Origin of the sequence: Streptomyces flavidovirens DSM 40150 (genome assembly GCF_000429085.1) — a bacterium.
Lineage (GTDB): Bacteria > Actinomycetota > Actinomycetes > Streptomycetales > Streptomycetaceae > Streptomyces > Streptomyces flavidovirens.
Genome location: NZ_AUBE01000008.1, coordinates 282,961 through 326,335, shown reverse-complemented (window position 1 = coordinate 326,335; position 43,375 = coordinate 282,961). Strand labels below are relative to the sequence as shown.

At 71.1% G+C, this 43,375-nt stretch carries 40 protein-coding genes (1 of these 40 cut by a window edge); 12 read left to right on the top strand and 28 right to left on the bottom strand.

Features of this window, described 5'->3' with window-relative positions; all coding sequences use genetic code 11:
- Positions 1-82 precede the first annotated feature (82 nt).
- The 16 genes from G412_RS0116510 to G412_RS0116435 all read right to left on the bottom strand — a co-directional run bounded on the left by G412_RS0116510 (position 83) and on the right by G412_RS0116435 (position 21,632).
- On the bottom strand, positions 83-1,114 hold the full coding sequence (locus G412_RS0116510; protein ID WP_028813053.1) for a sugar phosphate isomerase/epimerase family protein: 1,032 nt from the start codon (positions 1,112-1,114) through the stop codon (positions 83-85).
- 17 nt (positions 1,115-1,131) lie between these two features.
- Entirely contained in the window at positions 1,132-2,532 is a 1,401-nt protein-coding gene (locus G412_RS0116505) for an alkaline phosphatase family protein (protein ID WP_028813052.1), read from the bottom strand.
- Positions 2,529-3,698 (bottom strand): metabolite traffic protein EboE, encoded by a 1,170-nt coding sequence (gene eboE / locus G412_RS0116500; protein WP_028813051.1) that lies wholly within the window; start codon positions 3,696-3,698, stop codon positions 2,529-2,531. Before eboE ends, G412_RS0116505 begins: the two co-directional genes overlap by 4 nt.
- Before the next feature lie 16 nt (positions 3,699-3,714).
- On the bottom strand, positions 3,715-4,566 hold the full coding sequence (locus tag G412_RS0116495; protein WP_028813050.1) for a TatD family hydrolase: 852 nt from the start codon (positions 4,564-4,566) through the stop codon (positions 3,715-3,717).
- A complete protein-coding gene (locus G412_RS34750; RefSeq protein WP_051338395.1) occupies positions 4,566-5,423 on the bottom strand; it encodes an EboA domain-containing protein in 858 nt (285 codons plus the stop codon). The genes G412_RS0116495 and G412_RS34750 overlap by 1 nt, the downstream gene beginning before the upstream one ends.
- A complete protein-coding gene (locus G412_RS0116485) occupies positions 5,417-6,319 on the bottom strand; it encodes a sugar phosphate isomerase/epimerase family protein (RefSeq protein ID WP_028813049.1) in 903 nt (300 codons plus the stop codon). The genes G412_RS34750 and G412_RS0116485 overlap by 7 nt, the downstream gene beginning before the upstream one ends.
- Complete coding sequence (locus G412_RS0116480; protein WP_028813048.1) at positions 6,316-7,680, bottom strand: SCO3242 family prenyltransferase; 1,365 nt, start codon at positions 7,678-7,680, stop codon at positions 6,316-6,318. Before G412_RS0116480 ends, G412_RS0116485 begins: the two co-directional genes overlap by 4 nt.
- Positions 7,677-8,819: an inositol-3-phosphate synthase gene (locus G412_RS0116475; protein ID WP_037648929.1), complete on the bottom strand. Its 1,143-nt coding sequence runs from the start codon at positions 8,817-8,819 to the stop codon at positions 7,677-7,679. Before G412_RS0116475 ends, G412_RS0116480 begins: the two co-directional genes overlap by 4 nt.
- A 118-nt stretch (positions 8,820-8,937) precedes the next feature.
- Positions 8,938-12,651: a ThuA domain-containing protein gene (locus G412_RS0116470; RefSeq protein WP_028813046.1), complete on the bottom strand. Its 3,714-nt coding sequence runs from the start codon at positions 12,649-12,651 to the stop codon at positions 8,938-8,940.
- 348 nt (positions 12,652-12,999) lie between these two features.
- Positions 13,000-14,004: a sugar phosphate isomerase/epimerase family protein gene (locus G412_RS0116465; protein ID WP_028813045.1), complete on the bottom strand. Its 1,005-nt coding sequence runs from the start codon at positions 14,002-14,004 to the stop codon at positions 13,000-13,002.
- A gap of 14 nt (positions 14,005-14,018) precedes the next feature.
- Positions 14,019-15,302 carry a Gfo/Idh/MocA family protein gene (locus tag G412_RS34745; RefSeq protein ID WP_051338394.1) on the bottom strand — a complete coding sequence of 428 codons (1,284 nt, stop codon included), beginning with the start codon at positions 15,300-15,302 and terminating at the stop codon, positions 14,019-14,021.
- Positions 15,303-15,360: 58 nt separating this feature from the next.
- A complete protein-coding gene (locus G412_RS0116455; RefSeq protein WP_028813044.1) occupies positions 15,361-16,401 on the bottom strand; it encodes a substrate-binding domain-containing protein in 1,041 nt (346 codons plus the stop codon).
- Between the two features lie 95 nt (positions 16,402-16,496).
- Positions 16,497-17,537, bottom strand: a complete 1,041-nt coding sequence (locus G412_RS0116450) for an ABC transporter permease (RefSeq protein WP_028813043.1) — start codon at positions 17,535-17,537, stop codon at positions 16,497-16,499.
- On the bottom strand, positions 17,534-19,084 hold the full coding sequence (locus tag G412_RS0116445) for a sugar ABC transporter ATP-binding protein (protein ID WP_078607036.1): 1,551 nt from the start codon (positions 19,082-19,084) through the stop codon (positions 17,534-17,536). The genes G412_RS0116450 and G412_RS0116445 overlap by 4 nt, the downstream gene beginning before the upstream one ends.
- Before the next feature lie 131 nt (positions 19,085-19,215).
- Positions 19,216-20,397, bottom strand: a complete 1,182-nt coding sequence (locus G412_RS0116440; protein WP_028813041.1) for an ROK family transcriptional regulator — start codon at positions 20,395-20,397, stop codon at positions 19,216-19,218.
- A gap of 287 nt (positions 20,398-20,684) precedes the next feature.
- Positions 20,685-21,632, bottom strand: a complete 948-nt coding sequence (locus tag G412_RS0116435; protein WP_028813040.1) for a beta-ketoacyl-ACP synthase III — start codon at positions 21,630-21,632, stop codon at positions 20,685-20,687.
- Positions 21,633-21,860: 228 nt separating this feature from the next.
- On the opposite strand from G412_RS0116435, the gene fdhD reads away from it, so the two are divergent.
- Entirely contained in the window at positions 21,861-22,700 is an 840-nt protein-coding gene (gene fdhD, locus G412_RS0116430; RefSeq protein ID WP_028813039.1) for a formate dehydrogenase accessory sulfurtransferase FdhD, read from the top strand.
- Between the two features lie 58 nt (positions 22,701-22,758).
- Here the strand turns inward: fdhD and G412_RS0116425 are convergent, their stop codons facing one another.
- Both G412_RS0116425 and G412_RS34740 read right to left on the bottom strand, forming a co-directional pair.
- Positions 22,759-23,172, bottom strand: coding sequence for a hypothetical protein (locus G412_RS0116425; RefSeq protein ID WP_028813038.1), 414 nt, complete (start codon positions 23,170-23,172; stop codon positions 22,759-22,761).
- Between the two features lie 83 nt (positions 23,173-23,255).
- A complete protein-coding gene (locus G412_RS34740) occupies positions 23,256-24,326 on the bottom strand; it encodes a bile acid:sodium symporter family protein (protein ID WP_051338410.1) in 1,071 nt (356 codons plus the stop codon).
- 360 nt (positions 24,327-24,686) lie between these two features.
- On the opposite strand from G412_RS34740, the gene G412_RS0116410 reads away from it, so the two are divergent.
- The 3 genes from G412_RS0116410 (at position 24,687) to G412_RS0116400 (ending at position 28,058) form a co-directional block, all read left to right on the top strand.
- On the top strand, positions 24,687-26,486 hold the full coding sequence (locus tag G412_RS0116410; RefSeq protein ID WP_028813037.1) for an AMP-dependent synthetase/ligase: 1,800 nt from the start codon (positions 24,687-24,689) through the stop codon (positions 26,484-26,486).
- A 107-nt stretch (positions 26,487-26,593) separates the two neighbouring features.
- Positions 26,594-27,430, top strand: a complete 837-nt coding sequence (locus tag G412_RS0116405; RefSeq protein WP_028813036.1) for an aldo/keto reductase — start codon at positions 26,594-26,596, stop codon at positions 27,428-27,430.
- A 148-nt stretch (positions 27,431-27,578) separates the two neighbouring features.
- Positions 27,579-28,058: an RICIN domain-containing protein gene (locus tag G412_RS0116400; protein ID WP_028813035.1), complete on the top strand. Its 480-nt coding sequence runs from the start codon at positions 27,579-27,581 to the stop codon at positions 28,056-28,058.
- A gap of 52 nt (positions 28,059-28,110) precedes the next feature.
- On the opposite strand, the gene G412_RS0116395 is transcribed toward G412_RS0116400, so the two are convergent.
- Together G412_RS0116395 and G412_RS0116390 are read right to left on the bottom strand one after the other, a co-directional pair.
- Positions 28,111-29,013 carry a class I SAM-dependent methyltransferase gene (locus tag G412_RS0116395; RefSeq protein WP_028813034.1) on the bottom strand — a complete coding sequence of 301 codons (903 nt, stop codon included), beginning with the start codon at positions 29,011-29,013 and terminating at the stop codon, positions 28,111-28,113.
- Between the two features lie 113 nt (positions 29,014-29,126).
- Complete coding sequence (locus G412_RS0116390; RefSeq protein ID WP_028813033.1) at positions 29,127-30,098, bottom strand: helix-turn-helix transcriptional regulator; 972 nt, start codon at positions 30,096-30,098, stop codon at positions 29,127-29,129.
- 62 nt (positions 30,099-30,160) lie between these two features.
- On the opposite strand from G412_RS0116390, the gene G412_RS0116385 reads away from it, so the two are divergent.
- Positions 30,161-30,643: a hypothetical protein gene (locus G412_RS0116385; RefSeq protein ID WP_028813032.1), complete on the top strand. Its 483-nt coding sequence runs from the start codon at positions 30,161-30,163 to the stop codon at positions 30,641-30,643.
- 28 nt (positions 30,644-30,671) lie between these two features.
- Here the strand turns inward: G412_RS0116385 and G412_RS0116380 are convergent, their stop codons facing one another.
- Positions 30,672-30,977 carry a 4a-hydroxytetrahydrobiopterin dehydratase gene (locus G412_RS0116380; RefSeq protein WP_028813031.1) on the bottom strand — a complete coding sequence of 102 codons (306 nt, stop codon included), beginning with the start codon at positions 30,975-30,977 and terminating at the stop codon, positions 30,672-30,674.
- Between the two features lie 114 nt (positions 30,978-31,091).
- Here G412_RS0116380 and G412_RS0116375 point away from each other — a divergent pair, with 114 nt between their 5' ends.
- Positions 31,092-31,901 (top strand): helix-turn-helix domain-containing protein, encoded by an 810-nt coding sequence (locus tag G412_RS0116375; protein WP_028813030.1) that lies wholly within the window; start codon positions 31,092-31,094, stop codon positions 31,899-31,901.
- Between the two features lie 12 nt (positions 31,902-31,913).
- Here the strand turns inward: G412_RS0116375 and G412_RS0116370 are convergent, their stop codons facing one another.
- Complete coding sequence (locus tag G412_RS0116370; RefSeq protein ID WP_028813029.1) at positions 31,914-32,327, bottom strand: hypothetical protein; 414 nt, start codon at positions 32,325-32,327, stop codon at positions 31,914-31,916.
- 231 nt (positions 32,328-32,558) lie between these two features.
- Between G412_RS0116370 and G412_RS0116365 the strand changes: the two genes are divergently transcribed.
- The 4 genes from G412_RS0116365 to G412_RS34735 all read left to right on the top strand — a co-directional run bounded on the left by G412_RS0116365 (position 32,559) and on the right by G412_RS34735 (position 35,513).
- Positions 32,559-32,852 (top strand): hypothetical protein, encoded by a 294-nt coding sequence (locus tag G412_RS0116365; protein WP_028813028.1) that lies wholly within the window; start codon positions 32,559-32,561, stop codon positions 32,850-32,852.
- A 222-nt stretch (positions 32,853-33,074) separates the two neighbouring features.
- Positions 33,075-33,917 carry an ABC transporter substrate-binding protein gene (locus G412_RS0116360; RefSeq protein WP_028813027.1) on the top strand — a complete coding sequence of 281 codons (843 nt, stop codon included), beginning with the start codon at positions 33,075-33,077 and terminating at the stop codon, positions 33,915-33,917.
- On the top strand, positions 33,884-34,714 hold the full coding sequence (locus G412_RS0116355) for an amino acid ABC transporter permease (RefSeq protein WP_208857891.1): 831 nt from the start codon (positions 33,884-33,886) through the stop codon (positions 34,712-34,714). The genes G412_RS0116360 and G412_RS0116355 overlap by 34 nt, the downstream gene beginning before the upstream one ends.
- Before the next feature lie 10 nt (positions 34,715-34,724).
- Positions 34,725-35,513, top strand: a complete 789-nt coding sequence (locus tag G412_RS34735; RefSeq protein ID WP_037648925.1) for an amino acid ABC transporter ATP-binding protein — start codon at positions 34,725-34,727, stop codon at positions 35,511-35,513.
- A 73-nt stretch (positions 35,514-35,586) separates the two neighbouring features.
- Here G412_RS34735 and G412_RS34730 read toward each other — a convergent pair whose 3' ends face one another.
- From G412_RS34730 to G412_RS0116330, 4 genes are all read right to left on the bottom strand, one after another.
- Positions 35,587-36,060 (bottom strand): nucleotide triphosphate diphosphatase NUDT15, encoded by a 474-nt coding sequence (locus G412_RS34730; RefSeq protein WP_037648923.1) that lies wholly within the window; start codon positions 36,058-36,060, stop codon positions 35,587-35,589.
- Positions 36,057-37,433: an amino acid permease gene (locus G412_RS0116340; RefSeq protein WP_078607034.1), complete on the bottom strand. Its 1,377-nt coding sequence runs from the start codon at positions 37,431-37,433 to the stop codon at positions 36,057-36,059. The genes G412_RS34730 and G412_RS0116340 overlap by 4 nt, the downstream gene beginning before the upstream one ends.
- 68 nt (positions 37,434-37,501) lie before the next feature.
- Complete coding sequence (locus G412_RS0116335; protein ID WP_028813024.1) at positions 37,502-39,661, bottom strand: phage holin family protein; 2,160 nt, start codon at positions 39,659-39,661, stop codon at positions 37,502-37,504.
- A gap of 143 nt (positions 39,662-39,804) precedes the next feature.
- Positions 39,805-40,209: a recombinase family protein gene (locus tag G412_RS0116330; RefSeq protein ID WP_028813023.1), complete on the bottom strand. Its 405-nt coding sequence runs from the start codon at positions 40,207-40,209 to the stop codon at positions 39,805-39,807.
- Positions 40,210-40,442: 233 nt separating this feature from the next.
- Between G412_RS0116330 and G412_RS0116325 the strand changes: the two genes are divergently transcribed.
- Together G412_RS0116325 and G412_RS0116320 are read left to right on the top strand one after the other, a co-directional pair.
- Positions 40,443-41,222, top strand: coding sequence for an MBL fold metallo-hydrolase (locus tag G412_RS0116325; protein WP_028813022.1), 780 nt, complete (start codon positions 40,443-40,445; stop codon positions 41,220-41,222).
- A 59-nt stretch (positions 41,223-41,281) separates the two neighbouring features.
- The gene (locus G412_RS0116320; RefSeq protein WP_028813021.1) at positions 41,282-41,899 is read left to right on the top strand and encodes a DedA family protein; all 618 of its coding nucleotides are present in this window, start codon (positions 41,282-41,284) and stop codon (positions 41,897-41,899) included.
- A 54-nt stretch (positions 41,900-41,953) separates the two neighbouring features.
- Here the strand turns inward: G412_RS0116320 and G412_RS0116315 are convergent, their stop codons facing one another.
- Complete coding sequence (locus G412_RS0116315; RefSeq protein ID WP_028813020.1) at positions 41,954-43,000, bottom strand: MBL fold metallo-hydrolase; 1,047 nt, start codon at positions 42,998-43,000, stop codon at positions 41,954-41,956.
- 38 nt (positions 43,001-43,038) lie between these two features.
- Positions 43,039-43,375: the 3' portion of an aminotransferase class I/II-fold pyridoxal phosphate-dependent enzyme gene (locus G412_RS34725; protein ID WP_106964106.1), read on the bottom strand. Its footprint extends 842 nt past the window's final position; only the last 337 of its 1,179 coding nucleotides appear in the window; the start codon falls outside the window, past its right edge; it ends in the stop codon at positions 43,039-43,041.

Below are 43,375 nucleotides of genomic sequence, written 5' to 3'. Positions count from 1 at the left end.
CGCGCCGAGACCGCGGGCCCGGCACAGCAAGCCGAACCCGCGGCCGGTCAGCCGCGACGCGATCTTGCTGCTGCTGCCGCTCTCAGCAGTCCTTCTCGCGCAGTGAGTGCAGGTGCGCGCTCGACTTGCGGGCGAAGGCGAACGACTCGGCCGGATTGTCGTGTTCCGCCTGCCAGTGGTGGTCACGGCGCCCGCCGCGCGTCTTGGAGACCGCCGAGATGAAGCGCTTGTAGTCGATGTCTCCGTCCCCGACGTCCACCATCCGGTAGCCGTCGCGGGCGGATGCGTCGTGTTCGCCGTCCTTCACGTGGAAGAGCGGGTAGCGGTCGGGCTGCTTCAGTACGTAGTCGAGGGGGTCGAAGGGGGCCGGGGTGCCGTCGGCGCGCTTGCCGAAGCGGAACTGGGCGGCGTACGCCCAGTAGATGTCCATCTCCAGATAGACCAGATCGGGGTCGGTCTCGGCGAGGAGTACGTCGTAGAGGCGGACGCCGGGCTTGTCGGTCGCGAAGGAGAACTCCTCGGCGTGGTTGTGCTGGTAGAACTTCATGCCGCGCGCCTTGGCCGCCGCGCCGTACGTGTTGAAGTCCTGGGCGGCGCGCTTCCAGCCGTCGACGGTGGCGCCGTAACGCCACGGTCCTGATGCCGTGCCGATGTGCTTGAGGCCGAGGGCCTGCGCGTCGTCGAGGACCTTGGTGAGGTTCTGGGCAAAGGTGTACGCGGTGGGGTTGCCGTCGGAGTAGTAGCCGACGTGGCTGCCCATGCCGCGCAGGCCGTGGTCGCGGGTGAGGCGGCGGAGCTGGGCGAGGGTGATGGGGCCCGCGGAGCCCTGGGTGTAACCGGCGTACTCGACCTCGTCGTAGCCGAATCTCTCCAGCTCGGCGAAGACCTTGGCGAAGCCGAGGGTCGAGACCTTGTCGCGGAGGGAGTAGAGCTGGATGCCGAGGCGGCCGGGGGGAAGGACGGGACGGCCGCGGCCCGCGCTCCGGGCCGCCGCGGTGGGTGCCGTCGCCCCGAGGAGGGCTGCGGCGGTGGCGCCGGCGGCTACGCCGAGCATGCCGCGCCTGGAGAGCTTGTGGGTGAGTTCGGGGTCGTTCGTGGCGGTCTTGCGGCTCATGCGTGGAACTCCCTTTGTCAGTGCAGTCCGGCAAGCTGGAGGAGGAGGGCTTTCACATCGGTGGCCGCTACGCGGCCACTGACGGCGCGGGGGATGGAGCACAGGATGAGCGGACCTTCTTCGTCACGCTCGGGGAGGCGGCCGTGGCTGCCGCGAATAGGTGACGGGTCGAGGGGCACGACCGCCATGCGGTAGCGCATGCCGAGCTTCTTGCGGGCGAGGGCTTTGGCGGCCTTGACGCGTACGTACGGGTCGAGGGGGTCCATGAAGAGCTCGACGGGGTCGTAGCCGGGCTTGCGGTGGATCTCGACGAGCTGGGCGAAGTCGGGGGCTTTGGCGTCGTCCAGCCAGTAGTAGTACGTGAACCACGCGTCGGGTTCGGCGACGGCTACCAGTTCGCCGGAGCGGGGGTGGTCGAGGCCGTGGCTCTTCTTGCCCTCGTCGTCGAGGAGTTCGGCGATGCCGGGCAGGTCCGCCAGGGCCGCGCGGGCGGCTTCGAGATCCTCCGGGCGGCGTACGTAGACGTGGGCGAGCTGGTGGTCCGCGACGGCGAACGCCCGTGACGTCATGGGGTCGAGGTACTCCATGACGTCCTGGGTGTGGACCTCGACGAGTCCGGCGCGGCGCAGGGCACGGTTGATGTCGACGGGGCGCGCGACGCGGGTGATGCCGTACTCGGAGAGCGCGACAACGGTACGGCCCTCGGCCTTGGCGTCGTCGAGCAGCGGGGCGACGGCGGCGTCGAGCTCCGCCGCGGCGCGGTACGCGCGGGGGTCGTCGGGGCCGTAACGCTGGAGGTCGTAGTCGAGGTGCGGGAGGTAGCACAGGGCCAGATCGGGGTGGCGGGTGCGCAGGATGTGGCGGGTCGCGTCGATGATCCACCGGGAGGAGACGATGTCGGCGCCGGGGCCCCAGAAGTGGAAGAGGGGGAACGTACCGAATGTGTCGGTGAGTTCGTCGTGGAGGGACGGGGGCCGGGTGTAGCAGTCGGGTTCCTTGCGGCCGTCGGCGTAGTAGACGGGGCGTGGGGTGACGGTGAAGTCGGTGTCGGCGCCCATCGCGTACCACCAGCAGATGTTGGCGACGGTGTAGCCGGGGTGGGCGCGGCGGGCGGCGTCCCAGATCTTGTCGCCGGAGACGAGGCCGTTGTGCTGGCGCCAGAGGAGGACTTCGCCGAGGTCGCGGAAATACCAGCCGTTGCCGACGATGCCGTGTTCGGCGGGGGTGGTGCCGGTGAGGAAGGTCGACTGGGCGGCGCAGGTGACGGCGGGCAGGACGGTGCCGAGGGGGGCCTGGGAGCCGGACCGGGCGAGCCGCTTGAGGTTCGGCATGTGGGCGAGGAGCTGGGGGGTGAGGCCTACGACGTCGAGGACGAGGAGGGGGGTGGGGGCGTTGGTTCCTGTCTTTGGCGCGGTCACGGCAGCTCCTTGAGGCCGAGATCGACCAGGAGGTCGCGGGCGAGGGTGAGTTCGGCGGCGATCCCGTGGGCGAGCTGGGTCCGGTTGCGCGGGCGCGACTCGGGTGGCAGTGCCTGCCAGGTGTACGTCTCGACCTCCAGGTGGCGGGTGAGCGGCTCGGGGCCGCCGACGAGGCGGGTGAGGGCTTCCTGGAGCACCGGGAGGGTTGAGGTGAGCGGTGCGGCGGGCGGGGCGTGGAGGGGGACGTGGAAGTGCGCGCGCCAGGGGGCGCCGTCGGGGAGCACGGCCCCGGTGAGGGCCTCGTCGAGGTCGTCGGTGCCGCGCAGGCCGGCAGCGGTGCGGGTGCGGGTCTGGTGGAGGAAGCGGGGTTCGGCGAAGGCGGCGAAAGCTTGGCGCACCTCGGGGAGGTGGGGGTGTTCGGCGTGCAGGGCGGCGGAGAGCTGGGCTTTGGGGATGGTGACGCCGGCCGCGGTGAGCGCGTCGAGGGCGGTCGCCGGGTCCTCGAAGGAGGTGGCGAGGTGGCAGGTGTCGACGCAGACGCCGATGCGCGGGGAGGCCAGGTCGGAGAGGGGGCCGATGGCGTCGGCGGTGGTCTCGACAGTGCAGCCCGGCTCGGGTTCCAGACCGATGCGGACGGATTTGCCCGTCAGCTCCTCCAGTACGTCGAGGCGTTCGCCGAGGGTGGTCAGCGCCGCGTGGGCGGCCTGCGCGGCGGCCACACCGAAGGGGACGCGCCAGGCGAGCGGGAGGGTGGAGATCGTGCCCTCGGTGACGTCGTCGGGCAGCAGCGCGGCGAGGAGGTGGGCGAGGTCGGTGGTGTGCTCCAGCCGGGCGGGCTCGGTCCAGTCGGGCCGGTAGACGCGGTACTTGACCTCTTCGGCGCCGAACCCTTCGTACGGGAAGCCGTTGAGGGTGACGACTTCGAGGCCGCGCCGGTCCAGTTCGGCGCGCAGGCCGCGCAGGGCCGCCGGGTCGGTGATCAGGGCGCGCGCGGCGTCCTTCGCGAGCCACAGGCCGATGCCGAGGCGGTCCCGGCCGAGGCGTCTGCGTACGGGCTCGCAGTGGTCGCGGAGCTGGGCGAGTACACCGTCGAGGGTCTCGGCGGGGTGGACGTTGGTGCAGTACGCGAGATGGACGGTGGAACCGTCGGGGTGGCGGAAGCGCATGGTGGCTGTCCTCCCCTCATTCGCCGCCGCGGAGGATGGAGTTGCCCTCGTGGAGCGGCTCCGGGGCGTCGGGCACGTCGAGCCGGAGGCGGCCGCTGAGGCCGTAGAAGGCGACGGGGTTTCGCCACAGGACCTGGTCGACGTCATCCTCGGTGAAACCGGCGGCGAGGAGGGCGTCGCCTACTTTGCGGGTCTTGAGCGGGTCGCTCTTTCCCCAGTCCGCGGCGGAGTTGACCAGCACTTTCCCGGTTCCGTGGTCCTTGATGACGGCGACCATGCGGTCCTCGTCCATCTTGGTGTCGGGGTAGATGGAGAAGCCGAGCCAGCAGCCGCTGTCAGTGGCGGCCTTTACGGTTGTCTCGTTGAGGTGATCGAGGAGTACGCGGTCCGGGGGGAGGTTCGATTCACGGATGACGTCGATGGTGCGGTGGAGACCGGCGAGCTTGTCGCGGTGCGGGGTGTGGACGAGGGCGGGCAGTCCGTGGTCGGCGGCGAGCTGGAGCTGGGCGGCGAGGGCGGTGTCCTCGGCGGGGGTCATCGAGTCGTAGCCGATCTCGCCGACGGCGACGACGGAGTCCTTGACGAGGTAGCGGGGAAGCGCGTCGAGAACGGGGGTGCAGCGGGAGTCGTTCGCCTCTTTGGGGTTGAGGGCGAGCGTGCAGTGGTGGGCGATGCCGTACTGGGAGGCGCGGAAGGGCTCCCAGCCGAGGAGTGCGTCGAAATAGTCGAAAAAGCTGGCGGGCGAGGTGCGGGGCTGGCCCAGCCAGAAGGAGGGCTCGACGACGGCGCGCACTCCGGCGGCGTACATCGCCTCGTAGTCGTCCGTGGTGCGGGAGGTCATGTGGATGTGGGGGTCGAAGATGCGCATCAGGACTCCTCTGTGGGGTCGGCCGTGATCTCGACGCGGGCTGTCGTGTCCGGGCGGGCCGCCGGGTCCGGGAGGGCCGTGAGGACGAGGACGCGGTGGAGATCGTCCGGTACGGGGCGGCCTGCGGCCGTGCGCTCTGCGGCGTAGTCGCGGAGCATCCGGGCCAGTTCGCTGTCGGCCCGGGCGCGCCGGGACAGTCCGTCGATGGCGTCGGCCGGTACGCCGGTGAACAGGCACTTGAGGACGGCGTGGCGCCAGGCGTGCTGGTCGAGGTGCTGGGTCGCGTACGGGCCGACGGCGGCGGCGACGAGGCGTGTGTCGTTGGTGCGCAGGGCGTCTTCGACGAGCGGGAGCGCGGAACCGGCGGGCGTGGTGACGGCGCTCAGGTGCGGCAGTGCGAGCAGCACCGCACGGCGTTCGGCGGCGGTGCCGTGGGAATAGAGGCGGGTGGTGGTGTCGAGATCGGCTCGTACGGCGTGCAGGAGGAGGACGCGGGCGGCGTCGGCGAGGTCCTGGGCGTCCGGGGCGGCTGGGGTGCATGGGGCGGCTGCGGTGGCTGGGGTGGATGGGGTGGATGGGTCTTCCTGGGCGGTGCGTCGGGCCGGGTGGCAGTGGCGGCCGGCTTCGGCGAAGCGGATCTCCCAGGTGGGCAGGGGCCACTGGGCACGGTTACGGTCCACCGGCTCGGGCACCTCGGCTCCCGCTTTCGCCCTGGCTTCAGCGGCTTCCGCTTCGGCTTCTGCTTCTGCTTCGGCCAGGGCCTCGTGCAGCCAGGCACGGTCCGCGCCGGAGAGCTGCTCTTCGAGTGCGGCTTGAAGAGCGGAGGGCGGTGCGCCGTTGGTCAGCTCGGTCAGCATGGTGCGCCTCCTGCCGGGAGAAGGGTGTCCGGATTCCTGGGCAGTGCCTTGCGCAGGAAGTCGAGGGACCGTTCGGCCAGATCGGGGCCTGCGTGCGAGTGGCGGGGAAGTTCGACGACCGTCAGCCCCCGGTAGCCGGTGGCCGCGAGTGCGTCCAGGACGGGTGGGAAGTCGATCTCACCGTCGCCGAACGGCAGATGTTCGTGTACGCCGCGACGCATGTCCTCGATCTGGACGTGCCGCAGCCAGGGTGCGGCCTCGCGCACGCAGTCGGCGGGCGAGGACTGTTCCAGGCACTGGCAGTGACCGATGTCGAGGGTGAGACCGAGGGAGGACGGGTCGCCGAGGGTGCGGCGCAGGTGGTGGAAGTCGGCGAGGGTGGAGAGGAGGTGGCCGGGTTCCGGCTCGACGGCGAGCGGAACGCCGGCGGTTGCCGCGGCGTCGATGACGGGAGCGAGTGACTCCGTCAGCCGCTGCCAGGCGGTGCCGGGCGAAGTGGCGTCCGGGGTGATGCCGCTGAAGCAGTGCACGGCGTGGGCACCCAGCTCTGCGGCGACGCGTACCGCCGTGACGAGCAGTTCGGCTCGGATGGCGCGGCCTGCCGGGTCCGGGTCGAGCAGGGACGGGCCGTGCTTGCGGCGCGGATCGAGGACGTACCGTGCGCCGGTCTCGATGGTCACGTCCAGGCCGAGTTGCGACAGCCTGCGACCCACTTGACGGGTGCGGGCGGCGAGATCGGGAGCTCGGGGGTCGAGGTGCATGTGGTCGAGGGTCAGGCCGACGCCGTCGTAGCCGAGGTCGGCGAGGAGGGCGAGGGCGTCGTCCAGACGGAGGTCGGTGAGGCCGTTGGTGCCGTAACCGAAGCGGATGGGCGCAGGGGCGGGGGTGCCGGTCATGTGGGGCTCACCTTTCGCGACAGCTTCCGGGCGATGGGTACGAGCCCCATGAGCGCCGCCCCGGCCCCGGCCGCACCGCTGCGGGCGGCGAGCGCGGCCTGCAGCGGGATCATCGCCCTGATCCCGCCGCCCACGGCGCGCTGGGTGAGCGGCGGGGAGGGGTTGAGTGCGGCGTGGAGGAGGGGCTTGGCCGCGGTGCGGAAGTAGGCGATGGCCGCGAGGGTGGCGGGGGCCGTGAGGCGCGTGACGACGCGGATCGCTCTCTGGGAGGCGAGCGCGGGTGCGGGGGTATACGCGGGCGCGCCGACGGCGGCAGGGAGCGGCCGGTCGGCGTGGTGGCGGGGAGGGTCGGCGTAGCGCTGGCTGGTTGCCGGCGCGAGTGGCCGGCGACGGTGCCCCGCCGAGGCGTTGCTTCCGTTCGTGAGTGAACCGGCGCCGACGTCGCGTTGGTGCGCGGAGGCGGTCCATGGCGGCAGGCCTGCCCAGCCCCTTCCCGGCTGTGTCGACTCGCCGCTCCGGCACGTGGGGAGCCGCGGCCCTGGGTCCTCGTGGCATGCGCGGGCGGCCCATACGGCCAGGACGGCGGTCGCTGCCAGGGCGGCGAGTGGTGCGGCCGTCGAGCCGCCCTGCGTTTCGCGGCGCGAGACCGCTGTGACGGCGTAGGTGTGCGCGCCGAGCACGGCCGCGGCGGCCAGTGCGGCGCTGTGCCGTTTCGCGGCTCCGCCGAATGCGGGGCTCCGCCCCGAGCCCCGGTCCTCAAGCGCCGGACGGGCTGGATGTGCCAGGAGTGACCTCTCGGCCCCGCGCGATCGAGAGCCGACCTCAGCCCCGTCAAGCCCGGCCGGCGATGGAGGCTTTCGGGAAGGGGCGGCGTGGTGGGGAAAGAGATGCTCTGCCCGCGCTCCCGTCGCCGTCGCCCCCAGAAGCAGGTCCAGGGCTCGGGCCGTGGCCATCGCCGCGGGCGCCGCCGCGGTGTGCTTCAAGTGCAGGTCGTACGCCCAGATCGTGGCGGCCAGACCAGTGGCCACCCCCAGCGCCCGGCGGCCCGCCCCCGCCGCAAGCGCCAGGCCTGCCGCCGTCAGCGCGCCCGATGCCGCCAGAGCCGCACCCGGAGTGATGCGGCCCGACGGGATCGGTCGGTGCGGGCGGTCCACCGCGTCCTCGGCGCGGTCCGACCAGTCGTTCAGGGCCATGCCCGCCTCGTACAGGCACAGGGAGGCTCCGACGGCCAGCGCCGTCCCCCGGTTCGGGCGTACGCCGATGGACGCCGCGCCCGCCACCGCGTCACCCGGTACCGTGAACAGGGCGGAGACCCGCAGGAGTTCCGCCCACGCGGCAAGGCGGCGAGCACCCGCCGTCATCGGGCCTCCCGCAGGCGGGCCCCGAAGGCCAGCAGCGCCTCGTACTGTTCCGCCAGCGCCGCCGGACCGCCGTCCGGGTCCTTGAAGTAGAAGCCCAGCTCCGGCAGCGGTCCCGAGATGCCCACCTCGTGGGCGCGGGCCAGCAGCCGGGCCAGATCGAGGACCAGCGGCGCGGCGAGTGCCGAGTCGCAGCCCTGCCACGTCGTCTGGAGTGTCATCCGTGAACCGAGGAAACCCTCGAAGGCGATGTGGTCCCAGGCCGTCTTCCAGTCGCCGAGCGCCGGTACGTCGTCGATGTGGACGTCGCCCTGCGGCAGCGTGCCCAGCGTGTCGGCCAGGACGCGGTTCTTGCCTGCGTTCTTGGCCGCCGCGGCGGCCGGGTCGGCCAGCGCTGCCCCGTCCCCGCCGCCGAGCAGATTCGTGCCCGACCATGCCCGTACGGACAGGGCGCGCTGCACGAACATCGGGGCGAGTACGGAACGGAGCAGCGTCTGGCCCGTCTTGCCGTCGCGTCCCGCGTGGGGAAGGCCGCCGGCCGCGAGAGCGTCCTGGAGGGCGGGCGCGCGCAGCCCGGTGGAGGGGGTGAAGTTGACGTACGGGCTGCCGGCCCGAAGTGCCGCCGCCGCGTAGAGCGAGCTGGGCGGGAGGGACGACTGGGAGTCGGTGGGGGCGGGTTCCGTCGAGGCGACGTTGACGACCACGACACGGTCGAGGCGTCGCCGGTGCGCGAAGTCCAGCAGGTGCGTGGCGAACGCGCCGATGAGTTCCTCCTCACCTCGCGTGTCGCCGGGCAGCGGGCCGCCGGTCCTGATCTCCCGGTCCGCCGCCGCCAGTTCGCTGCGTACGGCCGAGGACAGGCCGTGCGGCAGGACGCCGCCGGCTTCCAGCTCCTCGGCCCGTTTGGGCAGGGGGCAGCTCACCGTGTCGTGTCCGCCGAAGACGAGCGAGGAGAGCGGCGCCAGGCCGCTCCCCGCGAACGGCGGTGTCTCGGTGACCATGCCGTCCGCCGCGTGCAGTCCCGCGGTGAGCGCCGCGCAGCCCGCGACGGCGGTCGTGGCGACCGAACCGCGTGCTCCGACGAACCACACTCCGGTCCGTGCCGTGTGCGCCGTAGTGCCTTCGGATGGGGTGGTGGTCACGGGCTGCCTCCCTGCCGGAGCTGATGAATGGATAAGGAGATGGGGAGGTCCAGAAGACGGCGGGCGGGGGCTCGGCGTGCTCCCGCCCGCCGCCGGTCCTGGCGGTACCGCCGGTCGGTCAGGAGCCCGCGGGCAGCTCCTTGACCTTGATGTCGCGGAAGGAGACCTGGTCGTCGGCGCCGTGGTTCTGGATGCCGATGTGGCCCCGGGCCAGGCTGCGCGCCGGGTCGGTGTTCGTGAAGTCGTTGATCTTCACGCCGTTGAGGAAGACGCGGAGCCGTTCTCCCTCGACCCGTATCTCGTACGCGTTCCACTCGCCGGGCGGGTTGAGCGCGGCGTCCCGCGCGGCGGTGTTCGCCGCCTTGAAGCCGTACACGGACCCGGTGGTGCGGTCGGGGGCGTCCGTCGCGTCGATCTGGATCTCGTACCCCTTGTTGACGGCCGACCACGGGTCGTCGGAGGCCGGGAAGCCCACGAAGATCCCGGAGTTGTCGTCACCGGCCATCTTCCAGTCGAGCTTCAGGGAGTACGACGTGAGCTCCTTCGCCTGGTACCAGAGCAGGCCCATGCCGCCGACGGAGTTCAGCGTGCGGTCGTCCTTGATCTCGAAGGAGCCGGGACCCGCCTGCTTCCACCCTTCGAGGGTCTCGCCGTTGAAGATCGATCGGTACCCCTTGGAGGGTTTGCAGTCGGCCTTGGCGATCCCGGTGGCGTAGAGCATTCCGCCCAGCAGGTGCTTGCGGAAGGCCGGTTCGGCGTACGACTCCGTGGTGTGGCCACCGCCGGTGTAGAAGGACCGCCCGCCCTCGTACGGCTGGCACCAGGCGATCGGGTGGTCGCCCTTCATGGTGCCGCCGGTGTAGCTGGTCTCGTCGAGGGTGGCCAGGACGCGGGCCTGCTCACGCGGGTTGGTGCGGTAGTTGTACCACTCGTCGGTGCGCTGCCAGCGGCTGTCCAGGTGCGCGGTGGCGGGGTGGTCGTGGTCCTCGACGCGCACGGTCGCCTTCTGGATCCGCGGGTGCGAGTGGAAGTACGCGCCGACGAGTCCGCCGTAGAACTTCCAGTCGTACTCGGTGTCGGCCGCGGCGTGGATGCCCAGGTAGCCGCCGCCGTCGGCGACGTACTGCTCGAAAACCGTCTGCTGGTTGGCGTTCAGGACGTCACCGGTCGTGGAGAGGAAGGCGACCGCGTCGTAGCGCGCGAGGTTCTCGGGTGTGAACTGCTTCGCTTCCTCGGTGGCGTCCACGGCGAGGCCGCGCTGGGCGCCGAGTTCCTTGAGGGCGGTGATGCCCGCTGCGATGGAGTCGTGGCGGAAGCCGGCGGTCTTGGAGAAGACCAGGACCCGCTTCTTGGGCACGGCGTCGCCCTTCGCCGTGGAGAAGGTGAAGTCGTCGATGTCGTAGAGGGCGCTGGCGCCGCCCTTGAAGACGAGGTAGAGGGTGGTGGTCCCGGCCGGGGGCCGCTTGATGGTGGTGGTGACGTCCTGGAAGACGTCCCAGCCGCCGGTGATGGGGACGATGGTGGAGCCGATGAGCTTGCCGTCGGGCGATCCGGTACGTACTTCCAGCGTGCCGCCCGCTCCGCCCGACGAGACGCGGGCGGTGAGGGAGGTGGCGTCGCCGACCCGGTAGGGCTTGAAGGCGATCCAGTCACCGTTGTGGATGTCACCGACGGTCTTGCCGCCGTGCGCGGCCGGCTTGCTCTGCGGTGCTGTGCCGCTCTGGCTGGAGTGGTGCTCGGCCTGGCGGTGCTTGGGCTGTGTGACGGCGTGGTCGTGGGTGGTCAGCGGAGCCTGGCCGCCGGCGCCCTTGTCGGTGTACTCGGCGTCGAAGGCCCCGAAAATGTTGGCGTTCGGGTCGTGTTCGCCGTCCGCGGTGGTCTTGATGGTGCCGCTGCAGCCGAACGCTTCGGTGATCTTGTGGCCGTGGCTGTCGTGGCCGAGGAAGTGGGACACCTTGACCTTCGAGCAGTCGACGGTGCTGTCCTCCGCGTCGGTGACCTTCACCTTGAACGGCACCTCGTCACCGAAGGTGAAGAGCTGGCCGTCACCGGGCAGTTCGAGTGTCACCTTGGGCGCGGTGTTGCCGACGACGATCCGCACGCTCGCCGAACCGGTCCGCCCGGTGGCGTCCTTGGCGGTGACGGTCGCGGTGTACGTTCCGTTCTTCCTGTACCTGTAGGTGGGGTTGGCTGCCGTCGACGTACCACCGTCGCCGAAGGTCCAGGAGTACTTCAGGGCGTCGCCGTCGGAGTCGGTCGTCCCGGCGGAGGAGAACTTCACGCGCAGGGGCGCCTGGCCGGACGTCTTGTCGGCGGCGGCTTCCGCGACGGGTGAGTGGCCGCTGGTGGCGTTCTCGATGCGGTAGAGACCGGAGTGCTCGTTGCCGCCGAACCAGGCGGTGCCGTAGTCGACGACGTACAGCGCGCCGTCGGGGCCGAAGGCCGAGTCCATGACCTGGGTGCCGGTCCACGGCACGGGGTTGATGGACTGTACGGCGCCGTTCGCGTCCTGCTCGATGCGCTTGATCCAGCGCCGGCCGAACTCGCCGGCGAAGAAGTCTCCGTCGTACGCCTCGGGGAACTTCACCGGGGAGTCGAGGTTCGCGTCGTACCGGTAGACGGGGCCGCCCATCGGTGACTCCGAGCCGGTGCCGAACTCGGGGAGCGATCCGCCGTCGTACGGGATCCAGGCCTCCTCGGAGGGTGGCAGGTCGGTCAGGCCGGTGTTGTGCGGCGAGGTGTTCTTCGGGGCGGCGCAGTCGAATGTGGCGCCGGATTCCTTCGTCGCGAAGTCGTAGTCGACGTAGGCGTCGTTCTTGCCGGTGCAGAAGGGCCAGCCGAAGTTGCCGGGCTTGGTGACGCGGGCGAACTCGACCTGTCCGGCGGGGCCGCGCTTGGGGTCGGCGGCGCCTGCGTCGGGGCCGTAGTCGCCGACGTACAGCACGCCGGTGGTCTTGTCGACGCTGAAGCGGAAGGGGTTGCGGAAGCCCATGGCGTAGATCTCGGGGCGCGTCTTCGCGGTGCCGGGGGCGAAGAGGTTGCCCTCGGGAACCGCGTACGAGCCGTCTTCGTTCACCTTGATACGGAGGATCTTCCCGCGCAGATCGTTCGTGTTGCCGGAGGTGCGGCGTGCGTCGTACGCCGGGTTGCGGTTCGGGCGTTCGTCGATGGGGGTGAAGCCGTCGGAGGCAAAGGGGTTGGAGTCGTCGCCGGTCGACAGGTAGAGGTTGCCCTGCGCGTCGAAGTCGATGTCGCCGCCGACGTGGCAGCAGATGCCACGGGTGGCGGGTACGTCGAGGATCTTCTTCTCGCTGGCGTTGTCGAGCGTGCCGTCGGCCTTGAGTACGAAGCGTGAGAGCCGGTTGACGCCGTCGTACTTCGCGAAGTCGGCGGCGGATCCCGCGTTGGGGGCGTCGCCTGCCGGGGTGTCCATCGGGGGCGCGTAGTAGAGGTAGATCCGGCGGTTCTCGCTGAACTCCGGGTCGATGCCGATGCCCTGGAGGCCCTCTTCGTCGTGCGAGTAGACCGGGATGGTGCCGACGACGCGGGTGTTGCCGGCGGCGTCGGTCATGCGGAGCTCGCCGTCGCGCGAGGTGTGCAGGACGCTGCGGTCGGGGAGCACGGCGAGCGACATGGGCTCGCCCGTCTCGGGCTCGCCCTTGGCGAGGGTGACCTGCTGGAAATCCTCGGCGGCGGCGGATTCGGTGGCGGAGGGGGCGGCGGCGGTGGAGAGGGCGGGGGTGAGTACGAGTGAGGTGGCGGCCAGGAGGCTGCCGGTGAGGAGTGCGAGGGTCTTTCGGGCCGATCCGGCTCTGAGCCGTTTCCTGTGCACGAGTGTCCTCCGGAAGTGGGCCGGGCGGTGCTCGTCCTGCACCGGTGCCGGGCGGGGAAGCTCTGTGATTACGGGAACCGGAACCGGGATGCGCCGTCATGCCGGGAACCGGACTCATGTCCTGTACACCTCAGGGACGGTAGCCGCGTTCGTCCGGAACGGAAAGACCTTGCGCGGCGGGTAAGTTGAACTTTCTCCCGCCGCAGGACAAAGCGGCTTCGGGCAGCGGGAACCGCCCCGGCGTCGGTGCGTTACACCGGGCTGCCCTGCGGGGCTTTCCCACCCCCGGCTCGCCATCCAGCCCGTCCGGCGCTTGAGGACCAGGGGCTGGGGCAGCGCCCCAGGGGTCTAGCCCGCGCTCCCGAACGCCGCGTCGAAAGACGCCGTCGGGGGGTCGAAGTCGTAGCGCTTCAGCGTGGCAAGGGCTTGGGGCGCGCCCGTCAGGCGGTTCATTCCCGCGTCCTCCCACTCCACCGACACCGGCCCCTCGTACCCGATCGACCGCAGCATCCGGAATACGTCTTCCCACGGAACGTCCCCGTGTCCGGCCGACACGAAGTCCCATCCGCGCCGCGGATCCCCCCACGGCAGGTGCGAGCCGAGCCGGCCGTTGCGTCCGTCGAGGCGCTTGCGGGCCTCCTTGCAGTCGACGTGGTAGATCCGGTCGCGGAAGTCGTACAGGAAGCCGACCGGGTCCAGGTCCTGCCACACGAAGTGGCTCGGGTCGAAGTTCAGCCCGAAGGCCGGCCGGTGCCCCACCGCCTCCAGCGCCCGCTGAGTCGTCCAGTAGTCGTACGCGATCTCACTCGGGTGTACTTCGTGCGCGAAACGCACGCCCTCCGCGTCGAAGACGTCCAGGACCGGGTTCCAGCGCTCGGCGAAGTCCTCGTAACCCCGCTCGATCATGTGCGGAGGCACGGGCGGAAACATCGCCACCAGGTGCCAGATCGAAGACCCGGTGAAGCCGATGACCGTACGGACACCGAAGGCCGCCGCCGCCCTGGCCGTGTCCGCCATCTCGGCCGCGGCCCGCTGCCGTACGCCCTCGGGCTCGCCGTCGCCCCAGATCCGCGCCGGCAGGATCGCCTGGTGACGCTCGTCGATCGGCGTGTCGCAGACGGCCTGGCCGACCAGGTGGTTGGAGATCGCCCAGCACTTCAGGCCGTACTTGTCGAGCAGCCGGTGACGCCCGTCCAGATAGCCGGGGTCGTTCAGCGCCTTGTCGACCTCGAAGTGGTCGCCCCAGCAGGCGAGTTCCAGGCCGTCGTAGCCGAAGTCGCGGGCCAGCAGGCAGACCTCCTCCAGCGGCAGGTCGGCCCACTGGCCGGTGAAGAGTGTGAATGGTCGTGGCATGCGTGACGGCCCTCCTACAGTGCCTGCGATGCGGGGAGTACGGGGGGTACGGGGAGTACGGGGGTGTAGACCGCGTTCTTCTCGGCGCTCTCCTCCACCGCCGCCAGCACCCGCTGCACCTGCAGCCCGTCCGCGAAGGACGGCGACGGGTCGGTGCCGGTCGCGATGGCGTGCAGCAGGTCGCGTGCCTGGTGGACAAAGGTGTGCTCGTACCCCAGGGCGTGGCCGGGCGGCCACCACGCCTCCAGGTACGGATGCTCCGGCTCCGTCACCAGGATGCGCCGGAAGCCGGAAGAGGCTGCGGGCTCGGTGTGGTCGTGGAAGGACAGTTCGTTCAGCCGCTCCAGGTCGAAGGCCAGCGAGCCGCGCTCACCGTTGAGTTCGATACGGAGCGCGTTCTTGCGGCCCGCCGCCATCCGCGTCGCCTCGAAGGAGGCCAGTGCCCCCGAAGCCAGCCGCCCGGTGAAGAGCGCCGAGTCGTCGACGGTGACCGGACCGCGTCCGGCGGCGCCGCCCCCGCCCGCGGAAAGTCCGGCCGGCGCACCGGCCGGCAGCGGCCTCGACCGTACGAACGTCTCCGTCAGGGCCGAGACTCCCACCAGCGGCTCCCCCGCCAGGTACTGCGCGAGGTCCACGATGTGCGCGCCCAGGTCGCCGAGCGCGCCCGAGCCCGCGTGTTCCCGCCGCAGCCGCCAGGTCAGCGGGAAGTCCGGGTCGACGAGCCAGTCCTGGAGATAGGTGACCCGTACGTGCCTGAGCGCCCCGAGCCTGCCCTCCGCGATCAGCCGGCGGGCGTACGTCATGGCGGGCACCCGGCGGTAGTTGAAGCCGACCATCGCCACCTGGCCCCGCGCGCGGGCACGCTCGGCGGCGGCCGTCATGGCCTCCGCCTCGGCGACCGAGTTGGCCAGCGGCTTCTCGCACAGCACGTGCTTGCCCGCGTCGAGCGCGGCGACCGCTATCTCCGCGTGGCTGTCCCCCGGCGTGCAGATGTCGACGATGTGCACGTCGTCGCGGGCGATGAGGTCGCGCCAGTCGGTCTCCGCCGCCGCCCAGCCGTGCTGGTCCGCCGCGGCGCGTACGGCCTTGCCGTCACGTCCGCAGACGGCTGCGAGAACCGGCCGCGCCGGCAGGTCGAAGACGCGGCCCGCGGTGCGCCAGCCCTGCGAGTGGGCGGCTCCCATGAACGCGTATCCGACCATGCCGACACCGAGCACCGGTGGCGACGCACCCGCCGCAGCACCGGCCGGCGTTTCTCCGGTGGCGGCCGCTGTCTCCGTCTCTTGCCTGGGGGCCATACGGATTCCTCCTCGTCGAACTGGTCACTCGCACGGTGGGGGCGGGCGGGCGGCCCGGTCAGCTGAAGCCCGTCGGCAGGTACTCATCGACGTTGTCCTTCGTGACGACGGCCGAGTAGAGGGTGATCGAGGCCGGGATCTCCAGTTCCGCCATGCCGCCGACGCCCTTGCCCTGGCCGAGCGCGCGGGCCAGGTCGATGGCGGAGGCGGCCATGGTCGGCGGGTAGAGGACGGTGGCCTTCAGCACGCTGTTGTCGGCCTTGATGGCGTCCATCGCGGCCTTGGCACCCGCCCCGCCGACCATCAGGAAGTCGTCGCGACCGGCCTGCTGGATGGCGCGCAGGGCGCCCACGCCCTGGTCGTCGTCGTGGTTCCACAGTGCGTCGAACTGCTTCTGCGCCTGGAGCAGTTGTGCCATCTTGGCCTGGCCCGACTCGACGGTGAAGTCGGCGGCCTGGCGGGCGACGCGCTTGACGTTGGGGTAGTTCTTGAGGGCGTCGGCGAAGCCCTGGCTGCGCTGTTTGGTGAGCTCCAGGTTGTCGAGTCCCGCGAGCTCCACCACCTTGGCGTTCGGCTTGCCCTTGAGCTGCTCGCCGATGTAGTTGCCCGCGTTGAGGCCCATGCCGTAGTTGTCGCCGCCGATCCAGCAGCGGTAGGCCTGCGGCGAGGCGAAGATGCGGTCCAGGTTGATGACGGGGATGCCGGCCTTCATCGCCTGGAGGCCGACCTGGGTGAGGGCCTTGCCGTCGGCCGGCAGGATCACCAGTACGTCGACCTTCTTGTTGATCAGCGTCTGGACCTGGCCGATCTGCGCGGCGGTGTCGTTGGACCCCTCGGTGATCTCCAGGGTGACCTCGGAGTACTTCTCGGCGCGCGACTTGGCGTTCTCGTTGATGGCGTTGAGCCAGCCGTGGTCGGCCTGCGGGCCCGCGAAACCGATGGTGACCTTCTTGCCCGGCTTGTCATCGGGGGCGGCCGGCTGGTTGTCGGCGGCCGTCCCCTTCGTCTTGGGCTCATTGCTGGTGCAGGCGGTGAGCAGGGCGCCGGCGGACACGGCCGCGGTGCCGAAGAGCAGTCCTCTGCGACTGGTTTCTGGCATGACGGTTCCAACCCTTCAGGTCAGGCCTTACGGGAGAAAAAAGGGGGGTGGGAAGAGGGGGGGAGGGAAAAGGGGAGCGAAGAAGCGGTGCGACGTCAGGTCTCGCCGTCGCGCGCTGTGCGGCGCTGGACCAGTACGGCGGCGACGATGATCGCGCCCTTGGCGATCTGCTGTACGTCGCTCTGCAGGTTGTTGAGCGCGAAGATGTTGGTGATCGTGGTGAAGACCAGGACACCGAGTACGGAACCGACGATCGTGCCCCGGCCGCCGCTGAGCAGCGTCCCGCCGATGATGGCCGCGGCGATGGCGTCGAGCTCGTACAGATTCCCGTTGGTGTTCTGCCCCGAGCCGGACAGGACGACGAGGAGGAAGGCCGCGATTCCGCAGCACAGTCCGGACAGCAGGTAGAGGTAGAGGCGCTGTCGGCGTACGTCGATGCCGGCCAGCCTGGCCGCTTCCGCGTTGCCGCCGACGGCGACCGTACGCCGCCCGAAGGTGGTGCGGTTGAGCAGCAGCCAGCCGACGACGGTGACCACGGCGAAGACGAGGACGAGCGGCGGTATGCCCAGGACGTACGAGTCCGGGATGCCGAGGTCGAGTACGGACTCGACGGTGACGATCTGCGTCTTGCCGTCGGTGATCTGGAGGGCGAGTCCGCGGGCCGACGCCAGCATGGCGAGCGTCGCGATGAACGGCACCATCCCGCCGTACGCGATGAGCAGCCCGTTGACGAGACCGCAGGCGAGGCCGACGACCACCGCCGTGAAGAGGATGCCCGCGAAGCCGTACTCCTGGGTCGCGAGCGTCGTCGCCCACACCGAGGCGAGCGCCACGATCGCGCCGACCGAGAGGTCGATGCCGCCGCTGGTGATGACGAAGGTCATGCCGACGGTGACGACACCGATCACGGACGCCTGGGTGAGGACGAGCTGGAGGTTGCTGCTGTCCAGGAACTGTTCGGGCTTGGTGAAGCCACCGACCGCGACGAGGACGGCGAGTACGCCGAGCAGCGACAGGTTACGTACGTCCAGGCGCAGCCCGAGCGCGCGCCAGGCCCCCTGACCGGCCGGCGTCCTGGTAGTGGTGACGACCGGTCCGTCCTGCTGCTTGCGCGTGGGCGAGACAGGCTGCGTCATGGTGTCGGGCTCCCTTCCATCACGAGGTCGAGTACGCGGTGCTCGTCGAGCTCGCGGGCGGGCGCCGTGTGGACGACGCGCCCCTCCCTGAGCACCAGCACCCGGTCGGCGAGGCCCAGGACTTCCGGGACTTCGCTGGATACGAGGAGAACGGCGAGGCCCTCGTCGGCCAGCCTGCGGATCACGGCGTACAGCTCGGCGCGCGCCCCGACGTCGACGCCGCGCGTCGGCTCGTCGAGCAGCAGGACGCGGCAGCCGCGCAGCAGCCAGCGGGCGAGTACGGCCTTCTGCTGGTTGCCGCCGGACAGGGTGCGGATGCGGGCGTCGGGGTTGTCGGGGCGCAGCGACAGTTCGCGGGTGGCGGCCTGAGCGGCCTCGCGTTCGGCCGTACGGTCGAGCCAGCCGCCGCGCGAGAAGCGGGACAGGGTGGACACGGACACGTTGCGGGTGACGGATTCGAGCATCAGCAGGCCCTGGGCCTTGCGCTCTTCGGGGGCGAGCCCGATGCCGGCGCGGACGGCGGCGCGGACGCTGCCGGGGCGCAGGGGGCGCCCGTCGACGAGTACGCGCCCGGCGGTGGGTTTGCGCGCCCCGTAGATCGTCTCCAGGACTTCGGAGCGCCCGGAGCCGACGAGTCCGGCGAGGCCGACGATCTCGCCGGGGCGGATGTCGAGGTCGAGAGCCGCGAACTCCCCTTCCCTGGTGAGGCCTTCGACCCGTAGGACGGGTTCGGCGGTCTGTGGGTCACCCGCGGGCCGGCCGGGGAAGACGTACTCGACATCGCGGCCGGTCATCAGCGCGACGACGTCACGCGTCGGGGTGCTCTTGGCGGGCAGTCCGACCGCGACCGCGCGTCCGTCCTTGAGTACGGTCACGCGGTCGCCGATGCGCCGGATCTCTTCGAGCCGGTGGGAGATGTAGACGACGGCGACGCCGTCCGCGGTGAGTCCCGCGACGATCCGGAAGAGGTTGTCGACCTCGTCCGGGTCGAGGGCGGCGGACGGCTCGTCCATCACGATGAGGCGTACGTCGTGGGAGAGCGCCCGCGCCATGGAGACGATTTGCTGCTGGGCGGCGGAGAGCGAGCCGACCAGGCTGCCGGAGTCGATCTCGGAGTGACCTAGCCGCTTGAGGAGGGCGGTCGCACAGGTGCGGGCCTGCTTGCCGCGTACCACAAAGCCGGCGGTGGTCGGCTCGTGGCCGAGGAAGATGTTCTCGGCGACCGACAGGCCCTCCACCAGGTCGAGTTCCTGGTAGATGGTGGCGATGCCGAGTCGCATGGCGGCGATGGGCGACTTGAGGGTGACCGCGCCGCCCTGCCAGGTGATCTCGCCGCCGTCGGGCTGGTGCACGCCGGCGAGGACCTTGATGAGGGTGGACTTGCCGGCGCCGTTCTGGCCGAGCAGGCAGTGGACCTCGCCCGCCTGGACCTCCAGGTCCACGCCGTCGAGGGCGCGGACGCCGGGGAAGGACTTGGTGATGCCTGACATCGTGAGAAGGGGCAGGGGTGGGGCTGCTTGCGGTGGGGTTGCTTGCGGTGGTGCCATGACGGTTCCCCTCGGCTGGTGCGGCGGCCGGTGAGCGAGCAGGGCAGGGCAGAGCAGGACAAAGCTGGGCAGGGCAAGGCCTAGCCAGGTGTTGTGGTGCTTACGGAGTCGTGCGGGCGCCGGCCCGTCGGTCAGGCAGGCGCGAACAGGTGGTCGCTGGTGAGCCTGGCCGCGCCGATCACGCCGGCGGCGGGCCCCAGCTCGCCCAGGACGATGGGCAGGTTGCCGGTCGCCAGCGGCAGCGACTGGCGGTAGACCTGGGTACGGACGCTGGCGAGCAAGGTGTGGCCGAGACCGGTCACCCCGCCGCCGATCACCACGAGTCCGGGGTTGAAGAAGCTGACGAGTCCGGCGATGACCTGGCCGACGCGGTTGCCGCCCTCGCGGATGAGGTCGAGCGAGGTGGCGTCGCCGGCGGCGGCAGCCGCGGCGACATCGGCAGCCGTGAGCCGTCCCGCCGCTTCCAGCCGCGCGGCCAGTTCCGGTGAGCGGCCGGAGCGGGCCGCGTCCTCGGCGTCGCGGGCGAGCGCGGCGCCGCTGAAGTGGGCTTCCAGGCAGCCCTTGTTGCCGCAGGCGCAGGCGCGGCCGTCCGGTTCGACCTGGATGTGGCCGATGTCGCCGGCGCTGCCGGTCGTACCCCGGTAGACTTCGCCGCCGACGACGATGCCGCAGCCGATGCCGGTGCCGATCTTGACGCAGAGGAAGTCGCCCACCGAGCGTGCGACGCCGGCGTGCTGCTCCCCCATCGCCATCAGGTTCACGTCGTTGTCGACCATGACGGGGCAAGCCAGTTCCTGGCTGAGTGCCTCGCGTACGGGAAAACCGTCCCAGCCCGGCATGATCGGCGGCGCGACCGGCACACCCTCCGGGAAGCGGACCGGGCCCGGCACACCTATGCCGGCCCCGTCGAAGCCCTCGGCGAGGCCGGACGCCTTCAGCTTGGCGGCGAGGGCGAGGGCCTGCTCGAAGACCGCGACCGGGCCCTCCCGTACGTCCATGGGGTGGTTGAGGTGACCGAGTACCTCCAACTCCGCGTTGGTGACGGCCACGTCGATCGAGGTGGCGCCGATGTCGATGCCCAGGAAACGCAGGCCTGGTGCGAGCCGGATGTTGTGCGAGCGGCGGCCGCCGCGCGAGGCGGCGAGGCCGTCGGCGACGATCAGACCGGTGTCGAGGAGCCGGTCGACCTCGACGGCGAGTTTGGAACGGGAGAGATCGATCTGGTCGCCCAGCTGGGCACGGGAGTTGGGTCCGCCGTCACGCAGCAGGCGGAGCAGTCGCGCCTGATGCGCGTTCGCGGGTCGAGCCGTCATCCGTCTCACGTGCCCCTCCCTGCCTCATCGGCCGTTCACTGCCGGGCTTTGGAGGGGAACGTAGCAGCGGCTGCCGGAAGTGGGAAGAAGTTGCGCAGCAATCCACTACAACTTTCTCCACACCGAGGACAAAGCCGGAGCCCGTCCTCAACTGACCAGCCTTTAGCCTCCGTTGGGGCCGTACGGGATCACTCTTGCGCCACGCGCTCGTGGTACGTCGTCCGGGCCCCGGCGCGGCAGCACCGGGGCCCGGACTCACGACGGGGGACGAATCGACAGGGGACGAATCAGGGGCAGCGGATGACCTGGCCCGCGTACGAGAGATTGCCGCCGAAACCGAAGAGCAGCACGGGCGCGCCGGACTCGATCTCGCCGCGCTCGACCAGCTTGGACAGCGCCATCGGGATGCTGGCCGCCGAGGTGTTGCCCGAGTCGACGACATCGCGGGCGATCACCGCGTTCACCGCGCCGATCTTCTGTGCGACGGGCTCGATGATCCGCAGGTTCGCCTGGTGCAGGACGACCGCCGCCAGCTCCTCGGGCGTCACGCCGGCCCGCTCGCACACCTTGCGCGCGATGGGCGGGAGCTGGGTGGTGGCCCAGCGGTAGACGGACTGGCCCTCCTGGGCGAAGCGCGGGGGCGTCCCCTCGATGCGTACGGCGTGACCCATCTCCGGCACCGAGCCCCAGAGCACCGGGCCGATCCCCGGCTCCGCGTCCTGCGGGCACGCCTCGACGACCGCGGCGCCCGCGCCGTCGCCGACGAGGACGCAGGTGGTGCGGTCGGTCCAGTCGGCGATCTCGGCCATCTTGTCGGCGCCGATGACCAGCGCGCGGGTGGCGGAGCCGGCCCGTACGGCATGGTCGGCCGTCGCGAGGGCGTGCGTGAAGCCCGAGCAGACGACGTTGAGGTCCATCACCGCGGGTGAACCCATGCCGAGGCGGGCGGCGACGCGGGCGGCCATGTTCGGGGAGCGGTTGATCGCGGTGGAGGTGGCGACCAGGACGAGGTCGATGTCGGCAGGGGTGAGACCCGCGGCGGCGAGGGCCTTGGCTCCGGCGTGCGCGGCCAGCTCGTCCACGGGCTCGTCGGGGCCCGCGACATGGCGGGTCCTGATGCCGACCCGGCTGGTGATCCACTCGTCACTGGTGTCGACCATGGCCGTCAGATCGTCGTTCGTGAGCACCTTGGCAGGCTGATAGTGCCCGAGCGCGACGACTCGTGAGCCGGTCATTGGCGGTTCCACCCCTCTTTGCGGACAGTCGGAACGGTCCAGTCTTCTTTGTGACTCACCAGTACGACGGCACGTCAACCGACAGGATTCGCCCCCGACTCTTTGGAGCTTCCTGCCGATGGCGGGCCCTGACCTCACCGGTACAGGACAATGAGACGGGCCGGTTCGGCTGCCAGCACGTACAACAGCGCTGATCATGAAGATCACGAAGAAGTGGGACTGATCACCATGGGACGGGTCACCGAGCGCCGCCGCGTCATCCGCGTCAGGGACGGGGCGGTGAGCACCCGGCCGGACACGCTGGTGGCCGAGGAGCCACTGGAGATCCGCCTGAACGGCAAGCCGCTCGCGATCACGATGCGCACGCCGGGCGACGACTTCGCGCTGGCGGCGGGGTTCCTGGTGAGCGAGGGGGTGCTGGCCACCGCCGAGGACGTGCAGTCGATCGTGTACTGCGCGGGGGCCAGGGAGGACGGCTCGAACACGTACAACGTGGTGGACGTGAAGCTGGCGCCCGGCGTCCCGGTCCCCGACATCACCCTGGAACGCAACGTCTATACGACGTCGTCGTGCGGCCTGTGCGGCAAGGCGAGTCTCGACGCCGTACGCACCACCGCCCGCTTTCCGATCGCCGACACTCCCCCGGTCCGTCTGACGCCCGAGCTGCTCGCCGGCCTCCCCGAGCGGCTGCGGGCCGCGCAGCAAGTGTTCGACAGGACCGGGGGGCTGCACGCCGCCGCGCTCTTCTCGGAGACGGGCGAGCTGCTCGACGTACGGGAGGACGTGGGCCGGCACAACGCGGTCGACAAGCTGGTGGGCCGGGCGCTGCAAGACGGCCGTCTGCCGCTGGCCCGCGCGGTGCTGCTGGTCTCCGGGCGGGCGTCCTTCGAGCTGGCGCAGAAGGCGGTGATGGCCGGGATCCCGGTCCTCGCGGCGGTCTCGGCCCCTTCCTCGCTGGCTGTGGACCTGGCGGCCGAGACGGGTCTGACGCTGGTCGGTTTCCTGCGCGGGCCGAACATGAACGTGTACGCGGGCGACGAGCGCATCGCCCTGCGCTCCGGGGTCTGAGGCGCCCCGCGACACCGGGGCGCCCCCGCGCCGGCCGGGCCGCCGCGTGGTGGCGCGGTCAGCGCCGCCCGCGCCGGGCCCGCTGCCGGGCCTCCGCCGGGGGCGGGATGAACTGGAGCGCGAGGGTGGCCGGTGGTGGCGCCATGCCGGGGCCGCCGGCCGCGACCCAGGCCAGGAGGTCGTCCGTACAGTCGTCGTCCAGCGCCCAGCCGACCCAGGCGGCGCGCCCGCCTCTGTGGCGGCCCTCGGTGGACGGCTGGACAACGACGACGTTGGCCTGGCCGCACGGGCCGAGGCAGTCGCTGGTACGCACGACGAGCCGCCCACCGGAGGCGGCGGCCGCGCCGTGCAGGCGGCGTAGCTGGCCTTCGTGGTCCGTACCGGGGTTCTTGCGGGCATCGCCGCAGCAGCAGCCCCGGCACACGGTGAGGGCGCAGGGACGGGGCCCGAAGGGACGTATCGCGGAAGTCACTCGACGATCTTGCCAGGCGCGGCGGCGGAGCCGTGCCCCTTTCCCCGCCCGCCCTTCCTGAGATTGCCGCTCGTGGCAGCCTTTCAGCCCGTCCGGCGCTTGAGGGCCGGGGTCCGGGGCGGAGCCACAGTCGGGGAAGGGGCGGGTAGGGGATCAGTCCCGCAGAGCCTTTCCGCATCGCGCGAACGCCGTTTGGCGATCACCGCGCACACCATCAGCTGCATCTGGTGGAACAGCATCAGCGGCAGTACCGCCAGGCCCGCCCCGGCCCCGAACAGCACACTCGCCATGGGAAGCCCCGCCGCCAGCGACTTCTTCGACCCGGCGAACTGGATCGCGATCCGGTCCGCCCGGCCGAAGCCGAGCCGTTTCGCCCCGTACCAGCTCACCGTCAGCATCACGGCGAGCAGCACCGCCTCCACCGCCACCAGCGCCCCGAGCCGGCCGGGGCTCACCCGGTGCCAGATGCCCTCGGTCACGCCGTGGCTGAACGCGGTGTAGACGACGAGCAGGATCGAACCGCGGTCCACGTAGCCCAGCGCCTTCTTGTACCGCACCAGGAAACCGCCGACCCACCGGCGCAGGAGCTGGCCCGCCGCGAACGGAACCAATAGCTGGAGGGCGATCCTCGGCACCGAGTCCGCGGTGAAGCCGCCCGCGCCGCCGCCGATCAGCAGCGCCGCGAGCAGCGGGGTGAGGACGATGCCGACGAGGCTGGAGAAGGAGCCCGCGCAGATCGCCGCCGGGACGTTGCCGCGTGCGATCGAGGTGAAGGCGATCGAGGACTGGATGGTCGAGGGGACCAGGCACAGGAAGAGGAGGCCGCCGTACAGCTCAGGCGTGAGGACGTACGGTACGAGGCCCCGCGCCGCGAGACCGAGCAGTGGGAAGAGCGCGAACGTACAGGTGAGGACCGTGAGGTGCAGCCGCCAGTGGCGCAGTCCGTCGAGCGCCTCGCGGGTGGAGAGCCGGGCGCCGTACAGGAAGAACAGCAGCGCGACCGCTCCGGTCGAGACCCCGCCGACGGCTTCGGCGGCCGTGCCGGACGCCGGCAGCAGGGTCGCGAGGACGACCGTCCCGAGGAGCAGCAGGATGTACGGATCGACCGGCAGCCAGGACGGGAACCGAAACTGCGACGTGCGGCGGCGGCTCATCTGCTCCACTTGCTCGCTCTCGGTCGGTACGGGGCCTGTTCATGGTCACACCTGTTGCCGACGGACCGGGAATCCGCAGCCATCGCCGGGTATCCGGCACGGCCGGGAGCGGGAAGCGGGAAGCGAACAGCAGGAAGCGGGCGTACAGATTTCGTGGAGATTTCCACACCATACTTACTCCGCGGTCAGGAGAGCGCCCGAGCCTCCCGATGTGACCCTATTTCCTCTGTTGACCAGTGCATATGCGCAGGAATTCGGATTCGGCGCCCCCTCCCACATACCGGCCGGTTGGGGTAGCGTCACGGCGCTGTGCGGAGCGCCACAAGGAGCAGGTCATTGCGCGAGTTCACTGTCCCACCCATGGCGACGGCGCCTCTGGTCGGCGGGCTGGCGGACGTCGTCTTCGAACACGCGGAGGAAGATCCGCACCGCGTCGTGCTCGGGCGCAAGGGCGAGGACGGGTACTGGCACGACGTGTCGGCGGGCCGGTTCCGGGACGAGGTGCTGGCCGTCGCCAAGGGGCTGCTGGCGCACGGGGTGCGGTTCGGCGACCGGGTCGCGATCATGTCCCGTACGCGCTACGAGTGGACGCTCTTCGACTTCGCGTTGTGGACGGTCGGGGCCCAGCCGGTCCCGGTGTATCCCACGGCCTCCGCCGACCAGGTCTTCTGGACCCTGCACGACGCCGGGGTCACCGCCTGCATGGTCGAGCACGAGGACCACGCGATGACCATCGGCTCGGTCGTCGACCGGCTGCCGATGCTCAAGCGGCTGTGGCAGCTCGACACGGGCGCGGAGGCCGAGCTCGTACGGGCGGGCGCGCATATCGACGACGAGGTGGTGCACCGCCACCGCCGTGCGGTGACACCCGATTCCGTGGCGACCGTGATCTACACCTCGGGGACCACCGGGCGGCCCAGGGGCTGTGTGCTCACGCACGCCAACTTCATGTACGAGACCGACACCGTCCTGGCCCGCTGGGAATCGGTGTTCCATTCCACACCGGGCGACGAGGCGGCGACGCTGCTGTTCCTGCCGCTCGCGCATGTCTTCGGGCGGATGGTCGAGGTCGCGGCGGTGCGGGGGCGCGTCAAGCTCGGGCACCAGCCGGTGCTCGCGGCGCACGCGCTGATGCCCGACCTGGTGGCTTTCCGGCCGACCTTCATCCTGGCCGTGCCGTACATCTTCGAGAAGGTCTACAGCGGCGCGCGACGCAAGGCCGAGGCGGCCGGGAAGGCCGGCCCGTTCGACAAGGCCGTCGAGGTGGCGGTGCGGTACGCCGAGGCGCAGGAGCACCGGGCGTTCGGAACCGGATCCGGGCCTTCCGCCGCGCTGCGGCTCCAGCACCAGTTCTTCGAGAAGGCCGTGTACGCGAAGGTGCGCGAGGCCATGGGCGGGCGCGTGCGGCACGCGATGTCCGGCGGTTCGGCGATGGGGCGGCGGCTGGGCCTGTTCTTCGCGGGCGCGGGCGTGACGATCTTCGAGGGGTACGGGCTCACCGAGTCGACGGCGGCCGCGACCGCCAACCCGCCCGAGCGCACCCGGTTCGGCACGGTGGGGCAGCCCCTGCCCGGTACGACCGTGCACATCGCCGACGACGGCGAGATCTGGCTGCGCGGCGGCCAGGTCTTCGCGGGGTACCTGAACGATCCCAAGTCCACCGACGCCGTACTGCGCGACGGCTGGCTGGCCACGGGGGACATCGGTTCGCTGGACGAGGACGGCTATCTGGCGATCACCGGGCGGAAGAAGGAGATCCTGGTGACGTCGGGCGGCAAGAGCGTGTCGCCGGCCGGTCTCGAGGAGCGCGTACGGTCGCATCCGCTGGTGGCCCAGTGCCTCGTCGTCGGCAATGACAGACCGTACATCGCGGCGCTCGTCACGCTCGACCGGGAGGCCGTGGACCACTGGCTCCAGATGCGCGACAAGCCGCCGCTCAGCGCCGCCGACCTGGTGCGGGACCCGGATCTGGAGATGGAGGTACGGCGCGCGGTGGTGGCCGCGAACACGCTGGTCTCGCAGGCGGAGTCGATCCGTACGTTCCGGATACTGGCCCACGAGTTCAGCGAGGAGCACGGGCTGCTGACCCCCTCGCTCAAGCTCAAGCGCAAGGCGATCGAGACGGCGTACCGGGTGGAGGTCGACGCGCTGTACCGGTGACCTCATGATGGGCCATCAGGTAACGCGGAGAATGGGCTGGGAATGCGTGGAGCCCCGTAATCGTTGACGCTGGGAGTACCAACCGACGACGTAAGGATCGATCGCTCGTGAGCAAGGCCCCCTCCCTCACCCTGAACAACGGCGTCGAGATGCCCCAGCTCGGTTTCGGTGTCTGGCAGGTGCCTGATGACGAGGCCGAGAAGGCGGTAGGCACAGCCATCCGGGCCGGGTACCGGTCCATCGACACGGCCGCGATCTACGAGAACGAGACCGGCACGGGCAAGGCCATCGCCGCCTCCGGTGTCGCCCGCGACGAGCTGTTCGTCACGACGAAGCTCTGGAATTCCGAGCAGGGGTTCGACTCCACGCTGCGCGCCTTCGACGACTCGCTGGCGAAGCTGGGGCTGGATTACGTCGACCTGTACCTGATCCACTGGCCGCTGCCCTCCAAGGACGCGTACGTGGACACGTACAAGGCCTTCGAGAAGATCTACGCCGACGGCCGTGCCAAGGCGATCGGCGTCTCCAACTTCCTCCCGGAGCACCTGGAGCGGCTGATCGGCGAGACCTCGGTCGTCCCGGCCGTCAACCAGATCGAGCTCCACCCGCAGCTTCAGCAGGAGGCCTCGCGCGCCTTCCACGCCCAGCACGGCATCGCGACCGAGGCCTGGTCGCCGCTCGGCCAGGGCAAGGGGCTGCTCGAGGTGCCGACGGTCGTCGCCGTGGCCCGCAAGCACGGCAAGACCCCGGCCCAGGCGGTGCTGCGCTGGCACCTGCAGACCGGCAATGTCGTGATTCCCAAGTCCGTGACGCCCTCCCGGATCGATGAGAACCTCGACGTTTTCGACTTCGAGCTGGACGCCGACGACCTGGCGGCCTTCGCCGCTCTCGACGAGGGCAAGCGTCTCGGCCCCGACCCGGCGACCTTCGACTTCGGCGCCTGAGCCCGGGCAGTGCAGGCGTGAGCGCTACGGCGCCCACCGGTTCGCGTACGATCCGGTGGGCGCCGTTCGCCGTGCGCGGCCCCGAAAGCGAACCGGTGGGCGCCGTAGCGGTCCTCAATGCCCCAACTGCCGGAAAGAGTCAAGGAACATGAGCGGGGACGCCCCGAAGCCGCAGGCCGTCCAGGAAGGCCCGTACCGGCTGCGCAATGTCGGCAGCGGGCTGCTCCTGGAGGTGTACGGCGGCCACAAGGGCAGCGGCGCCAACGTCCAGCAGGGCAAGGACACCGGCGCTCCGGCGCAGCGGTGGGAGGTGTCCGCCGTGCACAGCGGCGGCGGCCTGTACCACCTGGTGAACGCCGCCAGCGGCAAGCGGCTCGACGTCGCCGGGGCCTCCACCGAGAACGGCGCCAACGTCCAGCAGTGGAAGGCCAACAACTTCGGCGCCCAGGAGTGGATCATCGAGCAGCACCTGGACGCGCCGGGCACGGTCACGCTGATCAGTTACGTCAGCGGGCTGCTGCTCGAAGTCGCGGAGGGCAGCATGGACGACGGCGCGAATGTGCGGCAGTGGGAGGACACCGACTCCCCCTGCCAGTGGTGGCAGTTGGAGCCGGTGATCACTCCGTAGGCGCGGCGCCCGGCCGCCCGTCGCTCAGGCGTGGCGCCCGGCGGCCCGTCGCTCAGGCACGGTGCGCGATGTGCAGGGTGCGCGCCTGCAGCAGGAACACGTCGCGGCGCCGGGCCAGCCCGGCCACGTCCTGCGCGTCCAGCAGCCGGTCCAGCGTCGCCGCGTCGTCGGCCGTCAGGTGCTCGGCGAACGTCTCCCGCAGCCGCGTGAAACTTTCGACGACCAGGTGGCGCGCGATGCCCGACAGCGGAGCCGGCAGGTCGAGCAGGAAGGAGCGGCTGCCGTCAGGGGTGAGCCCGGCGGCGGCCAGCAGCGCGCTCCAGTCCTCCACCTCCGGCTTCGCGCCGGGCAGCTCCTCGCGCATCTGCGTGAACCGCTCGCTCGACACCACCTCCAGCCGGGCCTCCAGCCCCGGCCTGCCGAACCCGATGTCACGGGGCAGGCGGCGCACCGGAAGCCCGCCCTCGAACAGCGCCACCGTTCCGCCGGGGCGCAGCAGCCCGGCGAAGCCGGTGAGGGCAGCACGCTGGTCTCCGACGTGGTGCAGGGAATTGGCGGCCCACACCAGGTCGGCCTCGCCCAACGAGCCGAGGTCGCCGGGCACTTCGGCGACGACGGTACGCACCCTCGCCCCCAGACCGGACCGCTCCGCCCGCGCCCGCGCGCGCTCAAGGAGCGCCGGCGTACTGTCGACGGCCACGACCTCCGCGTCCGGGAAGACCTCGGCGAGCACGCAGGTGATGATGCCGGGGCCGCTGCCGATGTCCAGAACGCGGCGTACGCCCCGCGCACCCCGGAAGCGCCCGGCGATCCAGGCCGCGGCCTGCTCGTACACGGGAAGGTGCACCTGCGCCTCGTGCTCCAGGTGCGTGCCGAGCGCGTCCCAGTCGAAGTCGGTGGCGTGGTGACGGTGGTGGTGGCTCTTGCTCTGGCTGTCACTGTGGGTATGGGTCATGTGTCCACCTTCTCGCCGGACCGCTCTTTCGGCGAACCTTCTTGCCATTCCAGCAAGTCACCGGCCGCGAGGTGCGGTACGCGTGGGACGGCCGGCCGGGAAGCGCCGGCCGGTCAGGGGCTGCCCGTCGCGTAGAGGGCGCCGAGCTCGCGTGCCGTCTCCCGCAGGCTCTCGCGCAGCTCGGTCGGTTCCAGCACCTCGACCTCCGCGCCGAGTCCGAGGAACTGGCCGTGGGCGTGTCCGGTGGTCTCGATGGGCAGGACGGCCCGTATCCAGTCGCCGGCCGGCTCGGGCGTGCCGGTGGCCGCCACGGCTTCGGCGGCGGCCCCGGTGAGCCGGGCGGCGCCGCGCGGTGAGATCCGTACGACCGCTTCCGCGCGGTGGAGCCCGGCGTGGAAGTCCGCCCGGTACTGCCGCCAGTACGCCGCCAGGTCGAAGCCCTCGGGCGGTCCGTGCTCGAACTCCTCGTCCAGCGTGCGCAGTTCGAGTATCTGGTCGATCCGGTACGTCCGTGGTCCCGGCCCCGCGACGACGTACCAGCGGCCCGCCTTGAGGACCAGGCCGTACGGTTCGAGGCGGCGGTCGACGTCGGTCGGCTCCTTCCAGCGGCGGTAGCGCACGGCGAGCACCGTGCCGTTCCACACCGCGTCCGCGACCTGCGGCAGATACGGCACGGGGTCGTCCTCGGCGTACCACCCTGGTGCGTCAAGGTGGAAGCGCGCCTGCATCCGGTCGACGTGTCCGCGCAGTGCGGCGGGGAGCGACGCCCGCAGCTTCAGCTGGGCGGCAGCGAGCACGGAACCGAGGCCGAGTTCGGCGGCGGGCCCCGGTATGCCCGAGAGGAAGAGCGCCTCGGCCTCGTCGGTGGTGAGGCCGGTGAGCCGGGTCCGGTAGCCCGCGAGGAGCTGGTAGCCGCCGGCGTGTCCGGCGTCGCCGTACAGCGGAACACCGGCGGCGTGCAGGGCCTCGACGTCGCGGTAGACGGTACGTACCGACACCTCCAGCTCTTCCGCGAGCCGGGCAGCGGTCATCCGGCCCCGGGTCTGGAGCAGCAGCAGGATCTGGACGAGGCGGCTCGCACGCATGCCGGAAGTCTGCCGCACTCCACTGACAGAAGGTGTCAGTGGAGCGGCTCTACCTTCCTGCCATGCCTTTTACGGAGAAACTGCTGCGGGTTCCGCCGCCCCTCGAAATCGGCGGCCGCCGCATCAAGCGCTACCACGTCACCGCCGACCCCGCCGGGATCGATCCCGAGGTGGAGAAGGCCGCGTACGCGATCCTCCCCAGCCTGCTGCCCGAGCCCGACGGCACACCGCCGGCGACGTTCGTCGTCCTGCACCGGGGCGGGGACAGCGGGGCGTACCTCAACGCGTACAGCTGGGTGTGGGACAACGCCCTGCACTTCGGCGGCGCGGCGGCGGGCCAGCCCGCGCTGGGCTGCCCGGACCTGGACCCCTCCCACTTCGTCAGGTCGGCGTCCCCGTGGATCGGCTGTGTCTGGGAGCTGCCGCCGATCCTGCACGAACGAGACGCCTGGGTGCGGCACATGCTCGCGGACCCGGCCGCGCCCGATCTCGACTCGTACATCGCCGACACCCTCCCCGAGGGCACGACGGGAGACCGCTCATGAACGACTTCGGCGGCCGAGGTACGTTGCCTCAGCTCGCTCCGTGTCCCGGCGCGATGTCCTCGACCCGGCGGGCGAGCTCGAAGTCGAGGTCGGTGACGGCGCCTCCCGCGCTGTGCGTGTTCACGGTCAGTGCGACGGTGTTGTAACCGAGCGTCAGGTCGGAGTGGTGGTCCAGCTCGTCCTGGATCCCGGCCACGTGGACGACCAGCGCGGCGGCCGCGAAGTGCGTGCCGAGCCGGTACGTACGGGCGATCCGGTTGTCGTCCAGCGACCAGCCGGGGAGTTCGCGGAGACGGTCCTCGATCTCCTTCTGCGACAGCGGCTCAGTGGCCATGGCGAAGCTCCCTCCACGATGCGGTGTGTGCCGGTGTTGCTGATCAGCCTCCCACCTTCCGGTCCGAAATGGCGCTCGTACGGCGTACCCGCATGTCGGTTACCGTCTTGTCCCATGACAACGGTCGCAGTCGACAAGGGTGTGGGCGCGCTGCTGCGCGGCTGGCGTGAGCGGCGCCGGCTGAGCCAGCTTGAGCTGGCGCTGCGCGCCGATTCGTCAGCCCGGCACATCAGCTTCGTCGAGACGGGCAGGTCGCGTCCGAGCGAGGAGATGGTGCTGCGCCTGGCCGAGCACCTCGACGTACCGGTGCGGGAGCGCAACGCCCTGTTGCTGGCGGCGGGTTACGCCCCTCAGTACGCGGAGACTCCGCTCGACGACCCGGCGCTGGGTGCCCTGCGCGAGGGCATCGAGCGGTTGCTGGCGGGATACGAGCCGTACCCCGCACTCGTCGTCGACGGTTCGTACACCGTGGTCGCCGCGAACCGGGGGATCACGATGCTGCTCGACGGCCTGCCGGAGCATCTCCTCACGCCGCCGCTGAACGCGATGCGCATCACCCTGCACCCGGAGGGGCTGGCCCCGCGGATCCGCAATCTGCGGGAGTGGCGCGGGCATCTCCTGGCGCAGATGGAACGCCAGATCGCGCTGGTCAGGTCGGATGCGCTGCGTGTGGTGTACGACGAGGTGGCGGGCTATCCCGTGGCGGAGCGTGAGGCGCCGGACGCGCCGGAGCCGGAGGGTTCGCCATACCCCTACTTCGCGCTGCCGCTCCAGGTGGAGCACAACGGCCGGGTGCTGTCGTTCGTTTCGTCGATCTCGACATTCAACACGCCCTTGGATGTGACGGTTGCCGAGCTGGCCATCGAGACGTTCCTCCCGGCCGACCCGGCGACGGTCAAGTACCTCCAGTCGCTCGGCCCCTGAGCGTGCGGCCACTCAGCGCCGTGCGCGCAGCGCGAGGTGCTGCAGCGCGGCGAAGCCGGCGACGGTCGCGGCCTGCACCGGGATCCAGAACGTCCCGGCGGTCGTCGGCGAGAGCCACAGTGCGAGCGCGACGAGACCGGCCACGGCCCACACCAGGTTCACCTCGATGACGGCCTTGACGGGGAAGGCCGCGGGCTCCCGCCGGGAGGCCAGGTATCCGACGCCTGCGCCGAACACCACCAGGAACACCCCGAGTCCGAACAGCAGCCCGGACCCGACGCCGAGCAGCCGTCCGACGGGGCCGGCGGCGGTGACGTACACGAGCCCGTTCGTGGTGGTGACCACGGCGTCGAGCGCGAGGAAGCGGCGCAGCGCCGTCTGCGGGTCGGTGGTCCGGGAAAGGTTGGCGAGCATGGTTGCGGACATGACGCATCAGCCTCCGTCGAGGTCGTACGGACTGGAAGGGGCCGGGGTCCGGGCGGAGTGCGCCGTCCGGCCCCCGGTAACCGCAACGATGCCGCGCTCGCCGGGGAGCGTCGATTACCTCGCGGGTAATGCCCTGCCGACGGCCCGGCGGAAACGCGGCTGCGACTGAAGATCCACTTCGTATAGAGTTACTTGCAGGTAATGACCGACCTGTACGAGGGGGAAGCTCCTATGCTTCGACGTATTTCCACGATCGCCGTGACCGCCGCGATGACCGGTGGCGTTCTCTTCGCGGCTCTGCCGGCGCACGCTGCCACGACCACCGGCCAGCAGACCATGGCCGCTCGCGGCGGCCACATCACCGTCAACATCGAAGAGCTGCGCAAGCAGTCCGCCGACCTGAAGGCCAAGGCCAAGAAGCTGGACCGGATGGGCGAGCGCGAGGCGGCGAAGCGCGCCCGCGCCCAGGCCGCGGCGATCGACCGGCGGATCCAGCAGCTCATCGACGCCGAGAACAACATGTAGTCCGTACCTCCACGCACCATCGCCCGCCTCGAAACCGCCGGGGCGGGCGTTGTGTTGTGCCGTCGCCGCACCGCGCGCATGACACGCGGAGGCAGGGGAATAGGACAGCGGCACAGTCCAGGCGCTGAGAAGGGTTCCGCGAAGGCCGGGTTGCTGGCTTACGATCACCGCTGACGGCTCGGTTCCCCCGCCGACGTCCGCCCCGCCCCATGGAGGTCAACCGTGTCCAGGACGGCCAAGGGCCATCGTGCCCGCCGCACCCGTACCCTCGCCACCGCCGGCGCCGCCGCGGCCGGGCTGTTCCTCGCCGTGGGCTGTTCCTCGGGCGGCGAAGGGCCTGGCGAGGCGGCCGGCGGCGTACCCGTGGTCGAGAAGGGCAAGCTCACCACCTGCACGCATCTGCCCTACCCGCCCTTCCAGTCGGAGCAGGGCGGCAAGGTCGTCGGTTTCGACGTGGCGCTCATCGACCTCGTCGCCAAGAACCTGAAGGTCGAGCAGAAGATCCTCGACACGCCGTTCGAGAACTTCAAGACCGGCGCGTTCCTCAACTCGGGCCAGTGCGACCTCGCCGCCGCCGGCATGACCATCACCGACGAGCGCGAGAAGAACGTCGACTTCTCCGTCCCGTACTTCGACGCCACCCAGGCACTGCTGGCGACGAAGAAGAGCGGCGTCACCTCGCTGGACGAGGTCAAGTCCAAGAAGAAGAAGCTCGGCGCGCAGGCGGAGACCACCGGTGAGAGCTACGCCACCGGCAAGGGCTTCGACCCGGTGGCGTTCGAGAGTTCCGACGCCGTGCTGAACGGGCTGCGCACCGGCCAGGTCGACGCCGTCATCATCGACTACCCCGTCGTGCAGGGCTGGCTCAAGGACAAGGCGAACGCCGACGCGTTCGTCCTCGGCCAGAACATCGAGACCGGTGAGAAGTACGGTTTCTCGGTGAAGAAGGGCAACACCAAGCTGAAGGCCGCCATCGACAAGGCCATCACCGATGCCAAGGCCGACGGCACCTACAAGAAGCTCTACGAGCGGTGGATCGGACCGATGCCCAAGGTCCAGTCGTGACCTCTCGCCTCTCCAGGCGGCAGCGGCGCCGTATCTCGCAGGGCATCCAGTACGCCCTCTTCGTGGCGGTCCTGGTCCTGGTCGGTGTGCTGGCCGACTGGGACCGGCTGCAGAACCAGTTCGCGCAGAAGGACCTCGTAGCGCAGCTCTTCCCGGAGATCATCACCGTCGCCCTGCGCAACACGGTGGTGTACACGCTCTCCGGCTTCGCGTTCGGGCTCGTACTCGGACTGATCGTCGCGCTCATGCGGCTGTCGTCCGTGGCCCCGTACCGGTGGGTCGCGAGCGTGTACATCGAGATCTTCCGCGGTCTGCCCGCGCTGCTGATCCTCATCTTCGTGGGTGTCGCGGTGCCGCTCGCGTTCCCGGGCACCGAGATTCCCGGTGGTACGTACGGGAAGGTCGCCCTGGGTCTGGGGCTGGTCGCCGCCGCCTACATGGCCGAGACCATCAGGGCCGGCATCCAGGCCGTGCCCAAGGGCCAGATGGAGGCCGCCCGTTCGCTGGGCTTCTCGCATGGCCGGGCGATGGTGTCGGTGATCATCCCACAGGCGTTCCGCATCGTCATCCCGCCGCTGACCAACGAACTCGTCCTGCTGTTCAAGGACTCCTCGCTGGTGCTGTTCCTCGGCATCACCCTCAATGAGCGGGAACTGACCAAGTTCGGCAGGGACCTGGCCAGCCAGACCGCCAACTCCACCCCGATCCTCGTCGCGGGGCTGTGCTACCTGATCGTGACGGTGCCGCTGAGCTTCGTGGTGCGCCGCCTGGAAGCCCGCGCCGACAAGGCCAAGTGAGGACGAGCAGATGCCACAGCCCGAGATCGAGATCCGCGCTCTGCACAAGTCGTTCGGGGACAACCACGTCCTGCGCGGCATCGACCTGGACGTCGCCCGCGGTGACGTGGTGTGCGTCATCGGGCCGTCCGGTTCGGGCAAGTCGACGCTGCTGCGGTGCGTGAACCTGCTGGAGGAGCCCAGCTCGGGCCAGGTCTTCGTCGGCGGCACCGAAGTCACCGACATCGAGGTCGACATCGATGCGGTACGCCGCCGGATCGGCATGGTCTTCCAGCAGTTCAACCTCTTCCCGCACGTGACGGTGACGCAGAACCTCGTCCTTCCCCAGCGGCGCGTGCTCGGCCGGGGCAAGGCCGAGGCCGTCAAGGTGGCCCGCGAGAACCTGGAGCGGGTCGGTCTCGCCGACAAGGCCGACGCCTACCCGGCGCAGCTGTCCGGCGGGCAGCAGCAGCGGGTCGCCATCGCGCGGGCGCTGTCCATGGGGCCGGAGGTGATGCTCTTCGACGAGCCGACGTCCGCGCTCGACCCGGAGCTCGTCGGCGACGTACTCGCGGTGATGCGGGTGCTCGCCTCGGAGGGCATGACGATGATGGTCGTCACCCATGAGATGAGCTTCGCCCGTGAGGTCGCCGACCGCGTCGTGTTCATGGACGGCGGCGTGATCGTCGAGGAGGGGCCGGCGGCGCAGGTCGTGGGCGATCCACAACACCCGCGCACGCGGGACTTCCTCAACCGCATCCTGGACCCGTCCGCCGCCGAGGCGCCGGGCTCCGAAGGCGGCGGGCCCGCGGCCGGCTGACCGCGGCGGGGGGCGAGCGCACATGCGCGGCCCAATGGCAGGGCCGGAGCCGGGGCCAGGGGGCGGATTGGGTTCAGTGAGCCGTCGGGTAGCAGTGCGCCGGGGCGTTCGGGAGGTCCAGGTCCGGACGCCAGGCGCGGAGTACGGACGCCGACGGTACGAAGAGATCCGTGGGTACGTCGTCCGTCCCGAACCACTGCCACCGCACGATCTTGTGCGGTTCGGTGACGCGCGGCGTGCCCGCGGCACTCTCCAGCACCGCGGCGGCCGTGACGCGGGTGACACCGCGGAAGCCGTCCATCAGTACGGCGACGATACGGACGCCCGCGGCGTCGGCGCGCAGGGACGTCTCCTCGGCCAGCTCGCGCACGGCGGCCTCCTCGAAGCTCTCGCCGGCGTCGACCTTGCCGCCGGGCAGCTCCCAGCGGCCGTCGTGCCCGAGCCCGAGCAGGATGCGGTCGCCGGGGCCGACGACGATGACGCCTACGCCGGTCAGGCCGTTCGGGGTGGGGAAGGCCCGCTCCGGGCGCTCGGCGGAGGGCCTCATGCTGCCTGCCTCCTGGTCTTGCGGGCCGCGATCCACGCGTACACCAGCACGCCCGCGAAGAGGAACAGCACGCCCTGGTACACCGCCGCGTAACCCGAGCCCGCCACCAGCCACATCGAGAAGCCGAAAGCCAGGGCCGCGAGGACCGCGTCGCGGAGCAGGCGGGGGCGGCTGACGCGGGCGGACTGGCCCGAGGCCAGGAAGTAGATCTGGGCGGCGGTCGACAGGAGGTAGGGGACCGTCGCCGTGAAGGTGGTGACCAGGACCAGGATCTCGAAGACGCCCTCGGAACCCGCCGTGTAGTTGTAGACCGTCAGGAGCGAGGCGAGTACGGCGGTGACGAGGACGCCCACGGTCGGCACACCGCGCCGCTTCGTGGCGAACACGGCGGGGAAGAGGCCGTCCTTCGCGGCCGCGTACGGCGTCTGCGCGCTCAGCAGCGTCCAGCCGTTCAGCGCACCGGTCATGGACACCAGTGCGGCGCAGGCGACGGCGGTGCCGCCCCACGAGCCGCCGAACATCGCGTTCACGGCGTCGGAGAAGGGCGCGGTCGAGCCGACCAGCTTGTCGTGGGCGACGGTGCCGAAGACCGCGAGCGTGCCGAGCAGGTAGATGAACGCGGCACCGAGTGTGCCGAGGATCGTGGCGCGGCCGACGTTGCGCCGCGGGTCACGGACCTCGCCGGCGCTGACGGCCGCGGACTCCACGCCGAGGTAGCTGAAGAGCAGGATGGCCGCGGAGGCGGAGATCGCGCCGAAGGGCCCCTGGTCGCTCGCCTGGAACGGGCCGAGGTTCGACGCGTCGAAGAAGAAGAGGCCGCCGACGGCCACGAGCAGCAACGGCGCGAACTTCAGCACCGTCGAGACCAGCTGGACCGCGCCCACGTACCGCGTACCGGCCAGGTTGGCGAGCGCGGGCAGCCACTGGAGGACGAGCGCGGCCGTGATCGTGGCGGCGAGCGATCCGTGGACGGGGAGGAGTACGTTCAGGTAGCCGACGGCGGCGACGGCCAGCGCCGCGTTGGACACCCAGGTGGTGATCCAGTAGCTCCAGGCGGCGAGGAAGCCGGCGAAGTCGCCGAAGGCCTCGCGGGCGTAGACGTACGGGCCGCCGGTGCGCGGGTGCTTCTCGGCGAGGCGCCCGAAGACCAGCGCGAGTGCAATAGCGCCGAGGGTCAGGACGCCGAAGGCGACGAGGCTGATGGTGCCGAAGGGGGCGACGGAGGCGGGCAGCAGGAAGATTCCGCCGCCGATGATGTTGCCCATGACCAGGGCGGTCGCGACAGGCAGGCCGAAGCGCCGGGTGTGCTTGTCGGCGGCATCGGCGCCGGTCGCCGCGATGAGCTCGGGGGGTGGGGTGGCCAGGATGGTCATGGGGTGGTGTGTGCCTCTCTCCGTACCAAAACCTGACCATGTTCTGGTACGGAGAGAGGCGCACCAAATCAGGCGGATTTATCCTGCACGGCGCCGTCACTGACCGGAAAAGGTCCTTCCGCTTCCGGTTCCGGCCGCCGATCCTCCGCCGACTCCCCCACCACCATGGGCACCTGCGGCCCCTGGCACTCCCGCAGCCACCGCCGCAGGACCCGGTGCACCTGCTCCGCGCCCGCCAGTTCCCGCCCGTCGCAGACGGGTGCGGAGAGGGTGTACGGCGACATGAGGAACGGTCTGCCCTGTTCGCCGCCGAGGCCGCCGTGCGAGCCGATCTGCTCCTCGAAGGCGTGCACCCGGCCCGTCTCGGGGTCGTGCCAGGAGTTGACCATGATGTCGGCGGCGTGGGGGAAGCCGGAGGTTCTGCGTACGGCGTCGGCGGCGCCCGCGCCGAAGACCGCCAGCGGCCCCGTCTCGCCCGTACGGCCGTCGCCGCTTCCGTCGTCACCGTCCAGCCGCAGTTCCGCGCCGCCGGCCCCGAGCACCAGCGGGCCGTGCTCCTCGCTCCGTACGAGCAGGAAGCCGATTCCGGGGTGATTGGCGAGCGTCGTCAGCAGCGCCGGGTGGTGGCGGTCGATCTGCTCGCGCGTCGCCCGGCCCGCCACGTCGGGGAAGGAGATCAGTCCCAGATTGCCCGAGGCCAGCACCACCGGATCGGTGGCGGGCTCCGGGTGCTCCTGTTCCTCCTCGTCGTCGGGCACCGGCCGGTGCAGCGCGGTCCGTACGGCGTCGCGCGCCTCGGACGCGCTGGTGGTGCGTGCCGCGCGGCGTGGGACCGGCAGCCCGCAGCCGGCCCTGGCGAGGTTGGCGAGGGTGAGCCCGTACGCCGACTGGAAGGTCTCCCCCGGACTCTGCCCGTGGTCGGACAGCAGCACGATCCGGTACGCGCGCGGGGCGTGCTCGGCGACCTTCGCGATCAGCTCCAGCGACCGGTCGAGCCGCTGAAGGACCTTCAGCGCGTCCGTGCTGTGCGGTCCGGAGTGGTGCGCCACTTCGTCGTACGCGACCAGGTCGGCGTAGACGGCAGTACGTCCGGCGAGCATGTCGCCGAGGACGGCGGCGACCACGATGTCCCGCTGGACGACGGTCGCGAAGGCCCGGATGAAGGGGTAGAAGCCGCCGCGCTTCACTCGCGGGCCGTCGCCGCGCAGCCGTGCGCGGGTGGACTGGCCGATCTCGCGGACGACTTCGGCGGCGAAGGACATGGCGGTGCGTACGGCGTTGGCCGGATCGGAGAAGTACGCGAAGTAACCGGCGCGGGACCGGTTGGATTTGCCGCGCCTGGCGGCGATCGACAGGACCAGGGCGAGCTGGTCGGCGCCGCCGCTGAAGAGGTTGCCGCGGCTCGCGCCGTCGAAGGTGAGCAGCCCGCCGTCGCCGGTGCGGGCGATCGCGCGGCGTTGCATCAGGGCCGCGCCGGCCGGGCGGCTGGAGACGACGACCTCCCGGCCCTCCTTCTCGTACCAGCGGAACGCGGGGATGTCGTGGTTGGAGCCGTGCAGTATGCCGAGCTGGCTGGCGCTGGTCTGGCTGGACCAGTCGGTACGCCACGGGGTCAGCCGGTGCGTGGGTTCGTCCCCGCCGAGCCAGGACGCCACGGTCGGCATCAGCCCGTCGGAGACCGCCTGGAGCAGCACGTCGTGGCCGACGCCGTCGAGTTGCAGGAAGAGCGTGCCGGGCAGTCCGTGGCGCCCGTCGTCGCCGCCGCGCCGGCCGCGGCGGTGGGCGAGCCGGGAGAGCCTGCGCCGGTACGCCTCGTCGTCGCGTACCGCGAGCGCTCCGGAGGTCGCCGAGGCGACGGCGGACATGACGGCGGCGACCACCACCGCGGTCTCGGGGTCGGCCTCGCCGCGCCCGTCGGGTATGAGGCTGAGCGCGACGAGCAGCAGCGAGCCGTTGAGGAAGAAGGCGAGCACGCCGACGACGAGTGCCGGTACGAGCAGCAGCGCCCGTACGGCCAGGGGCCAGACCAGCGCGCCGAGCAGGCCGAACGCGCCCGCTCCCCAGACGGCGGTGAGCGCGACCCGGGTGATGCTGTCGGTGTCGTCGGCCTTGAGCTGGAAGTCGGGCAGGATGCCCGCGAGCACCAGCATCGTGAGCGTCGACACGGCCCATACCGTGACCACGCGCAGCAGGGCACTGCCCGCGCTGCGCCATCGCCGTCGGACCACGCCGTCCCCACCTCACGTCCCTGGGCCGTACCTGGGGGCCCGCTTGCTTTCCAGCGTGGCACAGCGGGACGAACCGCTCGGGCCCGCGCCTGGTGATCGACGGCGGCAGGGATCAGAAGAACGCCGGGAAGTTCAGAAAACGGTCAGCAGCCGTCATAACCGGCCGTCGGCATCGACAGTCTCCGGTGCACGCCGGCCTTCGTCGCGGCGCTGTACGCGGGCTCGTCGAGCCCGGCCGTCTCCAGGCGTACGCCCTTGCGCTCGCACTCCGCGGAGAATTCGCGCACGGAGGTCAGGGCCCGCGCGAGCACGCGCTCGTTGGGCGCGACGAACAGGTCGACCGCCCCCGCCTCGACGTCCGCCCACAGCGCGCGGTGGTCCGGGCGCATGCCGTAGCAGAGCAACTGCCGTGTGACGACGTACCCCTTGTCGGCGGCCCAGCGCGCGCACATCGCCTGCTGACTGCGCGTGTCCACCAGGAACGGATCGCTGTCGAGCTCCTCAAGCGGAGTCAGACTGGCGATGACCGCCACTCGTACCTCGTCCATGACGCGACCCCCTGCGGCGCTAGCTGTCGCCGCTGACCCTACTCCGCACGCGCGACGGGGTGGAGGCGCACTGGGCGCACTCAGGGGGAGACGAGTGCATGGTCGTGGCGCTGGCCTCCCCCTCCCCTCGCCGTCACCGCCTACGCTCGTAGCGGGCACATCGCCGGGAGAACCGGCGAGGACCGGCGGGCTGGTGTGACTGGTGTGACTGTGTGACGGCGAGGAGGCCTTTCGTGGCGGTGGAGATCACCTGGTGGGGGCATGCCACCTGCACCGTCGCGGACTCCGGGACCCGGGTGCTGACCGACCCCCTCTTCGCGCGGCGCCTCGCGCATCTGCGCCGCAGGCGCGGTGCGCTGCCGCCGCCCGAGGCCGCCGTGGCCGACGCCGTGCTCGTATCGCACCTGCACGGCGACCATCTGCATCTGCCGTCGCTGGACCGCCTCGCGCCCGGTACCGCGCTGATCGTGCCGCGCGGCGCGGCGCGGGCCGTGCCCGCGCTGCGCAGGGTCGCGGGGCAAGGGCTGCGCATCACCGAAGTGGAGCCGGGCGACGAGGTACGGGTGAAAGGTGTGGTCGTACGGGCGGTTCCGGCGCTGCACGACGGGCGGCGGCTGCCGTTCGGGCCGCACCACGCCCCCGCGCTCGGCTACGTCGTCACCGGTGAGGCGCGTACGTACTTCGCCGGGGACACCGGGCTCTTCGACGACATGGCCGGCGCCGTGGGGCCGGTCGATGTGGCTCTGCTGCCGGTCGGCGGCTGGGGTCCCTTCCTGGGGCACGGGCATCTGGACGCGCGGCGGGCGGCGCAGGCGCTCGCGCGGATCTCGCCGCGCGCGGCCGTGCCGGTGCATTACGGGACGTACTGGCCGATCGGGATGGACGCGGTCAGGCCGCACGAGTTCCACTCGCCGGGTGACGAGTTCGTGCGGCAGGCGGCGCGGCTCGCACCGGACGTCGCGGTGCACCGGCTCCGGCACGGCGAGAGCGTCCGGCCGGCGGACCGCCGGTGATCCAGGCCGGCTTGACCGAAACGGCGCGGGGCGTGGGGGACATGGTGGACGTGGGGGGCATGGTGGGCGTGGTGGGGCAGGTGAGTCAGGTGCCCCCGGAGTCGACGCAGCAGGCGGTCGGCTATCCGGCGCTGTTCGTGCTGGTGCTGCTGGGATCACTGGTGCCGGTGGTACCGACGGGCGCGCTGGTCAGTACGGCCGCCGTGGTGGCCTTTCACCACAGCGACCCGTTCGCGCTGCTCGTCGTCTTCGCACTGGCGGCGTCCGCCGCGTTCCTGGGCGACATAGGTCTGTACTGGCTCGGGCTGCGCGGGGTCCGCTCGAAGAACGGCTCGCGCCTGCTGGAGACGCTGCGCGGCCGGGCCGCGCCCGACCGCCTTGAGCAGGCACGGAGCAAGCTCGACGAGCACAGGTCACAGGTCCTGGTGCTCTCCCGGCTCGTCCCGGCCGGCCGGATCCCGGTGATGGTGGCGTGCCTGCTGTCGCGGATGCCGATGCGCCGGTTCGCACGGGGTGACGTACCGGCCTGCCTCGCCTGGGCGGCGGCGTACCAGCTCATCGGCATCCTCGGTGGCTCGCTCTTCCCCGAGCCGTGGCAGGGCGTGGTTGCGGCGGTGGCCCTGACGCTGGTCATCAGCGGGGCGCCGGCGGTGTGGCGCAGGGTTCGGCGTACGTAACAGCCCTGCCCGGCCGGGCCGTCAAAGCTCCGGGCCGTCAAGGGCTCCGGGCCGTCAGGGCTCCAGCACGCGTGAGCCGCCGATCGGCAGGTCCCACAGCCGGTCGCGCGCCCGGCCCGCCTGCTGCCAGGCCGCCCGTACGCGGGTCAGCGGCTCCAGGACCGGCTCGGCGGAGAGCACGAACGTGCCCCAGTGCATGGGCGCCATGCGCGCCGCGCCGAGGTCATCGCACGCCTGCACGGCCTCTTCCGGGTCCGCGTGTACGTCGCTGAGCCACCAGCGCGGGTCGTACGCGCCGACGGGGAGCAGCGCGAGGTCGATGCCGGGGTGGCGGGCGCCGATCTCCTTGAACCAGTGGCCGTAGCCGGTGTCGCCCGCGAAGTACACCCGTTGTCCGTAGCCCTGTTGGTCGCTGAGTACCCAACCGCCCCACAGGGAGCGGCAGGTGTCGGTGAGGGAACGCTTGCTCCAGTGGTGCGCGGGGACGAAGTCGAAGCGGACCCCGCCCAGTTCGGCGCCCTCCCACCAGTCGAGCTCGGTGACCCGGCTGAAGCCGCGGCGCCGGCACCAGCGGGCCAGGCCGGCCGGGACGAAGAGCGGTGTGTCGTGCGGGAGCCGCTTGAGGGTGGGGGCGTCCAGGTGGTCGTAGTGGTTGTGGCTGATGACCACGGCGTCGATCTGCGGCAGATCCTCCCAGCGGACGCCGACGGGCGTGACGCGGGCGGGCGTACCTAGGATCTTCTGCGACCAGACGGGGTCGGTGAGGATCGTGAGCCCGCCTATGCGTACGACCCAACTGGCGTGGCCCGCCCAGGTGACGGCGAGAGTGGCGGTGTCGACGGCGGGCAGCGGGCCCGGCTCGTACGGCACCAGCGCGATGTCACGGAGGCCTTCGGGTCCCGGCCGCAGGGCTCCCTCGCGGGCGAGTCTCGCGAACGCCTTGAGGCCGGGGAGCGGGGTGGTGAGGCGGTCGGCGAACGACCGGGGCCAGGTGCGGATCTCACCCAGGGGCCGGGGCGGAGAGAGCGTGCCGGGGCCGGCGAGGGAGCGTTCGGTCCGCCGCTCGGTCTGCTGCTCGGTCTGCGCTTGCGTCTCCGTCATCGAGAGGGCTCCGTTCGGTGGCGTAAGCCGGGTTGGGGTCAGCGAAGTTCGTCGAAGGCCTGGGTGAACGTGCTCAACGCTCGGGCCACATGCGGCAATTCCAGTGGCCGCGCTGACGTGAGGGACTCCAGACGCTGCTCCGGGGTTGCCCCGAGCAGCGGAGCGGTCGCGATCCGTACGCGCAGCGTGCCCATTTCATCGCCGAACCGGTGACCGCCTGGAGTGGGGGTGTCGAGGCGTGCGCTCAGGTACTCCTCCAGCTCCATCGAGTCGGTGACCTCACGGGCGGCGAGGCCGGCGCGCAGGGGCCCGAGGTCGGCGTACAGGTGGCGGCCGGCCTGGGGCGGGCGGGCGAGCGCGCCGGAGACGAGGACC

Coding starts and splice junctions, on each gene's coding strand:
- G412_RS0116510 (WP_028813053.1), bottom strand. CDS start 1,114: ATGAGCCGCAAGACCGCCACGAACGACCCCGAACTCACCCACAAGCTC.
- eboE (WP_028813051.1), bottom strand. CDS start 3,698: ATGCGCTTCCGCCACCCCGACGGTTCCACCGTCCATCTCGCGTACTGC.
- G412_RS0116495 (WP_028813050.1), bottom strand. CDS start 4,566: ATGCGCATCTTCGACCCCCACATCCACATGACCTCCCGCACCACGGAC.
- G412_RS34750 (WP_051338395.1), bottom strand. CDS start 5,423: ATGCTGACCGAGCTGACCAACGGCGCACCGCCCTCCGCTCTTCAAGCC.
- G412_RS0116485 (WP_028813049.1), bottom strand. CDS start 6,319: ATGACCGGCACCCCCGCCCCTGCGCCCATCCGCTTCGGTTACGGCACC.
- G412_RS0116480 (WP_028813048.1), bottom strand. CDS start 7,680: ATGACGGCGGGTGCTCGCCGCCTTGCCGCGTGGGCGGAACTCCTGCGG.
- G412_RS0116465 (WP_028813045.1), bottom strand. CDS start 14,004: ATGCCACGACCATTCACACTCTTCACCGGCCAGTGGGCCGACCTGCCG.
- G412_RS34745 (WP_051338394.1), bottom strand. CDS start 15,302: ATGGCCCCCAGGCAAGAGACGGAGACAGCGGCCGCCACCGGAGAAACG.
- G412_RS0116455 (WP_028813044.1), bottom strand. CDS start 16,401: ATGCCAGAAACCAGTCGCAGAGGACTGCTCTTCGGCACCGCGGCCGTG.
- G412_RS0116450 (WP_028813043.1), bottom strand. CDS start 17,537: ATGACGCAGCCTGTCTCGCCCACGCGCAAGCAGCAGGACGGACCGGTC.
- G412_RS0116445 (WP_078607036.1), bottom strand. CDS start 19,084: ATGGCACCACCGCAAGCAACCCCACCGCAAGCAGCCCCACCCCTGCCC.
- G412_RS0116440 (WP_028813041.1), bottom strand. CDS start 20,397: ATGACGGCTCGACCCGCGAACGCGCATCAGGCGCGACTGCTCCGCCTG.
- G412_RS0116435 (WP_028813040.1), bottom strand. CDS start 21,632: ATGACCGGCTCACGAGTCGTCGCGCTCGGGCACTATCAGCCTGCCAAG.
- fdhD (WP_028813039.1), top strand. CDS start 21,861: ATGGGACGGGTCACCGAGCGCCGCCGCGTCATCCGCGTCAGGGACGGG.
- G412_RS34740 (WP_051338410.1), bottom strand. CDS start 24,326: ATGAGCCGCCGCCGCACGTCGCAGTTTCGGTTCCCGTCCTGGCTGCCG.
- G412_RS0116410 (WP_028813037.1), top strand. CDS start 24,687: ATGGCGACGGCGCCTCTGGTCGGCGGGCTGGCGGACGTCGTCTTCGAA.
- G412_RS0116400 (WP_028813035.1), top strand. CDS start 27,579: ATGAGCGGGGACGCCCCGAAGCCGCAGGCCGTCCAGGAAGGCCCGTAC.
- G412_RS0116395 (WP_028813034.1), bottom strand. CDS start 29,013: ATGACCCATACCCACAGTGACAGCCAGAGCAAGAGCCACCACCACCGT.
- G412_RS0116390 (WP_028813033.1), bottom strand. CDS start 30,098: ATGCGTGCGAGCCGCCTCGTCCAGATCCTGCTGCTGCTCCAGACCCGG.
- G412_RS0116385 (WP_028813032.1), top strand. CDS start 30,161: ATGCCTTTTACGGAGAAACTGCTGCGGGTTCCGCCGCCCCTCGAAATC.
- G412_RS0116380 (WP_028813031.1), bottom strand. CDS start 30,977: ATGGCCACTGAGCCGCTGTCGCAGAAGGAGATCGAGGACCGTCTCCGC.
- G412_RS0116375 (WP_028813030.1), top strand. CDS start 31,092: ATGACAACGGTCGCAGTCGACAAGGGTGTGGGCGCGCTGCTGCGCGGC.
- G412_RS0116370 (WP_028813029.1), bottom strand. CDS start 32,327: ATGTCCGCAACCATGCTCGCCAACCTTTCCCGGACCACCGACCCGCAG.
- G412_RS0116365 (WP_028813028.1), top strand. CDS start 32,559: ATGCTTCGACGTATTTCCACGATCGCCGTGACCGCCGCGATGACCGGT.
- G412_RS34735 (WP_037648925.1), top strand. CDS start 34,725: ATGCCACAGCCCGAGATCGAGATCCGCGCTCTGCACAAGTCGTTCGGG.
- G412_RS34730 (WP_037648923.1), bottom strand. CDS start 36,060: ATGAGGCCCTCCGCCGAGCGCCCGGAGCGGGCCTTCCCCACCCCGAAC.
- G412_RS0116340 (WP_078607034.1), bottom strand. CDS start 37,433: ATGACCATCCTGGCCACCCCACCCCCCGAGCTCATCGCGGCGACCGGC.
- G412_RS0116330 (WP_028813023.1), bottom strand. CDS start 40,209: ATGGACGAGGTACGAGTGGCGGTCATCGCCAGTCTGACTCCGCTTGAG.
- G412_RS0116320 (WP_028813021.1), top strand. CDS start 41,282: ATGGTGGGCGTGGTGGGGCAGGTGAGTCAGGTGCCCCCGGAGTCGACG.
- G412_RS0116315 (WP_028813020.1), bottom strand. CDS start 43,000: ATGACGGAGACGCAAGCGCAGACCGAGCAGCAGACCGAGCGGCGGACC.